59 protein-coding genes, 1 rRNA gene and 1 pseudogene (1 of these 61 cut by a window edge) are annotated in these 54,775 nt (G+C 70.7%); 36 read left to right on the top strand and 25 right to left on the bottom strand.

All coding sequences use genetic code 11. From position 1 onward, the window contains the following. Together OKJ99_RS15840 and OKJ99_RS15835 are read left to right on the top strand one after the other, a co-directional pair. On the top strand, window positions 1–52 hold the final stretch of the coding sequence (locus tag OKJ99_RS15840) for a helix-turn-helix domain-containing protein (RefSeq protein ID WP_006123601.1). The gene continues 170 nt to the left of window position 1, outside the view; the window shows 52 of its 222 coding nt (coding positions 171–222); its start codon lies off the left edge, out of view; the stop codon is at window positions 50–52. 118 nt (window positions 53–170) lie between these two features. Continuing rightward, a complete protein-coding gene (locus OKJ99_RS15835) occupies window positions 171–962 on the top strand; it encodes an enoyl-CoA hydratase/isomerase family protein (protein ID WP_326016853.1) in 792 nt (263 codons plus the stop codon). A gap of 48 nt (window positions 963–1,010) precedes the next feature. Here OKJ99_RS15835 and OKJ99_RS15830 read toward each other — a convergent pair whose 3' ends face one another. Continuing rightward, window positions 1,011–1,748, bottom strand: coding sequence for a nucleopolyhedrovirus P10 family protein (locus OKJ99_RS15830; RefSeq protein WP_326016852.1), 738 nt, complete (start codon window positions 1,746–1,748; stop codon window positions 1,011–1,013). Between the two features lie 107 nt (window positions 1,749–1,855). Here OKJ99_RS15830 and OKJ99_RS15825 point away from each other — a divergent pair, with 107 nt between their 5' ends. The 5 genes from OKJ99_RS15825 to amaP are packed head-to-tail and all read left to right on the top strand — an operon-like array spanning window position 1,856 to window position 4,137. Beyond that, on the top strand, window positions 1,856–2,326 hold the full coding sequence (locus OKJ99_RS15825; protein WP_326016851.1) for an Asp23/Gls24 family envelope stress response protein: 471 nt from the start codon (window positions 1,856–1,858) through the stop codon (window positions 2,324–2,326). A 43-nt stretch (window positions 2,327–2,369) separates the two neighbouring features. Further along, window positions 2,370–2,555, top strand: coding sequence for a hypothetical protein (locus OKJ99_RS15820; protein WP_266721070.1), 186 nt, complete (start codon window positions 2,370–2,372; stop codon window positions 2,553–2,555). A 3-nt stretch (window positions 2,556–2,558) separates the two neighbouring features. Next, entirely contained in the window at window positions 2,559–2,903 is a 345-nt protein-coding gene (locus tag OKJ99_RS15815) for an Asp23/Gls24 family envelope stress response protein (RefSeq protein ID WP_326016850.1), read from the top strand. Beyond that, window positions 2,900–3,553 (top strand): DUF6286 domain-containing protein, encoded by a 654-nt coding sequence (locus tag OKJ99_RS15810; RefSeq protein WP_326016849.1) that lies wholly within the window; start codon window positions 2,900–2,902, stop codon window positions 3,551–3,553. Before OKJ99_RS15815 ends, OKJ99_RS15810 begins: the two co-directional genes overlap by 4 nt. After that, window positions 3,550–4,137, top strand: a complete 588-nt coding sequence (amaP, locus tag OKJ99_RS15805; protein WP_326016848.1) for an alkaline shock response membrane anchor protein AmaP — start codon at window positions 3,550–3,552, stop codon at window positions 4,135–4,137. Before OKJ99_RS15810 ends, amaP begins: the two co-directional genes overlap by 4 nt. 5 nt (window positions 4,138–4,142) lie before the next feature. Here the strand turns inward: amaP and OKJ99_RS15800 are convergent, their stop codons facing one another. The 6 genes from OKJ99_RS15800 to OKJ99_RS15775 all read right to left on the bottom strand — a co-directional run bounded on the left by OKJ99_RS15800 (window position 4,143) and on the right by OKJ99_RS15775 (window position 9,689). After that, window positions 4,143–4,898 carry an SDR family oxidoreductase gene (locus tag OKJ99_RS15800; RefSeq protein WP_326016847.1) on the bottom strand — a complete coding sequence of 252 codons (756 nt, stop codon included), beginning with the start codon at window positions 4,896–4,898 and terminating at the stop codon, window positions 4,143–4,145. A gap of 4 nt (window positions 4,899–4,902) precedes the next feature. Continuing rightward, window positions 4,903–6,735 carry a glycoside hydrolase family 15 protein gene (locus OKJ99_RS15795; protein WP_326016846.1) on the bottom strand — a complete coding sequence of 611 codons (1,833 nt, stop codon included), beginning with the start codon at window positions 6,733–6,735 and terminating at the stop codon, window positions 4,903–4,905. Window positions 6,736–6,804: 69 nt separating this feature from the next. Beyond that, window positions 6,805–7,599, bottom strand: a complete 795-nt coding sequence (locus OKJ99_RS15790; RefSeq protein WP_326016845.1) for an SURF1 family cytochrome oxidase biogenesis protein — start codon at window positions 7,597–7,599, stop codon at window positions 6,805–6,807. 77 nt (window positions 7,600–7,676) lie between these two features. Then, window positions 7,677–7,910, bottom strand: a complete 234-nt coding sequence (locus OKJ99_RS15785) for a hypothetical protein (protein ID WP_266721084.1) — start codon at window positions 7,908–7,910, stop codon at window positions 7,677–7,679. Between the two features lie 89 nt (window positions 7,911–7,999). Next, window positions 8,000–8,983 (bottom strand): DEDDh family exonuclease, encoded by a 984-nt coding sequence (locus OKJ99_RS15780; RefSeq protein ID WP_326016844.1) that lies wholly within the window; start codon window positions 8,981–8,983, stop codon window positions 8,000–8,002. 79 nt (window positions 8,984–9,062) lie between these two features. Next, window positions 9,063–9,689, bottom strand: a complete 627-nt coding sequence (locus OKJ99_RS15775) for a TetR/AcrR family transcriptional regulator (RefSeq protein WP_326016843.1) — start codon at window positions 9,687–9,689, stop codon at window positions 9,063–9,065. A 153-nt stretch (window positions 9,690–9,842) separates the two neighbouring features. Between OKJ99_RS15775 and OKJ99_RS15770 the strand changes: the two genes are divergently transcribed. The 8 genes from OKJ99_RS15770 to OKJ99_RS15735 all read left to right on the top strand — a co-directional run bounded on the left by OKJ99_RS15770 (window position 9,843) and on the right by OKJ99_RS15735 (window position 17,552). Continuing rightward, window positions 9,843–10,640, top strand: coding sequence for an acetoacetate decarboxylase family protein (locus tag OKJ99_RS15770; protein WP_326016842.1), 798 nt, complete (start codon window positions 9,843–9,845; stop codon window positions 10,638–10,640). A gap of 1 nt (window position 10,641) precedes the next feature. After that, window positions 10,642–11,526: an SDR family NAD(P)-dependent oxidoreductase gene (locus OKJ99_RS15765; protein WP_326016841.1), complete on the top strand. Its 885-nt coding sequence runs from the start codon at window positions 10,642–10,644 to the stop codon at window positions 11,524–11,526. Window positions 11,527–11,551: 25 nt separating this feature from the next. Then, window positions 11,552–12,835 (top strand): amidohydrolase family protein, encoded by a 1,284-nt coding sequence (locus OKJ99_RS15760; protein ID WP_326016840.1) that lies wholly within the window; start codon window positions 11,552–11,554, stop codon window positions 12,833–12,835. Further along, a complete protein-coding gene (locus tag OKJ99_RS15755) occupies window positions 12,832–14,091 on the top strand; it encodes an amidohydrolase family protein (RefSeq protein ID WP_326016839.1) in 1,260 nt (419 codons plus the stop codon). The genes OKJ99_RS15760 and OKJ99_RS15755 overlap by 4 nt, the downstream gene beginning before the upstream one ends. Window positions 14,092–14,115: 24 nt before the next feature. Beyond that, window positions 14,116–14,838 (top strand): VIT1/CCC1 transporter family protein, encoded by a 723-nt coding sequence (locus OKJ99_RS15750; RefSeq protein WP_326016838.1) that lies wholly within the window; start codon window positions 14,116–14,118, stop codon window positions 14,836–14,838. A 72-nt stretch (window positions 14,839–14,910) separates the two neighbouring features. Further along, window positions 14,911–15,795: a sterol desaturase family protein gene (locus tag OKJ99_RS15745; protein ID WP_326016837.1), complete on the top strand. Its 885-nt coding sequence runs from the start codon at window positions 14,911–14,913 to the stop codon at window positions 15,793–15,795. 14 nt (window positions 15,796–15,809) lie between these two features. After that, window positions 15,810–16,469, top strand: coding sequence for a lysoplasmalogenase (locus OKJ99_RS15740; RefSeq protein WP_326016909.1), 660 nt, complete (start codon window positions 15,810–15,812; stop codon window positions 16,467–16,469). A 39-nt stretch (window positions 16,470–16,508) separates the two neighbouring features. Continuing rightward, entirely contained in the window at window positions 16,509–17,552 is a 1,044-nt protein-coding gene (locus OKJ99_RS15735) for a zinc-dependent alcohol dehydrogenase family protein (RefSeq protein ID WP_326016836.1), read from the top strand. Window positions 17,553–17,600: 48 nt separating this feature from the next. On the opposite strand, the gene OKJ99_RS15730 is transcribed toward OKJ99_RS15735, so the two are convergent. From OKJ99_RS15730 to OKJ99_RS15720, 3 genes are all read right to left on the bottom strand, one after another. Then, window positions 17,601–18,620: a CopD family protein gene (locus OKJ99_RS15730; RefSeq protein WP_407700705.1), complete on the bottom strand. Its 1,020-nt coding sequence runs from the start codon at window positions 18,618–18,620 to the stop codon at window positions 17,601–17,603. 145 nt (window positions 18,621–18,765) lie between these two features. Then, window positions 18,766–20,178, bottom strand: a complete 1,413-nt coding sequence (locus OKJ99_RS15725; protein ID WP_326016835.1) for a CoA transferase — start codon at window positions 20,176–20,178, stop codon at window positions 18,766–18,768. Window positions 20,179–20,288: 110 nt separating this feature from the next. Then, complete coding sequence (locus tag OKJ99_RS15720; protein WP_326016834.1) at window positions 20,289–21,845, bottom strand: S8 family serine peptidase; 1,557 nt, start codon at window positions 21,843–21,845, stop codon at window positions 20,289–20,291. A 282-nt stretch (window positions 21,846–22,127) separates the two neighbouring features. Between OKJ99_RS15720 and OKJ99_RS15715 the strand changes: the two genes are divergently transcribed. From OKJ99_RS15715 to moaA, 3 genes are all read left to right on the top strand, one after another. Further along, entirely contained in the window at window positions 22,128–22,496 is a 369-nt protein-coding gene (locus OKJ99_RS15715) for a DUF485 domain-containing protein (RefSeq protein WP_326016833.1), read from the top strand. An 8-nt stretch (window positions 22,497–22,504) separates the two neighbouring features. Then, window positions 22,505–24,124 (top strand): solute symporter family protein, encoded by a 1,620-nt coding sequence (locus OKJ99_RS15710; RefSeq protein ID WP_326016832.1) that lies wholly within the window; start codon window positions 22,505–22,507, stop codon window positions 24,122–24,124. Between the two features lie 151 nt (window positions 24,125–24,275). After that, window positions 24,276–25,265, top strand: coding sequence for a GTP 3',8-cyclase MoaA (moaA, locus tag OKJ99_RS15705; RefSeq protein ID WP_326016831.1), 990 nt, complete (start codon window positions 24,276–24,278; stop codon window positions 25,263–25,265). Window positions 25,266–25,269: 4 nt separating this feature from the next. Here the strand turns inward: moaA and OKJ99_RS15700 are convergent, their stop codons facing one another. Then, window positions 25,270–25,533 carry a hypothetical protein gene (locus tag OKJ99_RS15700; protein WP_326016830.1) on the bottom strand — a complete coding sequence of 88 codons (264 nt, stop codon included), beginning with the start codon at window positions 25,531–25,533 and terminating at the stop codon, window positions 25,270–25,272. A 205-nt stretch (window positions 25,534–25,738) separates the two neighbouring features. Next, window positions 25,739–26,089 carry a DUF3099 domain-containing protein gene (locus tag OKJ99_RS15695; RefSeq protein ID WP_326016829.1) on the bottom strand — a complete coding sequence of 117 codons (351 nt, stop codon included), beginning with the start codon at window positions 26,087–26,089 and terminating at the stop codon, window positions 25,739–25,741. A gap of 224 nt (window positions 26,090–26,313) precedes the next feature. Here OKJ99_RS15695 and OKJ99_RS15690 point away from each other — a divergent pair, with 224 nt between their 5' ends. After that, window positions 26,314–26,589 (top strand): GlsB/YeaQ/YmgE family stress response membrane protein, encoded by a 276-nt coding sequence (locus OKJ99_RS15690; RefSeq protein ID WP_326016828.1) that lies wholly within the window; start codon window positions 26,314–26,316, stop codon window positions 26,587–26,589. Between the two features lie 85 nt (window positions 26,590–26,674). On the opposite strand, the gene tyrS is transcribed toward OKJ99_RS15690, so the two are convergent. Genes tyrS through OKJ99_RS15675 form a run of 3 tightly spaced genes read right to left on the bottom strand, consistent with a single transcriptional unit; the run spans window position 26,675 to window position 30,916 of the window. Next, a complete protein-coding gene (gene tyrS, locus OKJ99_RS15685) occupies window positions 26,675–27,949 on the bottom strand; it encodes a tyrosine--tRNA ligase (protein WP_326016827.1) in 1,275 nt (424 codons plus the stop codon). A 52-nt stretch (window positions 27,950–28,001) separates the two neighbouring features. Next, complete coding sequence (locus tag OKJ99_RS15680; RefSeq protein ID WP_326016826.1) at window positions 28,002–29,396, bottom strand: metallopeptidase TldD-related protein; 1,395 nt, start codon at window positions 29,394–29,396, stop codon at window positions 28,002–28,004. Then, window positions 29,393–30,916: a TldD/PmbA family protein gene (locus OKJ99_RS15675; RefSeq protein WP_326016825.1), complete on the bottom strand. Its 1,524-nt coding sequence runs from the start codon at window positions 30,914–30,916 to the stop codon at window positions 29,393–29,395. Before OKJ99_RS15675 ends, OKJ99_RS15680 begins: the two co-directional genes overlap by 4 nt. A gap of 174 nt (window positions 30,917–31,090) precedes the next feature. Here OKJ99_RS15675 and fabG point away from each other — a divergent pair, with 174 nt between their 5' ends. The 3 genes from fabG to OKJ99_RS15660 all read left to right on the top strand — a co-directional run bounded on the left by fabG (window position 31,091) and on the right by OKJ99_RS15660 (window position 33,035). Further along, complete coding sequence (fabG, locus tag OKJ99_RS15670; RefSeq protein ID WP_266721122.1) at window positions 31,091–31,810, top strand: 3-oxoacyl-[acyl-carrier-protein] reductase; 720 nt, start codon at window positions 31,091–31,093, stop codon at window positions 31,808–31,810. Between the two features lie 3 nt (window positions 31,811–31,813). Further along, window positions 31,814–32,590, top strand: coding sequence for an enoyl-ACP reductase FabI (fabI, locus tag OKJ99_RS15665; RefSeq protein WP_326016824.1), 777 nt, complete (start codon window positions 31,814–31,816; stop codon window positions 32,588–32,590). 103 nt (window positions 32,591–32,693) lie between these two features. After that, the gene (locus OKJ99_RS15660) at window positions 32,694–33,035 is read left to right on the top strand and encodes a hypothetical protein (RefSeq protein WP_326016823.1); all 342 of its coding nucleotides are present in this window, start codon (window positions 32,694–32,696) and stop codon (window positions 33,033–33,035) included. On the opposite strand, the gene OKJ99_RS15655 is transcribed toward OKJ99_RS15660, so the two are convergent. After that, the gene (locus tag OKJ99_RS15655) at window positions 33,019–33,705 is read right to left on the bottom strand and encodes a FadR/GntR family transcriptional regulator (protein WP_326016822.1); all 687 of its coding nucleotides are present in this window, start codon (window positions 33,703–33,705) and stop codon (window positions 33,019–33,021) included. The genes OKJ99_RS15660 and OKJ99_RS15655 overlap by 17 nt on opposite strands. 81 nt (window positions 33,706–33,786) lie before the next feature. Between OKJ99_RS15655 and OKJ99_RS15650 the strand changes: the two genes are divergently transcribed. From OKJ99_RS15650 to OKJ99_RS15635, 4 genes are all read left to right on the top strand, one after another. Continuing rightward, window positions 33,787–35,103: a CynX/NimT family MFS transporter gene (locus OKJ99_RS15650; protein WP_407700704.1), complete on the top strand. Its 1,317-nt coding sequence runs from the start codon at window positions 33,787–33,789 to the stop codon at window positions 35,101–35,103. Between the two features lie 38 nt (window positions 35,104–35,141). Further along, window positions 35,142–35,252, top strand: a complete 111-nt coding sequence (locus OKJ99_RS15645) for an SGM_5486 family transporter-associated protein (protein ID WP_266725572.1) — start codon at window positions 35,142–35,144, stop codon at window positions 35,250–35,252. A gap of 192 nt (window positions 35,253–35,444) precedes the next feature. Further along, entirely contained in the window at window positions 35,445–35,654 is a 210-nt protein-coding gene (locus OKJ99_RS15640; RefSeq protein WP_326016821.1) for a hypothetical protein, read from the top strand. Between the two features lie 84 nt (window positions 35,655–35,738). After that, complete coding sequence (locus OKJ99_RS15635) at window positions 35,739–36,257, top strand: SixA phosphatase family protein (protein ID WP_326016820.1); 519 nt, start codon at window positions 35,739–35,741, stop codon at window positions 36,255–36,257. Window positions 36,258–36,333: 76 nt separating this feature from the next. Here OKJ99_RS15635 and serB read toward each other — a convergent pair whose 3' ends face one another. Beyond that, window positions 36,334–37,575 (bottom strand): phosphoserine phosphatase SerB, encoded by a 1,242-nt coding sequence (serB, locus tag OKJ99_RS15630; RefSeq protein ID WP_326016819.1) that lies wholly within the window; start codon window positions 37,573–37,575, stop codon window positions 36,334–36,336. Between the two features lie 161 nt (window positions 37,576–37,736). After that, window positions 37,737–39,197, bottom strand: a pseudogene (locus tag OKJ99_RS15625) (streptophobe family protein); the annotation flags it as partial. Window positions 39,198–39,466: 269 nt separating this feature from the next. Between OKJ99_RS15625 and OKJ99_RS15620 the strand changes: the two are divergent. Then, the gene (locus OKJ99_RS15620) at window positions 39,467–41,995 is read left to right on the top strand and encodes an ABC transporter ATP-binding protein/permease (RefSeq protein ID WP_326016818.1); all 2,529 of its coding nucleotides are present in this window, start codon (window positions 39,467–39,469) and stop codon (window positions 41,993–41,995) included. 103 nt (window positions 41,996–42,098) lie between these two features. Here OKJ99_RS15620 and OKJ99_RS15615 read toward each other — a convergent pair whose 3' ends face one another. The 3 genes from OKJ99_RS15615 to OKJ99_RS15605 all read right to left on the bottom strand — a co-directional run bounded on the left by OKJ99_RS15615 (window position 42,099) and on the right by OKJ99_RS15605 (window position 44,940). Then, window positions 42,099–42,842, bottom strand: a complete 744-nt coding sequence (locus OKJ99_RS15615) for a transglycosylase SLT domain-containing protein (protein ID WP_326016817.1) — start codon at window positions 42,840–42,842, stop codon at window positions 42,099–42,101. A 320-nt stretch (window positions 42,843–43,162) separates the two neighbouring features. Continuing rightward, window positions 43,163–44,245, bottom strand: a complete 1,083-nt coding sequence (locus tag OKJ99_RS15610) for an S-adenosylmethionine:tRNA ribosyltransferase-isomerase (protein ID WP_326016816.1) — start codon at window positions 44,243–44,245, stop codon at window positions 43,163–43,165. Continuing rightward, window positions 44,245–44,940, bottom strand: coding sequence for an SDR family NAD(P)-dependent oxidoreductase (locus OKJ99_RS15605; protein ID WP_326016815.1), 696 nt, complete (start codon window positions 44,938–44,940; stop codon window positions 44,245–44,247). Before OKJ99_RS15605 ends, OKJ99_RS15610 begins: the two co-directional genes overlap by 1 nt. Before the next feature lie 185 nt (window positions 44,941–45,125). On the opposite strand from OKJ99_RS15605, the gene OKJ99_RS15600 reads away from it, so the two are divergent. From OKJ99_RS15600 to OKJ99_RS15585, 4 genes are all read left to right on the top strand, one after another. Further along, window positions 45,126–46,304, top strand: a complete 1,179-nt coding sequence (locus OKJ99_RS15600; RefSeq protein WP_326016814.1) for a GAF domain-containing sensor histidine kinase — start codon at window positions 45,126–45,128, stop codon at window positions 46,302–46,304. Next, window positions 46,297–46,938, top strand: a complete 642-nt coding sequence (locus tag OKJ99_RS15595) for a response regulator transcription factor (protein ID WP_326016813.1) — start codon at window positions 46,297–46,299, stop codon at window positions 46,936–46,938. The genes OKJ99_RS15600 and OKJ99_RS15595 overlap by 8 nt, the downstream gene beginning before the upstream one ends. A 172-nt stretch (window positions 46,939–47,110) precedes the next feature. Further along, window positions 47,111–47,356, top strand: a complete 246-nt coding sequence (locus OKJ99_RS15590) for a chaplin (RefSeq protein WP_326016812.1) — start codon at window positions 47,111–47,113, stop codon at window positions 47,354–47,356. 241 nt (window positions 47,357–47,597) lie between these two features. Beyond that, complete coding sequence (locus OKJ99_RS15585) at window positions 47,598–47,837, top strand: chaplin (protein ID WP_326016811.1); 240 nt, start codon at window positions 47,598–47,600, stop codon at window positions 47,835–47,837. Window positions 47,838–47,914: 77 nt separating this feature from the next. On the opposite strand, the gene OKJ99_RS15580 is transcribed toward OKJ99_RS15585, so the two are convergent. Then, a complete protein-coding gene (locus OKJ99_RS15580) occupies window positions 47,915–48,697 on the bottom strand; it encodes a hypothetical protein (protein WP_326016810.1) in 783 nt (260 codons plus the stop codon). Between the two features lie 165 nt (window positions 48,698–48,862). Here OKJ99_RS15580 and OKJ99_RS15575 point away from each other — a divergent pair, with 165 nt between their 5' ends. From OKJ99_RS15575 to OKJ99_RS15565, 3 genes are all read left to right on the top strand, one after another. Continuing rightward, complete coding sequence (locus OKJ99_RS15575; RefSeq protein WP_326016809.1) at window positions 48,863–49,660, top strand: ABC transporter ATP-binding protein; 798 nt, start codon at window positions 48,863–48,865, stop codon at window positions 49,658–49,660. Window positions 49,661–49,728: 68 nt separating this feature from the next. Beyond that, a complete protein-coding gene (locus OKJ99_RS15570) occupies window positions 49,729–50,163 on the top strand; it encodes an NfeD family protein (protein WP_326016808.1) in 435 nt (144 codons plus the stop codon). A 136-nt stretch (window positions 50,164–50,299) separates the two neighbouring features. Then, on the top strand, window positions 50,300–51,256 hold the full coding sequence (locus tag OKJ99_RS15565) for an SPFH domain-containing protein (RefSeq protein WP_326016807.1): 957 nt from the start codon (window positions 50,300–50,302) through the stop codon (window positions 51,254–51,256). Between the two features lie 63 nt (window positions 51,257–51,319). On the opposite strand, the gene OKJ99_RS15560 is transcribed toward OKJ99_RS15565, so the two are convergent. The 3 genes from OKJ99_RS15560 to OKJ99_RS15550 form a co-directional block, all read right to left on the bottom strand. Then, complete coding sequence (locus OKJ99_RS15560; protein ID WP_326016806.1) at window positions 51,320–51,826, bottom strand: HNH endonuclease; 507 nt, start codon at window positions 51,824–51,826, stop codon at window positions 51,320–51,322. A 178-nt stretch (window positions 51,827–52,004) separates the two neighbouring features. After that, window positions 52,005–52,547 carry a YbhB/YbcL family Raf kinase inhibitor-like protein gene (locus OKJ99_RS15555; protein WP_326016805.1) on the bottom strand — a complete coding sequence of 181 codons (543 nt, stop codon included), beginning with the start codon at window positions 52,545–52,547 and terminating at the stop codon, window positions 52,005–52,007. Between the two features lie 66 nt (window positions 52,548–52,613). Further along, window positions 52,614–53,396 (bottom strand): sporulation protein, encoded by a 783-nt coding sequence (locus OKJ99_RS15550; RefSeq protein WP_326016804.1) that lies wholly within the window; start codon window positions 53,394–53,396, stop codon window positions 52,614–52,616. Between the two features lie 114 nt (window positions 53,397–53,510). On the opposite strand from OKJ99_RS15550, the gene OKJ99_RS15545 reads away from it, so the two are divergent. Continuing rightward, on the top strand, window positions 53,511–54,152 hold the full coding sequence (locus OKJ99_RS15545) for a DNA-3-methyladenine glycosylase (protein WP_326016803.1): 642 nt from the start codon (window positions 53,511–53,513) through the stop codon (window positions 54,150–54,152). Between the two features lie 553 nt (window positions 54,153–54,705). Continuing rightward, window positions 54,706–54,775: ribosomal RNA gene (locus OKJ99_RS15540) — 16S ribosomal RNA — on the top strand; the annotation flags it as partial.

Raw genomic sequence — 54,775 nt, 5'->3', positions numbered from 1 at the left:
GCTGCGGGGTCGCGGCGGGGCCACGCGAGGCAAGAAGGCCGCGTCGGCCTGACCCTCGCAGGGCTCGTTCGGCTCACTGGCTCCAACTGACCACCCGGTCGGTCCGCTGTCCGGCCGGGTGGTTACTGTGCAGTCACTTAAGTACGGCTGCGCAGACCCGGAGGCACCAGATGAACCTGCCCGCACCGCTGCTCGACAAGGACGGCGTCCGGCTCACCGTCGACGATGCGATCGCCACGGTCAGCCTGACCAACCCGGACAAGCGCAACGTCCAGAGTCCCGCGCTGTGGCGGGCGTTGGGCGAGGCCGGGCGCGTCCTGCCGGGTTCCGTGCGGGTCGTCGTGGTGCGCGGTGAGGGCAAGTCCTTCTCCGCGGGCCTCGACCGTCGGGCCTTCACGCCCGAGGGTTTCGACGGTGAGCCGTCCTTCCTCGACCTGGCACGCGGTGACGACGACGTCCTCGACGCGACGATCGCCGAGTACCAGGACGCGTTCACCTGGCTGCGGCGCAGCGACATCCTGTCCGTCGCCGCGGTGCAGGGGCATGCCATCGGGGCCGGGTTCCAGCTCGCCCTCTCCTGCGATCTGCGCGTCGTCGCCGACGACGTGCAGTTCTCCATGCGCGAGACCAGCCTCGGCCTGGTGCCGGACCTGACGGGCACGCATCCGCTCGTCTCGCTGGTCGGATACGCGCGCGCCCTCGAAATCTGCGTCACCGGGCGCTACGTCCACGCCGACGAGGCCGTGCGCAGCGGCCTGGCCAACGTGTCCGTCCCCGCGGGCGAGCTCGCTGACGCGACCCAGGACCTGGTCGCGGCCCTCGTCGCCGCGCCCCGTGACGCCGTGATCGAGACGAAGGCGCTGCTCCAGGGAGCGGCCGACCGCACCCTCGACGACCAGCGCACCGCGGAACGAGCGGCTCAGGGCCGCCGGCTGCGCGACCTGGCCGGGCTGGGCGACTGACACCACTTCAACCCGTCCGGCGGTCGAGGACAGGGGGCCTGGGGCGATTTACGTCGTGAGCTCCGTGATCAGCACCGCAACGGTCGGATTGTTCGGAAGCGCCTTGGCCACGGCCGTCCGGACGGCCCCGGCCACCTCGATGGCACGGGTGTCCGCCGCCACCGCCAGTTCCACGCGTACGTGACGACGGGGCAGGGTGGCCTCACCGGGCTGCTCCTCGATGTGGATCGCGCGACCGAGACCGCCGAGCGCCCCGGTCAGCCGGCTCACCCCCGGCACCGCGAGCGCGGCCTCGGCGGCGCGGCCCGCGTCCCCCGAGGGAGCGGTCGGCTTCGGGGCGGCGGGATCCGGCTCGTCGGTGGAGCCGGGCTCCGCGTCCGCCACCTGATCGGCCTCATCGAGCAGCGCCGTGACCTGGAGGTCGACCTCCGTCACCACCAGACCGACCCACTCCGCCGCCTCGGCGAGCGCCTCCCTCAGCCGTTCGGCGGCAACCGGCAGCGGTTCGTCCGCCGTCGCCGCACAGTCCGCCGTGAGCCGCAGCGGCCCCGGCGGCAGCGCGCTCGGCGGGGCAGGCACCGCGGGCTCCGCCACCGTGTCGGGGTCGGCGAGACCGAGACGCAGCGCGCCGAGACGTACGCCGCGCATCCCTTGAGCCGCACGGCGCAGCGCCTGTGCTGCCGCCGGTTCCGTGAGCCACGCGCCGTCCTGCGGCCCGCCGAGCGGCAGCAGTCTGCCGAGCCCCAGCTGCGTACGCACTGCCTGTGTCCATCCATCAGCGGTCATTGCCCCAGGCTGCCGCATACCGAGCGCGCCTTCCTGTTGCTGGACCTAATGTGGGCAAAAGAAAGCAACACCCCACCGAGATCGCACCTCACCGAGGGGACGGCCCGATGAGTGACACCGCGCAGAAGCCGGGCGAGACGCCCGGTTCGGCCGCAGCCAAGACCAATGTGACCAAGCGGGGCGGCGGCGACCCCGCCGCCCGGGGGCGGACGACCATCGCCGACGGCGTCGTCGAGAAGATCGCGGGCCTCGCGGCGCGCGACGTCGACGGAGTCCATGCCATGGGCAGCGGTCTCTCCCGCACGTTCGGCGCGGTGCGCGACCGGGTCCCCGGTGGCGCCAAGTCCGTGTCGCGCGGAGTGAAGGCCGAGGTCGGCGAGGTACAGACGGCGCTCGATCTGGAGATCGTCGTCGAGTACGGCGTGTCGATCGCGGACACCGCGCGCGCCGTCAGGGAGAACGTGATCGTCGCCGTCGAGCGCATGACCGGGCTCGAGGTCGTCGAGGTCAACATCGCCGTCAGCGACGTGAAGCTGCCGGACGAGGAGGACGAAGAGCCGGAGTCACGGCTCCAGTGACATCCGTCGGCACAGCTACGGGCTTCCCTAGGAGGAGCGCACGATGAATCTGGCCGTGGTCGGCATGATCGCCGGCATGGCCCTCGGATTCGCCGGATACTTCGGCGGCTTCGGGGCCTTCCTACTGGTGGCTGCGCTCGGCGCCATCGGTTTCGTCGCGGGCCGGTTCCTTGAAGGGGACCTGGAAGTCGGCGAGTTCTTCCGTTCCCGCGGCGATCGGCGGGGGTGACCGATGGCGGCACAGGTCGCGCCGGCCGAGCGCGGCGCGACCCGGATCGCCGACCGGGTCGTCGCGAAGATCGCCGCGCACGCGGCACGAGAGGCACTGACTCGGATCCCCGAGGACGGGGCGGCGCCGAACGCCACGGTCACCGTACGGCAGGACAGTGCGCGGGTCCGGATCAGCCTTGAGCTGGAGTACCCGACGGACATCGGTGGCCAGTGCGGCGCCGTGCGTCGTCAAGTGTCCCAGCGGGTAAGGGAGTTGGCGGGAATGGAAGTGCCCGAGGTGGCCGTCCAGGTCGAGCGGCTGCACTCGGCGCACACCCGTGGAACGGACCGGGGGAGGATCCGATGAGCGAACCCACCCGGCCGATTCCGGTGGTCGAGCGGGACGGCAGCTCGCTCGACCAGTCGGCGTCCGCCGCCTCGTACGAGCCGCACCCCACGCTGGAGAGCGAACCGAAGGCGAGCCGTTTCTGGTCCGGGCGGCGCGTTCCCGCGGCGCTCGTGGCCCTGGTGATCCTGGCCGCCGCCGGGCTGCTTCTCTACGACGTGGCGGCGGTGCGGGCGGGGCGCGCGTCCATGCAGTGGCGGCAGACGCTCGCGGACGAGCTCTCCACACGGACCCTCGACGACACCGCCGTCCTCGTCGGCGCGGGTGTCGCGGCCGCGCTCGGCCTGTGGCTGATCCTGCTCGCGGCGACGCCGGGGCTGCGCGCCCTGCTGCCGATGCGCCGCACCCACTCCGAGGTCCGCGCGGTGCTGCACCGGGACGCCGCGGCGATGGTGCTGCGCGACCGGGCCATGGAGGTGTCGGGCGTGCAGTCCGTACGGGTCCGTATGAAGCGCTCCAAGGTGGACGTGCGGGCGCTCTCGCACTTCCGTGAACTCGACGACGTACGGGCCGACTTGGACGCCACGCTCGGCGACGGGATCAAGGAGCTGGGGCTCGGCAAGGCGCCGGGCCTGTCCGTGCGGGTCGCACGGCCGGGGAAGAAGGGGTGAGCGGCGTGCTCAGGACCGTCAACCGGATCGTGCTGGGGTTGCTGGGGCTCGTCCTCGTACTCGGCGGCGGCTCGGTGCTCGCTGTCGGGCTCGGGGTGAACCCGCCGTCGTGGTGGATCCACGACGGCCCGGACGACGTACTGGTCAGCGACGCCGACCGGGCGCGCTGGCACGACGAGGGCTGGTTCTGGCCGACGGTGATCGCCGTGCTCGGCGTCGTCGTGCTGCTCGCCCTGTGGTGGCTGGTGGCCCAGCTGCGGCGCCGCAGGCTCGCCGAGGTGCTGGTCGACAGCGGCGACGGCGAGGGTGCGCTGCTGCGGGGCCGTGCCCTGGAGAACGTCCTCGTGAGCGGCGCGGAGTCCCTGGACGGGGTCGACCGGGCCGGCGTGCGGCTGCACGGTCGCCGCTCCACTCCGCAGGCCCGCGCGACCCTCACCCTGGAGCCGCACGCGGTTCCCGGTGAGGCCCTGCGACTGCTGAGCCAGGACTCCCTGAAGCAGGCGAGGGACTCGGCGGGCCTGACGGAACTGCCGACGGAGGTCCGCCTGAGGGCGGTCAAGCACCGCGCGGAACGGGTCAGCTGAGACCGTCAGAACCCGTGCCGGAAACCCCCGTCCACCGGCAGCATCACACCGGTGAGGTAGGACGCGGCGGGTGACAGGAAGAACGCCGCGGCCCGCCCGAACTCCTCCGGAGTCCCGTACCGCCGCAGCGGGATGCGGGACTCCTGCGCCGTCCGCGCCGCCTCCGGATCCGCCGCCATCCCGTCCAGCTCGCGCACCCGGTCCGTGTCGATACGCGCGGGCAGCAGCCCCACGACACGAATGCCGCGCGGCCCCAGCTCGTTCGCGAGGGACTTGGCGAAACCGGCGAGCCCGGGGCGCAGCCCGTTCGAGATGGTGAGGCCGGGGATCGGCTCGTGCACGGAGCCGGAGAGCACGAACCCGATGACCCCGCCCTCCTCCAGCTGCGCCGCGGCCGCTCGCGCGAGCCGCACCGCCCCGAGGAACACCGACTCGAACGCGGCCGTCCACTGCTCGTCCGTGTTGTCGGCGACAAAGCCCGGCGGGGGCCCGCCGACGCTCACCAGAATCCCGTCGAAGCCGCCGAACTGCTCGCGGGCCGCCCCGATGAGCCGCTCGGCGATGTCCGGGTCGGCGTTGTCGGCGGCGACGCCGTACGCGTTCGGCCCGAGCTCGGCCGCCGCCTCCTTGGCCTTCTGGTCGTCGCGCCCGCTGATGACGACCTTCGCGCCGTCGGCGACCAGCTCGCGCGCGGCCGCGTTGCCGAGGCCCCGCGTCGCGCCGGTGACTACGTACACACGGTTCTTCAGTCCAAGATCCATGGCCCTATCCTCCCCCTCCCTCGTCCGCCGTGCCGAACAGGGTCAGCGCCGTGCCCACGAGGCCGATGTGGCTGAACGCCTGCGGGAAGTTGCCGAGCTGCCGGCCCGCCACGGGGTCGTACTCCTCGGCGAGCAGCCCCACGTCGTTGCGCAGCGCCACGAGCCGTTCGAACAGCTCGCGCGCCTCCTTCTTGCGCCCCGTCATGTGCAGCGCGTCCGCGAGCCAGAACGAGCAGACCAGGAACGCGCCCTCCTGGCCGGGCAGCCCGTCCACGACGGTCTCGTCGGCGCTGTAGCGACGCAGGAAGCCCTTGTACGTCAGCTCGTCGCGGACCGCGTCGACCGTGCCGAGCACGCGCGGGTCGTCCGGTGGCAGAAAGCCGACGCGCGGCAGGAGCAGAAGGGCCGCGTCCAGTTCGGACGAGCCGTAGTACTGGGTGAACGTGCCGCGCTCCGCGTCGTAGCCGCGCTCGCACACCTCCCGGTGGACGGCGTCGCGCATCTTGCGCAGCCGTTCGATGTCGCCGGGCAGCTCAGGGTCCTCCTCCATGGCGCGCACGGTGCGGTCGGCGGCGACCCACACCATCACCTTCGAGTGCACGAAGTGCCGGCGCGGCCCGCGCACCTCCCACAGCCCCTCGTCGGGCTCGCGCCACGTCTCCTCCAGGAAGTCGAGCAGCGCCAACTGAAGCCGCCAGGCGTGGGGTTGGGCCTTCAGGCCCTCTCGGCGGGCGAGCGCGAGGGAGTCGACGACCTCGCCGTACACGTCCAGCTGGAGCTGATGGGCGGCGTCATTGCCCGTGCGTACGGGGCGGGAGTCGCGGTAGCCGCTCAGCCAGTCGAGCTCCTGCTCGGGAAGGCGCCGCTCGCCCGCGAGGCCGTACATGATCTGCAGGTCGGCCGGATCGCCCGCGGCGGCCCGCAGCAGCCAGTCGCGCCAGGCCTCGGCCTCGTCGAGATAGCCGGCCGAGAGCAGCGCGCCGAGCGTCAGGGTCGAATCGCGCAGCCAGCAGTACCGGTAGTCCCAGTTCCGTACGCCGCCGATCTCCTCGGGGAGCGAGGAGGTGGGGGCGGCCACGATGCCGCCGGTCGGCGCGAAGATGAGGGCCTTCAGCGTGAGGAGGGAGCGGAGCACGGCCTCCCGGTGCGGCCCTTCGTAGCGGCAGCGGTCCGCCCACGCCTGCCAGTCCTCCAGGCTGTGCCGCAGCGACTCGTGCGGGTCGATCAGCGGTGGGCGCTTCTCGTGCGAGGGGTGCCAGGTCAGGACGAAGGCGACCGTCTCGCCGGCCTCGACCGTGAACTCCGAGTGGGTACCGAAGTCCTCTCCCCACGTGTGGACGTCCGGTTCGCTGCGCAGCCAGGCCGAGTCAGGGCCCGCGACGGCGACCCGGTGGCCGTCGGCGCGGCGCATCCACGGCACGACGGAGCCGTAGTCGAAGCGCAGCCGCAGCGTGCCGCGCAGGGTGACGCGTCCGCTGAGGCCCTCGACGATGCGGACGACGTCCGGGGCTCTGTCGCGCTGCGGCATGAAGTCGGTGACGCGGACGCTGCCGTCCGGTGTCTCCCACTCGGTGTCGAGCACCAGGGAGCCGGGGCGGTACGCGCGCGTGGTGCGGTGTTCGGCCGCGCCTTCGGGGCCTTCGGCGGTTTCGGGGCCTTCGGCGGTTTTGGGGGCGATCCGCCAGTGGCCGTTCTCCTCGCCGCCGAGCAGCGCGGCGAAACAGGCGGGGGAGTCGAACCGGGGCAGGCACAGCCAGTCGATCGACCCGTCCCTGCCGACGAGCGCGGCGGTCTGGTGGTCACCGATGAGGGCGTAGTCCTCGATATGTGGGCGCACACGCCATGGGTTCCCCGTCATCGGCCCGGGGTTGCATGAAATTTCGAGTGGGCCCCGTGAGGCGCTCGGTCAGCCGACGGCGGCCGGCGTCTCGGCCTCGGCCGTGGACGTCTCTTCCTTGCGTCGCCGCTCCCGCAGCTCGCGCCGCACCAGCACCACCCAGCCCACGGGCACCGCGGCGGCGAACAGCCACCACTGGATCGCGTACGCGTAGTTCAGAGCGGAGTCCTCCTTGCCGGGGGCTCCGACCAGTTCGGGGGTTCCGCCCTTCGGGTCGGGCGCGGTCTGGGCGACGTAGCCGCCGAGCACCGTCCTGCCGAGGCGCTCGGCCTCCTGCTTGCTGTTGATCAGCATGACCTGCCGGTCGGGCAGGTCCTTGAGGTCCTTGATGCCGCTGGCCTCGGTCGTCTCGTTGGGCATCAGACGGCCGGTGACGGTGGTCTCGCCGCGCGGCGGGGCGGGGACCTTCGGGAAGGAGGTCTGCGCTCCGTTCGCCGGGATCCAGCCGCGGTTGATCAGCAGGACCTTGCCGTCCTTCAGGACGAACGGGGTCAGGATGTGATAGCCGACCTCTTCGTTCGAGTTGACCCGGCGGCGCACCACGAGCTCGTCGTCGGTGTCGAAGCGGCCCTTCGCGGTCACCGAGCGGTACCGCTCCTGGCTGTTGACGACGTGTCCGGGGGACGCCAGGTCCTCCACGGGCACGGGCTTCGCGTTGAGCGCGTTCGTGACCAGCTGGTTCCTGGCGTCGCGCTCGTGGTAGCGGTCCATCTGCCAGATGCCCAGCCGGATCATCGTGGGGATGAGGACGAGGGCGACCAGGGTGAGGATCACCCACTGCCGGGTCAACAGGAAGCGGTACACCCCATGACCGTACAGCGGCGGGCATGGGGTGCTTTCAGTGGGGTGCGCCCGATTGTGGCGGGCGTGTGCCGAAGGGTTCAGACGTTGTCGACGATGCCCACCTTCCCCTCCGCGCGGGAGCAGTGCGCCCCGCAGAACCAGTGCCCGTCGACCTCGACGCCCTGCCCGATGATGCGGCACCGGCAGTGCTCGCAGATCGGCGCCATGCGGTGGATGGCGCAGCTGAAGCAGTCGAAGACGTGGACCGCTCCCTGGGCATGGACCTCGAAGGACATGCCGTAGTCGTTTCCGCAGACTTCACAACGTGCCATGCGCCACAGGGTGGGTGTCCGGAGCGGCGCCGGGCGAGCGGGCGCGGGGCGAGTCGCCCCGCGTTCACCCGTCTGCCAGGGCCGGTGGCCTACGCGCCGTCCGCCGGTGTGACGTCCTGCAACAGCTGTCCGAACGCCGCCTCGTCCATGACCGGCGTCCCGAACTGCTTCGCCTTGACGACCTTCGAGGTGTACGAGTCCGGGTCATTGGTCACCAGGAGGCTGGTGAGCCGGGACAGGCTCGTCGCGACATGGAGGCCCGCGTCGACGGCCCGGTCCTCCAGGAGCTCGCGTTCGACCGACGTGTCCCCGGAGAACGCCACCCGCATGCCCTGCTTGAGCTGCTTGCCCGGCTCGTAGCGGCCCGGGTTCGGGTACGGGCAGGCGGGGCGCTTGCGCGAGGCGCGCCAGGTGCCCCCGCCGCCTCCCCGGGAGGAGGATCCGGGCTGACGCGGCACCGAGCCCTCCGACCACTCGGTGAGCGGGCGGCATTCGAGCAGCGGCAGCCGCACGTTCTCCGCAGCGGCCGTGCGCAGGCTCGGGCGGAACGCCTCCGCGAGCACGCGCGCGTCGTCGAGCGCGTTGTGCGCGTGCTCCTGTACGACGCCGAAGTGCGCCGCGAGGGACTCCAGCTTGTGGTTGGGCAGCGGCAGGCCCAGCTCCTTGGAGAGGGCGATGGTGCACAGGCGCTGGCGGACCGGGACGGTGCGCTGTGCGCGCGCGTACTCGCGGGCGATCATCGACCAGTCGAATACCGCATTGTGCGCGACCAGGACGCGGTCGTCGAGGCGCGCGGCGAACTCCTCGGCGATGTCCGAGAACAGCGGGGCGGCCGTGAGCACGTCTGTCGTCAGGCCGTGGATCCACACGGGGCCGGGGTCGCGCTGCGGGTTGACCAGCGTGTACCAGTGGTCCTCGACATCGCCCCGCGTGTCCAGGCGGTAGACGGCGGCGGAGATGATCCGGTCGTCCCGGGACAGGCCGGTGGTCTCCACGTCGACGACCGCGTATCCCTTCGGATACGCGGCCGGCCAGGAGGCTGCGGACGCTGCGGTCGGATGGTCTTCGAGCATGGTCCCAGAGGATACGGGCCGGGACTGACACTCCGGTCGCCGCCTTCCCCGCAAGCCGTGTCGCGGATCACGCCGCGGCTCAAGTGGGCGGGTCCAGGAGCGACTTCACCAGGGCGCGTACGGAAGTTGTGAAGATCCGCTCGGGGTCGGCGGGTGCGGCGAGCGCGCGGGCCAGTACCCGGTCCTCCTCCGCCGTGCCCGCGCCCCAGAGTTCCTCTTCGCGCGGGTGCTGGGCCGGGGCCCGCTCCCGGTTCCGCTCGACGAGGACGTGGCCGACGACCTGGAAGAGGACCGCGCGCACGGCCTCGGCCGCGCGCGTCCCGCGCAGCCCCGCGGCGTGCACCTCGTGCACGAGGGCCTGCTGTGCGGGCAGGAACATCCGCTCGGTGAGGCCGCGTTCATGGACCATCGCGATCAGATGCGGGTGGGCGCGCAGCCGGCGGCGCAGCGTGCGGGCGACGGAGAGGACGCGGTCCTGTGGCGTGGCCCCGCGGGGCCGGAAGCCGCCGAGATCGGCGACCGTCCTCTCCACGAGGGCGTCGAGCAGGGACTCGCGGTTGCCGACGTGCCAGTAGATCGACGTGACGGCCGTGCCCAGTTCGGCCGCGAGCTTGCGCATGGTGAGCGCCTGCGGTCCGTGCTGCTTGACGAGATCGGCGGCGACGGCGACGACCTCTTCGCGGGTGAGCGGTGCGCGTGCCGTCATGCCTCGCCCTCCCCGTCTCCCGCGGTTCCGGCCGACATCGACCGGCCGGTGCATGTGTCTTTACCCTTCATCGCCTCCGGTGTAACTGTGTTACAGGCGCCTCGCGAACGACCGAACGACCCCCAGCACGTCTCGTACGAAGGGTGGTACGACATGGCACGCGTACGGTACGGAGCGCGGAGTGAGGCGGAGATCGCCGCTTCGCGCTCGGCGAGCAGCAAGCTTCCCGACATCTGGTCCACCGGTGTGGTGGCCGTGTGGGAATCCGATCCGGACGCGGTGGCCGCGGTGCTGCCGCCGCCGCTGAAGCCCACAGGACGGCCCCTGGTGCGGGCCAACATCAGCAAGGTCGACCTGCCGGGCTACCCGCTGGGCGCGGGCTCGGTGGCCGTCGCCGCCGAGCACGGGGGAGTGGAGGGCTGGTATCCGCTCGTCATGCCGATGACGCACGAGCGGGCGCTGATCGGTGGACGCGAGGTCTTCGGTGAACCGAAGAAGCTCGGCGAGGTCACGGTGGAGCGCGACGGACTCGTCGTGACGGCGGCGCTCGCGCGGCACGGCATCGCGTTCGTGGAGGTGCGCGGCGCCGTCAGCGGCGAACTGCCGCTCCCGGAGCCCTCGCAGAAGACGGACTTCTACTTCAAGTTCCTTCCAGGGGTGGACGGTTCGGGCTTCGACGCGGATCCGGTCCTGGTGCACTGCCTGCGCAACGAGAAGGTCAGGAAGCTGGAGCGGATCACCGGGAACGTCGTCCTGCGGGAGTCCATGTTCGACCCGGTCGCCGACCTTCCGGTGCGGTCCCTGGTGGACATCACCATCGGTGAGAAGACCACCGACCAGAAGGGCAAGGTCGTCGAGCGGGTCAGCGCGCAGGCCCTGCTCCCGTACATCCATCAGCGCTACGACGACCCGCAGCAGATCCACGACGGCCCGCCCGAGGGGAGCGCCTGACATGGAGCTCCGCGCAGGACAGGTCGCCGTCGTCACGGGCGCGGCGAGCGGGATCGGGTTCGCCATGGCGCGGCGGTTCGCGGCGGACGGCCTGAAGGTGGTCCTCGCCGACGTCGAGAAGGGCGCGCTGGAGAGCGCGGCCGAGGAGCTGCGGCGCACCGGCGCGAGCGTGCACGCACGCGTGGTCGACGTCGGCGAGCGCGAGCAGGTCATGGACCTGGCCGAGGACACGTACGCGACGTTCGGCGCCTGCCACGTGCTGTGCAACAACGCGGGTGTCGGTTCGGGCGCCGAGGGCCGCATGTGGCAGCACGAACCGAACGACTGGAAGTGGGCGTTCAACGTCAACGTGTGGGGTGTCTTCCACGGCATCCAGGCCTTCGTGCCGCGCATGATCGAGGGCGGCGAGCCCGGTCACATCGTCAATACGTCCTCCGGGGACGGCGGCATCGCGCCGCTGCCGACGGCGTCCGTGTACGCGGTGACGAAGGCCGCCGTCGTGACCATGACCGAGTCGCTGTACGCGCATCTGAAGGCGGAGCACGCGCGCGTGGGCGCGTCCGTGCTGTTCCCCGGCCCCCACATGCTGCGCACCGGCCTGTGGGAGTCGCACCGCAACCGGCCCGACCGGTTCGCGAAGGAACGGCCGCGCAAGACGCCGTACCGCAGCCTCGACCAGTGGGAGACCGCCATGAAGGAGGCCGGGAACGAGATCGCGTTCACGCCCGTGGAGGAGGTCGCCGACTTCGTCGCCGAGGGCATCGCGGCGGACCGGTTCTGGCTGCTCCCCGAGAGCGAGCACAGCGACCGGCAGATCCGGGCGCGGTCGCGGTCGATGCTGGACCGGGCGAACCCGGCGTACCTGGAGAGCTTCATTCTCGACTGAGCACGGAGGGACGTGTGACGACCGAATGACCGACCAAGACCCGTACCTGATCATCTCCTCCGACTGCCACGCCGGGCTGCCCACCGAGGAGTACCGGCCCTACCTGGACAGTCGTTTCCACCGCGACTTCGACGCGTTCCTCGGTGAGCGGGACAAGCGCCGCGAGGAGGCGACCCGGCTCGGCATCCGCAACGACGCGTTCGCCGCCAAGTGGTTCGAGGACAACGAAGAGGGCCTGCGCGGCGGCTGGGACAGCGCACAGCGCCTCAAGGAGCTCGACGGCGACGGGGTGGCCGCCGAGGTCGTCTTCCCCGACGCGGACGCCGTGGACAGCCAGACAGCGGCGCCCTTCGGCGTCGGGCTCGGGCTCTCCGGCGACCAGGACCCCGAACTGGGCATGGCGGGCGCGCAGGCCCACAACCGGTGGCTCGCCGAGTTCGTCTCCCAGAACCCCGAACGGCACTGCGGCGTCGCCCTGTTGCCCGTCACCGCGGACCCGGACAAGGTGGTCGCCGAGATCCACCGTGCCAAGGAGTCGGGGCTCGGCGCCCTGATGATCCCCTCCATGTGGGTCGACCAGGACCCGTACCACGCGCGGCGCTACGACCCCGTGTGGGCGGCCGCGGCCGAGTGCGAGATGCCCGTCGTGACGCACTCGGGGGCGGCGCCGCGGCACGAGTACGGCGACCATCTGGGCATCTACGTAAGTGAAGTGACGTGGTGGCCGGCCCGGCCCCTGTGGTTCCTTCTCTGGTCGGGGGCCTTCGAGCGGCATCCGGGGCTGAAGTTCGGTGTCGCCGAGTCGGGCTGCTGGTGGCTGCCGAACCTGCTGTGGTTCATGGACCGCCTCTACCTGGGCGCGCACGGCGGCAAGAAGCTGTCCCCGTTCGCCGAGCTGAAGCGCTCACCGGCGGAGTACCTGGACCGGCAGATCTTCGTCTGCGCCACCAACACCAAGCGCCGCGAACTCGCCCAGCGCTACGAGATCGGCGTCGACAACATCCTGTGGGGCAGCGACTTCCCGCACCCCGAAGGGACCTGGCCCGACACGGGCACGTGGCTGAGGAAGACCTTCCACGACATCCCGGTCTCCGAGACCCGGCGGATGCTCGGCCTGTCCGCCGCCGAGGTGTTCGGCTTCGACACCGCCAGGCTGGCGCCGCTCGCGGCCCGCATCGGCCCGACCCCGGCCGACCTCGGCCAGGACGCCGACCAGAGCGCCGTGGAGGCGTCCTGGGCGCGCTCGCGCGAGGTGGGCAGGCACTGGCTGACCGAGCACGACTTCCCGCACATCGGGGTGACCCCATGAGCCCTGCGAACCCTGCCGCGGACAGGTACACCGTCATCTCGGCGGACTGCCACGCGGGCGCCGATCTCCTCGACTACAAGCCGTACTTGGCGGCCGGGTACCACGACGCCTTCGACGCGTGGGCGGCCTCGTACGTGAACCCCTACGAGGACCTGCTCGCCGACACCGCCGACCGGAACTGGAACTCCGAGCGGCGCCTCGCGGAGCTGGAGCAGGACGGCATCGTCGCCGAGGTCGTCTTCCCCAACACCATCCCGCCGTTCTTCCCGTCCGCCTCGCTCATGGCGCCCGCTCCCACCCGCGAGGAGTTCGAGCAGCGCTGGGCGGGCCTGCGCGCCCACAACCGGTGGCTGGCGGACTTCTGCGCCGCCGCCCCGGGCCGCAGGGCGGGCGTCTTCCAGATCCTCCTCAACGACGTCGACGAGGCCGTCAAGGAGATCCGCTGGGCGGCCGAAGCGGGCCTGAAGGGCGGCCTGTTGCTGCCCGGCACGCCGCCGGGTTCCGGCCTTCCGGAGCTGTACTCGTCGACGTACGACCCGATCTGGCGGACCTGCGCCGAGCTCGGCGTCCCGGTCAACCACCACGCGGGTTCGGCGTCCCCGCCGCTCGGCGAGGAACCGGCCGCACGCGCGGTCTTCATGGTCGAGACGACGTGGTTCTCGCACCGCGCCCTGTGGCACCTCGTCTTCGGTGGCGCCTTCCGCAAGCATCCCGATCTGAGGCTCGTCCTCACGGAGCAGGGCTCGGGCTGGATACCTGGCGTCCTGGACATGCTGGACTACTACCACGCGCGCCTGGTCAGGGCGGCGACGAAGGCGACAGGTACGACGGCGAAGACCGCTGAGGCCAAGTTCGGTGCCGGGCTCGCCGATTCGATGGGCAAGGGCCCCTCTACTGTGTGGCGCGAAAACTGCTACGTAGGCGCGAGTTTCATGCGGCCCCACGAAGTGCCCCTGCGGGACCGGATCGGCCTCGACAAGATCATGTGGGGCAGCGACTACCCGCACGACGAGGGCACGTACCCGTACACGCGCGAAGGCCTGCGCATCGCCTACGCGGGGCTCCCGAAGGACGAGATCGTCGCGATGGTCGGCGGCAACGCGGCCCGCGTCTACGGGTTCGACCTCGGCCTCCTCGACCCCATCGCGGCCCGCGTGGGCCCCACGGTCGCGGAGATCGACGAGCCGCTCAAGGAGCCGCCCGCGGACGCGACGAGCCCGGTGTTCGCGCCAGGGGCGTCGGTACGCGTGTGGTGACGCGCCGGGTGGCATGCTCGCCGCGTGACGGAACCCGGAGCGCGACCCACCCATGACGAGTCCCACGGCGGCGCGCTCGGCTCGCGGCTCAACTGGCTGCGCGCCGCCGTGCTCGGCGCCAACGACGGCGTGGTCTCCACCGCGGGACTCGTCGTCGGCGTCGCGGGAGCCACCGACGACCGCTCCACGTTGCTCACGGCCGGGCTCGCCGGGCTGCTCGCCGGATCGATGTCCATGGCCGCGGGCGAGTACGTCTCCGTGTCCACGCAGCGCGACTCCGAGAAGGCCGCCATCGCCATGGAGAAGCGCGAGCTGACCGAGCAGCCGGACGCTGAACTGGAGGAGCTCACCGACCTGTTGGAGGAGCGCGGGCTCAGCCGGGAGGTGGCCCGCGAGGCCGCCGAGCAGCTCACCGAACGGGACGCGCTGCGCGCCCACGCGCGCGTGGAACTCGGCATCGACCCCGACGACCTCACCAACCCGTGGCACGCCGCCTGGGCCAGCTTTCTCGCCTTCACGGTGGGCGCGCTGCTGCCACTGCTCGCCATCGTCCTGCCGCCCTCCGCGTGGCGGCTGCCCGTCACGGTCTGCTCCGTCCTCGTCGCGCTCGCCTTCACCGGTTACGTAAGCGCCCGGATGGGCAGCGCGGCGGTGCGGCCCGCGGTGTGGCGCAACGTGGGCGGGGGAGCGCTCGCGATGGCCGTCACGTACGCGGCGGGATCTTTGTTGGGTGCCGCCGGAGTCTGACCCGTACCGCGGGTAATACTTGTCAGTAACCAGCTATAGCCGGAGGCAGGTCAGGGACCTTACGGTGCACGCATGCCGTCCCCGAACCTGCCCGATGCCGTGCTGTGGTCGATCCCCGCCTTCGTGCTGCTCACGATCGTGGAGATCATCAGCGTCCGGATCCACCCCGACGACGAGGCCGCCGGCTACGAGACCAAGGACGCGGCGACCAGCGTCACCATGGGGCTCGGAAGCCTGGTCTTCGACCTCCTGTGGAAGCTCCCGATCGTCGCGATCTACACGGCGGTCTACGAACTGACGCCGCTGCGCGTGCCCGTCCTGTGGTGGACGATCCCGCTGATGCTGCTCGGCCAGGACTTCTTCTACTACTGGTCGCACCGCGGGCACCACGTGATCCGCATCCTGTGGGCGTGCCACGTGGTGCACCACTCCAGCCGCAGGTTCAACCTGACCACGGCGCTGCGACAGCCCTGGACGAGCCTGACCGTGTGGCCGTTCTACCTGCCGCTCATCGCGCTCGGCGTGCACCCGGCGGCGCTCGCGTTCTGCTCGTCGGTCAACCTCGTGTACCAGTTCTGGATCCACACCGAGCGCATCGACAAGATGTGGCGGCCCTTCGAGTTCGTCTTCAACACGCCCTCCCACCACCGCGTCCACCACGCCTCCCAAGGCGGCTACCTGGACCGGAACTTCGGCGGGATCCTCATCCTCTGGGACCGCCTCTTCGGCTCGTGGGTGGCGGAGGTCGAGCGTCCCGAGTTCGGGCTCACCAAGAACATCAGCACCTACAACCCGCTGCGCGTCGCCACCCACGAGTACGCGGCCATCGCCAAGGACCTGCGGGCGGCCGCCAGTTGGCGCGAGCGGGCCGGGAGGGTCTTCCGGGGGCCGGGGTGGCAGCCGGAGCCCGTCGGCGTGCCGAACGCCCCGGAGAAGGTCACCGAGGGCGCCGCGTGAGGCCTGCCGCACCGATGTGGCGCGCCGCGTTCCTCGGGGTGTGCGCCGCCGACCTCGTCGCGCTGCTCGTGGGCGCGGAAGGCGCGCACATCGTCCTCAAGCCCCTGCTCATGCCGCTGCTCGCGGCCTACGTGATCGCGTGCCGCGGCCCCCGGCTGCTGTGCGCCGCCCTGCTGCTGGGGTGGTGCGGCGACGTGCTGCTGCTGTTCGACCAGGACACCGTGTTCCTCGCCGGGATGGGCGCCTTCGCCGTCGGGCACGTCTGCTACTTGGTGCTCTTCAAGCGGCACGGGACGGCACGCGCGCGTAGTGCGCTGCTCGGGGCCGCGTACGGCGTCGCGCTCGTCGTGACGGTGGCCTCCCTGTGGCCGGATCTGCCGGCGGACATGCGCGGGCCCGTCGCCGCGTACAGCGTGCTGCTGACCTGCATGGCGTTCGCGTCCTCACGGCTCGGGACGGCGGCGGGCATCGGCGGCGCGCTGTTCCTTCTCTCGGACTCGCTCATCGCCATGGGTGTCGCCGACTGGCCCGCCCTGCCGCGCCCCGACTTCTGGGTCATGGGCACTTACGTAGCGGCGCAGTACCTGCTCGCGCGCGGGGTGCTCGGGGAGCGGGCCGTGCCGTCGCAGGCGTACCGTGAAAGGCGCGCCGCGACCCGGCGCACCGCTCACTGACCTGCGTCGACGGCAGGTCCCGCACGAAGGAACACCCCCATGCGCGCCACCACCATCCATGCCCCGTACGACATGCGCGTGGAGGACGTTCCCGACGCCGCCGTCGTGCGGCCCACGGACGCCGTGGTGCGTGTCCTGCGCGCCTGCATCTGCGGCAGCGACCTCTGGGCCTACCGGGGCGAGGCCGCGCGGCAGGCCGGGCAGCGCATCGGGCACGAGTTCCTCGGCATCGTCGAGGAGACCGGCTCCGAGGTGTCCGTCTTCAAGCGCGGAGACCTGGTCGTCGCGCCCTTCATGTGGTCGGACGGGGTGTGCGACTACTGCCGCGAGGGCCTGACCACGTCGTGCGAGCACGGCGGTTTCTGGGGCGCGGTCGGCCACGACGGAGGCCAGGGCGAGGCCGTGCGCGTCCCGTACGCCGACGGCACGCTCGTCGCGCTGCCCGCCGACGCCGCCTCGGACGAGCGCCTGCTGTCCGCCCTCCTGACGCTGTCCGACGTGCTGGGCACCGGCCACCACGCGGCGCTCGGCGCGGGTGTGCGCAAGGGCGCCACCGTCGCCGTCGTCGGGGACGGCGCCGTGGGCCTGTGCGGAGTCCTCGCGGCCCACCGGCTCGGCGCCGAGCGGATCATCGCGCTCGGCCGCCATCAGGTGCGTACGGACATCGCACGGAGCTTCGGTGCCACGGACGTCGTCGCGGAGCGCGGCGAGGCGGCGGTCGCGGCGGTCCGCGAACTCACCGGCGGCCAGGGCGCGCACGCCGTGATCGAGGCGGTCGGCACCGAGCAGTCCATGAACACCGCCGTGAACATCACCCGCGACGGCGGCGCCATCGGCTTCGTCGGCGTCCCGCACGGCAGCGGCAGCGGAGTCGACCTGCGCGTCATGTTCGACCACAACATCGCGCTGCGCGGCGGCGTCGCCCCCGTCCGCACCTACATCCCCGAACTGCTGCCCGATGTCCTGGACGGGACCATCGACCCGTCGCCCGTCTTCGACATGACGGTCGACATCGAGGGCGTGCCCGGTGGCTACAAGGCGATGGACGAGCGCGTCGCCCTCAAGGTGATGGTCACCAACTAGGGTTCCTCTTAGTCGCCTCTACGGAGCAGCCTCTACGGAGGCGCGCGCTCACCAGCGGATCGGTACCGGCAGCGCCGTCAGCGTCGCCGACACCGCCACCACGACCGCCAGGATCACGACCTCCGCACGCGCGGGTACGTAGGCGTCGTCACGGTCCGGGGCGCGGCGCAGGCGCAGCCGCGCCACCAGAGCGAGGCCCGCGACGACGGCGACGAGCAGCACCTTCGCGAGCAGCACGCGCCCGTAGGCCGTCGTCGTCAGCTGATCGAGGACCGTGCTCGGGGGCATCCGGCGCAGGGTGCTGCACACGCCCGTCGCGGTGATGACCGCGAGCAGCACCGCGGCCACGCGCGCGTAGAGGCCGAGAAGCGCCGTGCCCGCCTCGGGCGCGCTCGTGCGCCAGGCGTGCCGCGTGCGCAGCACGTACAGCAGCCCGCCCACCCACAGGGCGGCGCAGGTCAGATGGACCAGGGTGAGACCCGAACCGAGCAGTGCGCCGTCCTCGGCCGCCGGGTGCGCCCGCAGCGCCTCCGCCACGGCCACGGCGGCCAGCGGGAGCAGCGCCGTCGTAGGACGCCGCCAGCGGGCGCACAGGCCCGCGAGCAGAAAGCCGTTGACCTCCACGAGTGCGAGCGTGCCGTCACGTGTCCCGCCCAGGCCACCGATGTCCAGGGCGGCAACGCTGTGCGGGATCAGGTTCCCGGAGGCCACCACGGAGGCGAGCCCGAGCGCGGCCGCGAACCCGGCCCACGGCGCGTACGCCGACCAGGTGCGGGGCGCCTCCCTCGACGGGTCCACCCTGCGCGCGAGGAACCCGGCGAACACCTCGCCCATCTGGACGCACAACGCCGCGAACAGGACCGTGCGCAGGAGCGCGATCACGCCGACGCCGGGCGCCGAGGCCTCACCGGTGCCGTCGAGCGCGGCGCGCGGCCCCAGCAGCGGGATCAGCGCGGCCACGGCCACGAGTACGAGCACGGCGACGGCGCGCCCCGCGCCGGGTCTGCGCAGGGAGACTTCGGCCCCGACGGAAACGGGAGCCTCTGTGGGCGGCGGTATGGAACTCACCACTGGATCTTCACCAGGCGGCACGGATCCCGGCAAGCGCAGACCAACAAGTGGGGCATGCGAATCCGGACCATGTGCGGCCGGGTCCGGTGCTGTGCTGCGTTGGTTCACGACTACGTAGGACGCGATTTCGCGGTCCCGCGGTTCACCCCGCCGGCAGCCACCCGGCCTCGTCCGTGCCCCAACCCCCCGGAGGGCGGGACCAGTTCGCCGGTCCGCCGTCGAACGACAGAGGTGGCAGGGCGTGCCGCAGGCGCCCGATCGGGCTGTCCGCCTCGGTCAGCCAGGCGGCCGGATCGTCCGCCTCGTACGGCTGCGCGCGCTCGCCGTACCCTCTCGGGCGCGCCCCTTGCACGAGCCAGGCCGCCGTCTGCGCGAGCGCGAGCCGTACCACCCGCGTACCGCCCCGCGCCGTCTGTTCGGTGAGCGCGCGCAGCACCGCCGCCGCGAGCAGATAGCCCGTACCGTGGTCGAGCGCCTGCGCGGGCAGCGTCCCGGGGCGCTCGGGGGAGCCCTCGGTCGCCGCGATGCCCGACGCCACCTGGACGAGGCTGTCGAAGCCGCGCCGCCCGCTCCACGGCCCGTACCCGCCCCAGGCCGACAGCGCCGCCACCACGAGCCCCGGCCGCCGTTCGGCGAGCGCCTCGGGAGCGAGCCCGAACCGGTCGAGCGCGCCCGGCCGGTACCCCGTGATCACCACGTCCGCGCCCGCGAGCAGTTCGTCGAACGTGCGCCGGTCCGCCGCGTCCGTCAGGTCGAGCCGGGTCGAGCGTTTCCCGAAACCCGTGTCGGCGTGCGCGTCCGGCGACTCGGGCAGCTGCGGCGCGTCCACCCGCAGCACGTCCGCGCCGAGCAGCGCGAGGGTGCGCGTGGCGACAGGGCCCGCGATGACGCGGGTGAGATCGAGGACCCGGATCCCGGCCGCGGGCGAGAGCACCCCGCGCGACAGCGTCCGGGGCGGCGCCGCGTCGACCCGGTCGAGCGTCAGGAGCGGCTGGGCCGCCACCTGTGCGCCCTGCGGATGCGCCGCCCACTCCTCGGGCGTGCGCAGCGCGACGGCCAGGCCACCGGCCGCGTGGACCGTCTCCTCGACCTCGAACGCGGAGCGCTCCGCGAGCAGCGCCGCCACCTCGTCCACGGTCGCGTCCGCGCCGACCCCGAGGGCCGCGCACAGCCGCGCCCGGTGGTGCGGATAGTTGGCGTGGGTGCGCAGCCAGCCGTCCCGCGCATGCCAGAAGCGCGACAGCGGAGCGAAGTTGACCGGCGCGCGCCCCTCGATCAGCAGATGCCGCTCGCTGGTGAACGCGGTGGCCACCGCGCCGTCGTCGACGCGCACCCGTATGGCGCCGAGGGAGTGCCTCGCGCGCGTGGCGGCCAGTTCGGCGGCGGCGAGGGAGCAGCAGCCGACGCAGGACCTGGCCAGGTCGACGACGGGGAGGCGGGCGGGCAGCGCACCCGCGCGCGTGCGGTACGAAACGCGGGCGAGCAGGGCGGGGTCGCCGCCGAGCGCCGCCCACGCGGCCCGGGTGTCGACCGGTGCATGGGGCGCATGTGTCATGTCCGCACTATCGCGCAGCACTTGGCCCGGCACACGGGCGGCACACGCAGGGGCCGGGTGGCGTGCGCCACCCGGCCCCTGTCCGCCTCACATGTTTCGTACGGCGTGGGTCACTTGACGGCCTTCAGCGCGTCGACGATCCCGTATCCGTAGAAGCCGTTGCGTCGCTCGGGGCCCTCGCAGACCGCGTCGACCGTGCCGTCGCCGTCCCCGTCGTACGCGGTCGGGCACGGCTCCTTGTCGGCCTGCGCTTTCATCAGGGACTGCAGCTGTGCCGGAGTGGCCTTCGGGTGCGTCGACTTGAGGAGCGCGGCGACGCCCGCGGCGTGCGGCGAGGCCATCGACGTGCCCTGCAGCCAGCCGTACTGGTTGCCCGGCAGCGTGGACAGGATGCGACCGTCCTTCGACGGGGTGTCGGCCGGCTTCTTGTACTTGTCGCCGCCCGGCGCCGCGATGTCGATGACACCGTTGCCGTACGTCGAGTAGTACGACTTGGCCTTGGTCACGCCCGTCGCGCTCACCGTGACGACACCCGGCAGCTGCGTCGGGATGTCGAAGCAGGTGTGCGGGTCGATCGTGCGGTTCACCGGCGTCGAGTCGTCGGGGCTCGAGTCGTCCACGATCGCGTCGGAGTCGAGGTCGTGGTTGGAGTTGCCCGCCGACGCCAGGTTCAGGGTGCCCTTCTTCTGGGCGTACAGCTGGGCCCGGTTGACCGCGTCGACGATGGCCCGCTGGTCGGGGTCGTCCATGCAGTTGTAGAGCCACGGGTCCACGTAGTAGCTGTTGTTGGTCACCTCGATCCCGTGGTCGGCGGCGAACACGAAGGCGCAGACCACGCTCTCCGGGTAGAACAGCTCGCTGACCGGGTCGGCCACCTTGATGCCCGCGACCTTCACGCCCGGCGCGACACCGGCGACGCCGATCCCGTTGCGCGCGGCGGCGATCTCACCGGCGACGTGCGTGCCGTGGTAGTGATCCGGGTTCGCGGGCCGCCAGGCACCCGGCGAGGTGTCCGCCTTGCCGCCGACACAGTTCGCGGACTGCGACGCGGAGAAGTTCGGGGCGAGGTCGGGGTGGGTGTCGTCCACGCCGGTGTCGATGACGCCGACGGTGACCTTCTTGCTGCCCGGGTTGATCTTCGCGGCCTTGTCGGCGCCCATCGCCCGCAGGTCCCACTGGTCGGCCTCGAGCGGCTCCTGGGCGGAACTCGCCTGCGCGGCAACGGACTTGGCGTCCGCCTTCGACAGCTTCTGGACGGCGCCCTCTTCGGTGGTGCCGGCCAGGCTGAGTGGCGCGGTGCGGGTCGCGCCCGCCGTGGCCACCCCCTTCGCCGCGCGTATCTGCTTGCCGAAGTCGGGGTTCGCGGACTGCACGACGAAGACGCCGATCTTCGCGTACGTCGCGACGATGGAGCCGTCCGCCGCGGATATCGCCTTGCTCACCGAGGAGATCGTGCGGGCATCGGAGCCGCGCGTGTTCACCACGTAAGCGAGTGAGGATTCCGAACTGGCCGTCACCGAGGGCGAGTCGGCGACGGGGGTCGCTGCCGCGGACGGCAGGAAGCCGAAGGAGGCCGTCAGTGCGATACCGACCGGCAGGGCCAGGGCCAGGCGGCGCCGGGACGACAGGCGTCTGGCGGGCAGGCGTCTGGAAGGCAGATGAGCCATGGGGTCTCCACATCATCCGTCGTTTATGGAAATGCCCGGTACACGAGTGGGTATCGGGCAGGTACATGACGCGTGGTGCGGTGTGAACGTATCTCTGGTCGCCGCAGGTCATCAACGAGTTCCGAAAGAAGTTCCGAAAGAAACCAGGTGAGTTGAACCGCGCCGACCGTGCTCCCGTGCCGTTGTGCAGGAGGTCGGGGAGCTCTACCATCGCGACCCGGCCCGCGTGATCCAGATCACGATGAGGTTTGAGAGACAGCACCCCCACCGCGAGGAGAGTCCGTGGCCACCGACGCACCACCACCGCAGCAGGGCAGCCCGCACGACGGGCCCGCACTGCCCTCCACCGAGAAGTTCATCGAGGTGCAGGAGGGCGCGGAGTTCGGTGAACTGCGCCAGGCGCACCGCTCGTTCGCCTTCCCGCTGACCTTCGCCTTCATCGCCTGGTACCTCGTGTACGTGCTGCTGTCGAGCTACGCGGGCGACTTCATGGGCACCAAGGTCTTCGGCAACATCAATGTCGCCCTCATCCTCGGGCTCGCCCAGTTCCTGACCACGTTCCTCATCGCCTGGTGGTACTCGCGGCACGCCGCCGCCAAGCTCGACCCCAAGGCCGAGGCCATCAAGACCCGTCTGGAGGGCGGCGCGTGAGCCCCGTCATGTCACAGTTCCCCCTGGCCGCGGGCGAGGCCAGCGAGCACCGGCCGCTGATCATCAGCCTGTTCGCGGTGTTCGTCCTCGCGACCCTCGTCATCACCGTCTGGGCGGGCCGACAGACCAAGGACGCCGCGGACTTCTACGCGGGCGGCCGCCAGTTCACCGGCTTCCAGAACGGCCTCGCGGTATCCGGCGACTACATGTCCGCCGCGTCGTTCCTCGGCATCGCGGGCGCCATCGCCCTCTTCGGCTACGACGGCTTCCTCTACTCGATCGGCTTCCTGGTCGCCTGGCTCGTCGCGCTGCTCCTGGTCGCCGAACCGCTGCGCAACTCCGGGCGCTACACGATGGGTGACGTGCTCGCCTACCGGATGCGCCAGCGCCCGGTGCGCACGGCGGCCGGCACCTCGACGATCGTCGTCTCGATCTTCTACCTCCTGGCGCAGATGGCGGGCGCGGGCGTCCTCGTCTCGCTGCTGCTCGGCATCACCACGGACGCGGGCAAGGTCGGCATCGTCGCGCTCGTCGGCGTCCTGATGATCGTGTACGTCACCATCGGCGGCATGAAGGGCACCACCTGGGTGCAGATGGTCAAGGCCGTCCTGCTGATCGCCGGCACCATCCTGCTGACCTTCCTGGTCCTGCTGAAGTTCGACTTCAACATCTCGGACCTGCTGGGCACGGCGGCCGAGAACAGCGGCAAGGGCTCCGCGTTCCTGGAGCCGGGCCTGAAGTACGGCCTCACGGCCACGTCGAAGATCGACTTCATCTCGCTCGGCATCGCGCTCGTGCTCGGCACGGCGGGTCTGCCGCACATCCTGATCCGCTTCTACACGGTGCCGACCGCCAAGGCCGCCCGTAAGTCGGTCAACTGGGCCATCGGCATCATCGGCGCCTTCTACCTGATGACGATCGCGCTCGGCTTCGGCGCCGCCGCGCTGATCAAGCCGGACGAGATCATCGCCTCCAACCCGGCGGGCAACACGGCGGCACCCCTGCTGGCGCTCCATCTGGGCGGCGTCGACTCCAGTTGGGGCGCGATCCTGCTCGCCTCGATCTCGGCGGTCGCCTTCGCCACGATCCTCGCGGTCGTCGCGGGCCTCACCCTCGCCTCGTCCTCCTCGTTCGCGCACGACATCTACGCGAACGTCATCAAGAAGGGACAGGCCTCCGAGAAGCAGGAGATGAAGGCGGCCCGCTGGGCCACCGTCTTCATCGGCATCGTCTCGATCGCGCTCGGCGCCCTCGCCCGCGACCTGAACGTGGCGGGCCTGGTCGCCCTGGCCTTCGCGGTCGCGGCCTCCGCGAACCTGCCGACGATCCTGTACTCGCTCTTCTGGAAGCGGTTCAACACCAACGGCGCGCTGTGGTCGATCTACGGCGGCCTGTTCACGGCGGTCTTCCTGGTCCTCTTCTCGCCCGTCGTCTCGGGCAACCCGAAGACCTCCATGTTCAAGGGCGTCGACTTCCACTGGTTCCCGCTGGAGAACCCCGGCATCATCTCGATCCCGGTCGGCTTCCTGCTGGGCATCATCGGCACCTACGTCGCCAAGGAGAAGGCCGACAAGGGCAAGTACGCCGAGCTCGAGGTCCGCTCCCTGACGGGCACCGGAGCCCACTGACCAGCTCTGTCTCCTGTGTGCCGTGCCCCGCGTCGTAGATCCCTACGAGGCGGGGCACGGCACACTCGTTGGTTCGCAGGCCTGCCGCTGTCATACCCGTCACGTAGGCTCGGGATCAGTAGGTAAGAACACGCCGAGGGAGGGGGCCCACGTGCTCATCGACACATACGGCCGAGTGGCAACCGACCTGCGGGTCTCGCTGACCGACCGGTGCAATCTGCGGTGTACGTACTGCATGCCCGAGGAGGGCCTGCAGTGGCTGGCCAAGCCGGATCTGCTGACCGACGACGAGATCGTCCGTCTCGTCCGCATCGCGGTCACCGACCTCGGCATCACCGACGTCCGCTTCACCGGCGGCGAGCCCCTGCTCCGCCCCGGTCTGGTCGGCATCGTCGAGCAGGTCGCGGCCCTGGAGCAGCGCCCGAAGATGTCCCTGACGACGAACGGGATCGGGCTGAAGCGCACGGCGCAGGCGCTCAAGGAGGCGGGCCTCGACCGGGTCAACGTCTCGCTGGACACGCTCCGCCCCGATGTCTTCAAGACCCTGACCCGCCGCAACCGGCACAAGGACGTCATCGAGGGCCTCGAAGCGGCGCGCGACGCGGGCCTGACCCCGGTGAAGGTCAACTCGGTCCTGATGCCGGGGCTGAACGAGGACGAGGCCCCGGACCTCCTCGCCTGGGCGGTCGCGCACGACTACGAGCTGCGCTTCATCGAGCAGATGCCGCTCGACGCCCAGCACGGCTGGAAGCGCGAGGGCATGATCACCGCGGGCGACATCCTGGCCTCGCTGCGTACGCGCTTCGAGCTCACCGAGGAGGGGTCCGAGGAGCGGGGTTCCGCCCCGGCCGAGCGCTGGGTGGTCGACGGGGGACCGCACCGCGTCGGCGTCATCGCCTCGGTGACCCGCCCGTTCTGCTCGGCCTGCGACCGCACGCGGCTCACGGCGGACGGCCAGGTCCGCACCTGCCTGTTCGCCACGGAGGAGACGGACCTGCGGGCGGCCCTGCGCTCCGACATGCCGGACGAGGAACTGGCCGCCATATGGAAGCGCGCCATGTGGGGCAAGAAGGCGGGCTCGGGTCTCGACGACCCGTCGTTCCTGCAGCCGGACCGCCCGATGTCGGCGATCGGCGGCTGAGGCCTCAGCCTTCGGTCCCGGCTCCGGACCCGGCCCCGGAGGCGTCCCACTCCGCCAGCGCCACGACGTCCTTCAGGAACCCGCGTACGCCGAGGAACTTGGCCAGGTGCTCGCGGTGCTCGTCGCACGCCAGCCACGTCTTGCGGCGCTCCGGAGTGTGCAGCTTCGGGTTGTTCCACGCGAGCACCCACACCGCGTCGGAGCGACAGCCCTTGGCCGAGCACTGGGGAGTTTCGGGCGACGGTCCGGAGAGGTTCGCGAGGTTCACGCGTCAACCTTAAACGCCTCGGAAATGGCGACGCCGAGCAGCCACGGGGGGAGCTGCCCGGCGTCGGTCCGTCGCTCCGACGGGGGATGCGGAGCGCTCACGCAGTATGTCACGGGGCACCCGCCGCCCGGCACCGGAACTACATGATTGATCTGAGCTTTTCTTGAGCTTTGTCGACCGGTTGTGCGCCGGGATCGGACCTCGCTCAGGCCCGGTCCTCGGGGGCGGATTCCGTGGGATCGGCGGCCGGCACCGGCGAGATCATGGGGCGCGAGGGCGCGGGCACGAAGGTCGACGGAAGCGAGGGGGCGTTCTCCCGGCCCGCGTTGGCGAAGACCACGGCGACGTAGGGGAGGAGTACGCCGAGCACCAGCGTCACGATGGCGACGTGCCGCTCCACGTTCCACAGCACTGCGGTGAGGATCACGGAAACGGTGCGGACGGACATCGAGATGATGTACCGGCGCTGCCGGCCGCGGACATCGTCGGCGAGCCCCTGCCGGGCGCCCGTGATCCGGAAGACCTCTGCCCCGCCGCTGTCCTTGCGCTTCCGCATCACACTCCACCACCCGCCAACTCGCCGGACACTCCCCGGACCGGACTGCGTCCACGGTACGCCGGGGATGCGTCGGCTACGAGACCGGGGCGGGCCCGACCTGGGAAAGCGGACTGCGCCATACCACGTACGGAGCTGTCCGACATGCGCCGTATGGCGTACGCGGTGAAACTGATCGCGCGGGCAGCCGCTCGGCGTCCCGCACCGCGCGAGGAGGCGACGACATGAGCTGGTTGTGGGCGATCATCGTGGGCTTGGTGCTCGGCCTGATCGCAAAGGCGATCCTGCCCGGCAAACAGCAGATCCCGCTGTGGCTGACGGTGGTCTTCGGCATCATCGGCAGCGTCCTGGGCAACTGGGCGGCCACGGGCATGGGTGTCAACGACACCCGGGGCATCGACTGGATCCGCCATGTGCTGCAGCTGATCGGTGCGGTGGTGGTGGTCGGCGTGGGCGACCGGGTGTGGGTGGCGCTGCGCGGGAACAAGAGCAAGGCGTAGCAACGCGAGCAGGGCCCGGAAACGGCTGAAGGCCCGGGCGCCGCCTGAGTGGCGGGCCGGGCCTTCCGGGTACGGGGCAGGGGCCCTACGCGCCCTTGACCTCCACGGCCGCAAGGTTCTTCTTGCCGCGCCGCAGCACCAGCCACCGCCCGTGCAGCAGCTCGTCCGCCCCCGGCACGAAGTCCTCGGCGGCGACCTTGACGTTGTTCACGTACGCGCCGCCCTCCTTCACGGTGCGGCGCGCGGCCGACTTGCTGGCGACGAGGCCGACCTCGGCGAACAGGTCGACGACCGGGCCGAGCTCGGCGACCTCGGCCTTCGGCAGCTCGGAGAGCGCCGCGGCGAGCGTCGCCTCGTCCAGGTCCGCCAGGTTCCCGTCGCCCTGACCGAACAGCGCCTTCGACGCGGAGATCACGGCGGCCGTCTGATCGGCGCCGTGCACCAGCGTCGTCAGCTCCTCGGCAAGGGCACGCTGCGCGGCACGGGCCTGCGGCCGCTCCTCCGTCAGCTGCTCCAACTCCTCCAGCTCCGCACGGGACTTGAAGGACAGGATCCGCATGTACGTCGAGATGTCGCGGTCGTCCACGTTCAGCCAGAACTGGTAGAACGCGTACGGCGTCGTCATCTCCGGGTCGAGCCAGACGGCGCCGCCCTCGGTCTTGCCGAACTTGGTGCCGTCGGCCTTCACCATCAGCGGCGTCGCCACGCAGTGCGCCACCGCGTCCGGCTCCAGGCGGTGGATCAGGTCGAGCCCGGCCGTGAGGTTGCCCCACTGGTCGGAGCCGCCCTGCTGGAGCGTGCAGCCGTAGCGGCGGTACAGCTCCAGGAAGTCCATGCCCTGCAGCAGCTGGTAGCTGAACTCCGTGTAGCTGATGCCCTCTTGGGACTCCAGGCGGCGGGCCACGGAGTCCTTGGTCAGCATCTTGTTGACCCGGAAGTGCTTGCCGATGTCACGCAGGAACTCGATCGCGGACATCCCGGCGGTCCAGTCCAGGTTGTTCACCATCGTCGCCGCGTTCTCGCCCTCGAAGTCGAGGAACGGCTCGATCTGCGAGCGCAGCCGGGAGACCCAGAGAGCGATCGTCTCCGGATCGTTCAGCGTGCGCTCCGCCGTCGGGCGCGGGTCGCCGATCTGGCCCGTGGCGCCGCCGACCAGGGCGAGCGGGCGCAGGCCCGCCTGCTGGAGCCGGCGCATGGTGAGGACCTGCACCAGGTGTCCGACGTGCAGGGAGGCCGCGGTCGGGTCGAAGCCGCAATAGAACGTGACCGGACCGTCCGCGAGCGCCTTGCGCAGTGCGTCCTCGTCAGTGGACTGGGCCCACAGGCCACGCCACTTCAGCTCGTCGACGATGTCGGTCACGGTTCTGGTTCTCCTTGAACGGGTCTGCTGGAACCCTGCCAGTCTATGGGCGTCAGACGCCCTGGCTGACCGAGCTCATATTGAAGTCCGGCACCCGCAGCGCGGGCATCGCCGCCTTAGTGAACCAGTCGCCCCACTCCCTGGGCAGCGTCTTTTCCGTCCGCCCGGCCTCCGTGGCCCGGCCGAGCAGGCCGACCGGCGACTCGTTGAACCGGAAGTTGTTCACCTCGCCCACGACCTCGCCGTTCTCCACGAGGTACACGCCGTCCCGGGTGAGCCCGGTGAGCAGCAGCGTCGCCGGGTCGACCTCGCGGATGTACCAGAGGCAGGTGAGCAGCAGCCCGCGCCCGGTGCCCGCGACCATCTCGTCCAGGGGCTTCTCGCCGCCGCCGTCGAGGATCAGGTTGTCGATCGCGGGGGCGACGGGGTGCCCGGTGAGCGCCGCGCTGTGCCGGGTCGTCGTGAGGCGCCTCAGCTCCCCGGCACGGATCCAGTCCGTGGCGCCGACCGGAAGCCCGTTGTCGAACACCGACGAGGCGTCGCTGGAGGCGTGCGCGAGGACGAACGGAGCGGATTCGAGCCCCGGCTCGTGCGGATCGCTGCGCAAGGTCAGCGGCAGCTCGCTGAGCCGCTCGCCCACCCGCGTCCCGCCGCCCGGCTTGGAGAACACGGTGCGGCCCTCGGTCGCGTCCCGCGCCCCCGACGACCACATCTGGTAGATCAGCAGGTCCGCCACGGCGGTCGGCGGCAGCAGCGTCTCGTAGCGTCCGGCGGGCAGGTCGATACGCCGCTGGGCCCAGCCGAGCCGGGTGGCGAGCTCGGCGTCCATCGCCCCCGGGTCGACGTCCTTGAAGTCCCGCGTCGACCTCCCCGCCCACGCGGACCGGGTGCGCCCGTGCGACTTGGCGTTCAGCTCAAGGGTCCCGTTGGGCTGGTCGTGGCGCAGCCGCAGCCCCGCCGACGTACCGAGGTAGCTGCTGGTCAGCTCGTGGTTGGCGAACCCGTACAGCTCGCGGCCGCCCGCCCTGGCCCGCGCGAACGCCTCGCCGAGCGCCGGCGCGAAGTCGGCGAAGACGGCGGACGAGGTCTCGGCGGGCGCGTCCGTGAAGTCGGGGGAGTGCGCCACGTCGCCGATCAGCGGCTGCGCGTCCTCGGCGGGACCCGCCTTGGCGGCGGCCTCCTCGGCGGCGCGCACCAGCGGCTCCAGGTCGCCCGCGGTCACGGCCGACCGGGAGACGACGCCGGTCGCCGTGCCCTCCTTGCCGTCGACCGTCGCGATGACGGTCAGGGTGCGCCCGCGCGTGACACCGTTCGTGGTGAGCGCGTTGCCCGCCCAGCGCAGATTGGCGGTGGACGTCTCGTCGGCGATGACCACACAGCTGTCGGCCCGCGACAGTTCGAGGGCCCGCTCGACGATCTCGTACGGCTTGCTGGCACGCGGGCTCATCGACCGGCCTCCTGCGTCGTGTTCAGAATGTTGACGCCCTTGAAGAGGGCCGAGGGGCAGCCGTGCGAGACGGACGCGACCTGCCCCGGCTGGGCCTTTCCGCAGTTGAAGGCGCCGCCGAGGACATACGTCTGCGGGCCGCCGACCGCCGCCATGGAGCCCCAGAAGTCGGTCGTCGTCGCCTGGTACGCGAAGTCCCGCACCTGCCCGGCGAGCCGCCCGCCCCGGATCGCGTACGCGCGCTGCGCCGTGAACTGGAAGTTGTAGCGCTGCATGTCGATGGACCACGACCGGTCGCCCACGAGGTACAGCCCCCGGTCGACGCCCGCGATCAGGTCCTCCGTCGCGAGCCCGCCCGGATCCGGCTGCAGCGACACGTTCGCCATCCGCTGGACGGGGACGTGCTCGGGGGAGTCCGCGTACGCGCAGCCGTTGGAGCGCTCGAAGCCGGTCAACTTGGCGATGCGCCGGTCGAGTTGATAGCCGGCGAGGGTGCCGTCCTTCACCAGGTCCCAGGACTGCCCGGCCACGCCCTCGTCGTCGTACCCGATGGTGGCGAGCCCGTGCTCGGCCGTCCTGTCACCGGTCACGTTCATGATCTCGGAGCCGTACTTGAGCTTCCCGAGCTGGTCGAAGGTGGCGAAGGAGGTGCCCGCGTACGCCGCCTCGTAACCGAGCGCGCGGTCCAGCTCGGTGGCGTGCCCGATCGACTCGTGGATGGTCAGCCAGAGGTTGGACGGGTCCACGACCAGGTCGTACGCGCCCGCCTTGACGCTCGGCGCGCGCATCTTCTCGGCGAGCAGCTCGGGGATCTCGGCGAGCTCCCGGTCCCAGTCCCAGCCGGTCCCGGTGAGGTACTCCCAGCCGCGCCCCACCGGCGGCGCGATCGTGCGCATGGAGTCGAACTCGCCGCTGGAGTCGTCCACGGCGACCGCGGTCAGCTCCGGGTGCAGCCGCACGCGCTGCTGGGTCGTGACGGTCCCCGCCGTGTCCGCGTAGAACTTGTTCTCGTGGACGCAGTACAGCGAGGCGTCCACGTGGGACACCCCGTCCGCCGAGAGCAGCCGCGCGCTCCAGTCGGCGAGCAGCCCGGCCCGCTCCTGCTCCGGCACGGTGAAGGGATCGATCTCGTACGAGGAGACCCAGGTCCTGTCCGAGTGGACCGGCTCGTCCGCCAGCTCGACGCGCTCGTCCGACCCTGCCGCCTTGATCACCTGCGCGCTCAGCTTCGCCATCGCCACGGCCTGCGAGGCGACGCGCGCCGCCGCGTCCATCGTCAAGTCGACACCGGAGGCGAACCCCCAGGTACCACCATGTACGACGCGCACGGCATATCCCAGGTCGGTGCTGTCGGACGCCCCCGAAGGCCTGGCGTCCCGCAGCCGCACCGACGCACCCCGAACCCGCTCCAGACGGAAGTCCGCGTGCTCCGCCCCCAACGCGCGTGCGCGCGCGAGGGCGGCGTCGGCGAGTGCCCTCAGGGGCAGTGCGAGGAACGACTGATCGATCTCGTGGGCCATGGGCGGCTTCCCCTTCTGTCATGGCACGGTGCGAGTGAGTGAACCACGACACGTGCTGTCTGTGGGAACCCCACAGACAGCACCCCCTCGCCCTGTCGCCCCCGGATTCGGCACCCGGTGCCGCAGCCGGATAGGTTCAGGACGTACCTGACCGCCGAACGAAAGGGTGATCCGTTGAGCCGCTCGGTTCTCGTCACCGGGGGAAACCGGGGCATCGGCCTCGCCATCGCCCGCGCCTACCTGGAGCAGGGCGACAAGGTGGCCTTCACCTATCGCTCCGGAGAGCCCCCCAAGGAGCTCGTCGACGCCGGCGCCCTCGGCGTCCGCTGTGACATCACGGACTCCCAGCAGGTGGACGCCGCCTATAAGGAGATCGAGGAGAAGCACGGCAACGTCGAGGTCCTCGTCGCCAACGCGGGCGTCACCAAGGACCAGCTCCTCATGCGCATGTCCGAGGAGGACTTCACGTCCGTCCTCGACACCAACCTCACCGGCACCTTCCGCGTCGTGAAGCGCGCCAACCGCGGCATGCTGCGCGCCAAGAAGGGCCGCGTCGTGCTGATCTCCTCCGTCGTCGGCCTGCTCGGCTCGGCGGGGCAGGCGAACTACGCCGCCTCGAAGGCGGGCCTGGTCGGTTTCGCGCGCTCGCTCGCCCGTGAGCTCGGATCGCGCAACATCACGTTCAACGTCGTCGCCCCCGGTTTCGTGGACACCGACATGACCCAGGCGCTCACCGACGAGCAGCGCAAGGGCATCGTGTCGCAGGTGCCGCTCGGCCGGTACGCGCAGGTCGAGGAGATCGCCGGAGTGGTGAAGTTCCTGACCTCCGACGACGCCGCGTACATCACTGGAGCCGTCATCCCGGTTGACGGCGGACTGGGAATGGGTCACTGAACCATGGCTGGAATCCTCGAGGGCAAGAAGATCCTCATCACCGGTGTGCTGATGGAGTCCTCCATCGCCTTTCACGCCGCGAAGCTGGCCCAGGAGCAGGGTGCGGAGATCATCCTCACCGCCTGGCCGCGTCCCACGCTCACCGAGCGCATCGCCAAGAAGCTGCCGCAGCCCGACAAGGTCAAGGTCCTGGAGCTCGACGTCTCGAACGACGAGCACCTCGCGCGCCTTGAGGGCCAGGTCCGTGAGCAGCTCGGCGACCGGCTCGACGGCGTCGTGCACTCCATCGGCTTCGCGCCGCAGGACGCGCTCGGCGGCAACTTCCTGAACACGCCGTTCGAGTCCGTCTCCACGGCCATGCACGTCTCCGCCTTCTCGCTGAAGTCGCTGACGATGGCGCTGCTGCCGCTGATGACCGAGGGCGGCTCCGTCGTCGGCCTCACCTTCGACGCGAAGTTCGCCTGGCCGCAGTACGACTGGATGGGCCCGGCCAAGGCCGCCCTGGAGGCCACCAGCCGCTACATGGCGCGCGACCTCGGCAAGCAGAACATCCGCTGCAACCTGGTCTCGGCCGGTCCGCTCGGTTCCATGGCCGCGAAGTCGATCCCCGGCTTCAGCGAGCTGGCGTCCGTGTGGGACGACCGCTCCCCGCTGGAGTGGAAGCTCGAGGACCCGGAGCCGGCGGGCAAGGGCATCGTCGCGCTGCTCTCGGACTGGTTCCCGAAGACGACGGGCGAGATCGTGCACGTCGACGGCGGTCTGCACGCGATCGGCGCCTGACACCTGGGGCCTGCCGTTTAGATCAGGCTGAGCTCACTCGTTCGGCCCACCGGCCGGGCGGGCCGAGGGGACCTCCACGCACGCTGGTGCGAGGAGGTCCCCTTTGCGTTTCTCACGCCGCGTCGTCCCCACCCTTGCCGCGCTGACCCTGCTGTTCACGCTGCCCTACGACGCGGTGTCGGACGAGAAGCCGGAGAAGCGGCGGGCGCCCTCCGGCGCCGCATGCCGGATCGACATCGACCGTGACCTCGTGAGCGCCAGCTGTCACAACCCGTATCCGACGATCGACCGCGTCGCCCTGCACATCGAGTGCGACGAGTGGTGGGACATCGACACCGATTCACGCCCGAAGACGGTGTTCCCGGCCGAGACCCTGCGGCTGGACGGCCGGTGCTGGAAGAACGTGCGGACCGCCTGGGTCAGTCACCTCAAGCGGGCGCCGTGAGCCGGCCGGGGCGGCAGTCGAACGGATAGCGCGCGGCCTCTTTGGCGGCGGCCTCGGCATCGCCCACCCGGATCGCGTCGACGAGCGTGGCGTGGTCCATGTGGTTCTCCGCGGTGAGCCGCTCGCCCACGTCCTCGCGCAGCCAGTCCCGCATGACCTCGCCGAGGTCCGCGTACATCGCCGTCAGTACCTCGTTGTGGGACGCGGCCACCACGGCCAGGTGGAACGTGCTGTCCGCCGCGACGAAGGCCTCCGTGTCGCCGGACGACCAGGCCTCTTCGCGCCGCAGGAGGAGCGCGTCGAGCTGCTTCAGGTCGCGCTCGGTGCGGCGCTTCGCCGCGAACTTCGCCGCGTTCGACTCCAGCGTGACGCGCAGCTCCGCGATGTCCTGCGGGTCGGCGTCCGCGAAGCGCCGCTGCATGACGCCCGCCAGCTCACTCGTCGCCACGACGTACGTGCCCGAGCCCTGCCGGATGTCCAGCAGGCCGTTGTGCGCGAGGGCGCGCACCGCCTCCCGCACCGTGTTCCGGGCCACACCCAGCTGTTCCACGAGCTCCGGCTCTGTCGGGATGCGGGAGCCCACCGGCCACTCGCCCGAGGAGATCTGGGTGCGCAGGGCGGAGATGACCTGCTCGGACAGAGCCGAGCGCTGGGGCGAGGTCAGCGGCATGACATTCCTTCGTGCGGAGGAGGTCGTACGGTAGCGAACCGATTGGACAACCAATCATCCCATGATTCTAAGATGGGTCTCATGGCTAGTGAGGAAACCCCGACGATGGCACCGCCGAGCGCCGACCCCGAGACCCCCATACGGATCGAGACGCCCGCCCCGCGCGCGTGGGTGATCCGCCTGGTCATGGTCGGCATCGTGCTCGCCGCGGTGAACCTGCGGCCCGCCATCACCAGCCTCGGTGCCCTCCTCGAAGAGGTCCGCGACGGGCTCGGGATGAGCGGCAGCGTCGCCGGGCTGCTCACCTCCGTGCCGCCGCTCTGCTTCGCGGTCTTCGGGGTGATGGCGCCCCGGCTCGCCAAGCGCTTCGGCCCGAGCACCGTCGTCTGCGCCGGCATGTTCGCCATCGCCGCGGGCCTCGTCATCCGGCCGTTCACCGGCGGCACCGCCGGCTTCCTCGTGGCCAGCGCGCTCGGCCTGATGGGCATCGCCGTCAGCAACGTGCTGATGCCGGTCATCGTCAAGCGCTGGTTCCCCGACAAGGTCGGCAGCATGACCGGCCTGTACTCGATGGCCCTCGCGCTCGGCACCTCCACCGCGGCCGCCGCGACGGTGCCGGTGACCTCGGCGCTCGGCGGCGACTGGCAGGCCGGGCTCGCCGTGTGGGCGGTGCTCGCCGTCGCGGCGGCCCTGGCCTGGCTGCCGCTCGTGGGTAAGAAGGACACGTCGACCATGGCGGCCGCCGCGTCGCCCGCCGCCGAGTCCGCGGCGGCCTCCGAAGGAAGCGGTCTGCGGATCGCCCGCAGCCGTACCGCCTGGGCGCTCGCCGTCTTCTTCGGGCTCCAGGCCACGGCCGCGTACATCACGATGGGCTGGATGGCGCAGATCTTCCGCGACTCGGGGGTCTCCGCGTCGACCGCGGGCGTGCTGCTCGCCGTCACCATGGCGATGGGCATCCCGCTCGGCTTCGTCATCCCGCGCATGGCCGCCCGGCTGCCCAGCCAGGGGCCGATGGTGATCGCCCTCGGCCTGTGCGGTCTCGCCGGTTACGCGGGCCTGTACTTCGCCCCGGCCTCCGGCGCCTGGGCGTGGGCGCTGCTGCTCGGCATCTCCAACTGCGCCTTCCCGCTCGCGCTCACCATGGTCGGGATGCGTGCCCGCTCGGGCGCGGGTGTCGCCAAGCTGTCCGCCTTCGCGCAGTCCACCGGCTACCTGATCTCGATCCCCGGACCGCTGCTCGTCGGCGTCCTCTACCAGCACAGCGGTGGCTGGGGCGCGCCGATCGCGCTCATGGCCGCGCTGATGGTGCCGCAGATCGTGGTGGGCGTGTTCGCGGGCCGCAATCGCACCGTCGAGGACGAGGCGGGCGCGGCGGCCAAGGCGGCCCCGGCGTCCTGACGGGCGGGGACAGGTGCGACACTTGCCGCATGTCGCCTGTGCTCGAGCCGAATCCCCAGAACGGCCAGAAGAAGCTGCTCCTCGTGCTCGGCGCGATGCTGGCCGTCACCGTCGTCGTCGGCATCATCGCGTCCATCGCCGCACCGTAGGGGCGGGTCCGCGGGGGTGGGGTGGGGTTAACTCCACCATCCCCTAGGGGGCCAGTGTCAGGGTGAAGTGGGTGGATCACCGGATGGGACCGAGGTCCCCGGTTCCGTACCTTCGAAGTGTCGCCGAGACCGTCGGCGCACCGCACGAAGCGCACGCACGGAACACGGACCCCGGAGGCAGCAGCCATGTCCATGTCAGCCCCCACGCCCTCCCGGCCCCGTACGGCGGCAGCCACGGGGCGAGCCGACATCCGGCTGCCGTGGTGGGCGATCGTGCTCCCGGCCGTGGCCTTCGTGGCGCTGCTCCTGCTGATCCTCAACCCGGTCGACGCCCAGGCCGTCGCGGGTGAGCCGAGCCTGGTCCACATCCTGGGCCGCGCCAAGGACCTGGTGCTCCGCTAGCGAATCCGTACGTCGTTCACTCGTGCCGGGCGACCCCGTCAACTCCCTGCGCCCGGCGGAGGGTTTCATGCGAAGCTGGGACGCATGAGCGTCGCAGAACCCCGCAGGATTGTCCTTTTCCGGCATGCCAAGGCGGACTGGCCCCAGGTCTCCGATCATGAGCGGCCGCTCGCCGAGAGGGGCCGCAGGGATGCCCCCGTCGCCGGCCGCAAGCTGGCCGACGCAGGCATCTCCTTCGACCTGGCCCTGTGCTCGACCGCCACGCGTACCCGTGAGACCTGGAAGCTCGCCGTGCAGGAAATGCCGGAGCGACCGAAGACCGTCTACGAGGAGCGGATCTACGAAGCGTCTCCCGGCGAACTGATCGCCGTGCTGAACGAGACGCCCGACGACGTGCACGATGCCGTGCTGATCGGCCACAATCCCGGCGTACAAGCCCTCTCCGAGATCCTCGCCGCGGATGCCGAGGGCGACGCCCGGCAGCGGCTGAACCGGCGCGGCTTCCCGACCGCCGCGTTCTCCGTGCTCACGTTCACCGGACCCTGGAAGAGCCTGGAGCCCGGCACCGCCACGCTCGTCGACTACTGGGCGCCGAGCGAGTAATTGCCACCGCCCGTCCGTCATACGTACGACGTGGGGCCCGGTACCGACGATCGGTACCGGGCCCCACGCATGACGTCTACGCGCCCTGTGCGTCCGCGGCCTCGACCTCTTCGCGCGTGACGCCCAGCAGATACAGCACCGTGTCGAGGAACGGCACGTTCACCGCGGTGTGCGCGGCCTCGCGCACAACCGGCTTGGCGTTGAAGGCGACACCGAGCCCGGCCGCGTTCAGCATGTCCAGGTCGTTCGCGCCGTCACCGATCGCCACGGTCTGCGCGAGCGGCACCCCCGCCTCGGCGGCGAACCTGCGCAACAGGCGCGCCTTGCCCGCGCGGTCCACGATCTCGCCCGTGACCCTGCCGGTCAGCTTGCCATCGACGATCTCCAGGGTGTTCGCCTGCGCGAAGTCAAGCCCGAGGCGCTCCTTCAGGTCGTCCGTGACCTGCGTGAATCCGCCGGACACGACCCCTACTTGGTAACCGAGACGCTTGAGCGTACGGATCAGGGTGCGCGCGCCCGACGTCAGCTGGACCTCGCTGCGCACCTTCTCCACGACCGAGGCGTCGAGCCCTTCGAGCAGCGCCACGCGCGCGTGCAGCGACTGCTCGAAGTCGAGCTCGCCGCGCATCGCCGCCGCCGTCACCTCGGCGACCTTGTCCTCGCAGCCCGCGTGCGCCGCGAACAGCTCGATCACCTCGTCCTGGATGAGCGTCGAGTCGACGTCCATCACGACGAGCCGCTGCGCGCGCCGGTGCAGCCCGGCCGAGACGACCGCCACGTCCACGCCCAGCTTCGCGGCCTTGGTGGCGAGGGCCGTGCGCAGCTCCTCCGTCGCGGTGCCGGACACCGCGAACTCGACCGCCGTCACGGGGTACTTCGCGAGCCGGAAGATGCGGTCGATGTTGCCGCCGGTGCCGGTGATGGCGGCCGCTATCGACGCGGCCGACTCGGCGGTGAGCGGGTGACCGAGGACGGTGACGTGGGAGCGGCCCGTGCCGCGCGGACGGTTGTCGCCGATGCCGGAGATGATCTCCGCCTGCATCTTCATCGACTCCGCCCAACTGTGGACGGTCGACCGCAGATCCCCTTCGAGACCGGCGGGCGGCTGCGTGACCAGGGCACACAGGACGATCCGGCCACGCGTGACGACCTGCTCGATGTCGACGACATCCACGGAGTAGGCGGCGAGGGTGTCGAAGAGCCCGGCGGTGATGCCGGGCCTGTCCTTGCCGAAGATCTTGACCAGGAGAGTGGGGACGTCCGCCGGAACGTCCACGGGAGGGGCATCAGCGGTGGGCTGGGGCTGCGAAGCGCTCATGATGGGTCTACGTTATCGGTCCTTTGTACGGCCACCGCAATCAAGGCCTCCATCGGCCAAGCACCGGTTCCGGCAAATCAAGCCCCTCCGGCGATTGAGGAGCGGGGTCCGGGGCAGAGCCCCGCGACCGCAACCTCGGACCACCGTCACGGCCGATACGGCCGCAGATACGGATTCGTATCCGGATTCGCCGGCCGATAGGGACGACTCGGCTGATACGGCCCCGAAGAACCACCCGCCCCGCCATCCGCCGACGGCACCGGTCGAGCCCTCCCGGTCGCATACGCCAGCACCGCGCCGAGCGCCCCCGCCGCCGCTCCCCACGCCGCCCCGAGCAGCACCGCCATCCCGATCCGCCCGTGCAGTTCGATGCCCGCGCCGAACGCGTCGAAGCCGAGGACCGAGAGCGAGGCCCCCGCCGACACGTCGGTGAGCCACACAAGGAGCGGCAGCGCGAGCGCCGTCACGCCCCCCAGCCGCAACGCGCACCGCCCCGCGAACCCCCAGACGCCCCGCGTCACGGGCGAGCGCACCGCCGTCAGCACCCCGGCGAGCAGCATCATCACGGCCACCGCGACGCCCAACAGCCACACCCTGCCGTCGAGTTCCGCGAGCCGCCCCAGCGTCACCGGCTCGTTCGCCGACGCCCTGAGCAGCTCGTCCAGCGGATCCGGCAACAGCTTCGAGAGCTCACCCGTCGCCTTGCCGTCCCAGGGCACGAAGAGGCCGAGGGGGATGCCGAGCCACACCCCGTTGGGCGCCCCGAGCAGCGCGGCGCCCGCGATCCGCTTCGGATGGTCGTCGCCGATCATCGCGTACGCCGCCGCTGCCAGGCCCGCGACGACCGCCATCAGCAGCACCGCCACGAGCGCCGACGCGGCCGGGCGGACGGTCCGGTGCAGCGGGGCGAGCGCGCGCGGCAGCGGAGTGCGCCGCGACGCGAGCAGGGCGATCACCAGGACACCCACCACGAACGCGGCGCCACCGAGCAGCGAAGGGACCGTCTCCACCGTGAACCCGACGGTGGCCTTCGCGTCGACCAGATCGCCGACCCGGTCGGGCAGCAAATCGCCGATCCCGCCCGGCAGTTTGTCCGAGATGCCCTCAGGCAACCCCTTCCCGCCGCCCGTGATGTCGTCGAGCCCCAACTGCGAGCCGTCGATCGTGATGATGTCGTGACCGGCCCAGGCGAGACCGCCGATCATCGCCACGAAGAGCGCCACCACGGCGCCCGCGCGCGCGAGGAGTTCCCTGGGCGACACCTCAACTCCCGCCGCCCGCAAGGAGCGTAGGAAGAACCAGCTCAGTACGAGCGCCCCCACCAGGCCCACGCCGAGCGGCCAGACGTCGATCGAGGTGTCCGCCTGCGCGCCCTTGAGCCCGAAGGCCGAGACGTCCCCGGACGGCGTCACGCGCCCGCCCGCCCCGAGCGCCACCACGGCGGCCGTCATCGGCCCGAGCGAAGCGACCGTGTCGGCCTCCAGCAAGTGCAGGCCGAGCGCCGAGACTCCGGCCATGGCGATGAAAGCCCAGCTCACCGCAGCCACGGCGGACAGCAGGACATCGCCGACGGGCGAACGCGCGCGCCGCTTCGCGTCTTGGCCGCTCTCCGCCAAGGCCATCAAGGACCCCCCGATCCGCCCGCCTCGCCCCCGAGATCCCAATTGCTCATGATCCGCCCGGAGTTGTGGGCTCTTACCACTCTCCGGGGCCGCATCCGTACCGTCAACGGGGCGGGTGCCAAGGGGTGTGCGGGAGGTGCGAACGGGCCCGGCGCAAGGCCCGCCTTTCGGTCACGGAGGGCTTCCTGAAATAGTTCCTCACGATGTTCGACATCCCTAGACTCCCCATGACGGGGCAAAACTCGGGGGACAACTCAGTGGGGCATGGAGTGCCTGAACTCGTACTGGAATTGAATGGCAGGACCTGGACGCTCGACGCGTCCAGGCCGTACACCCTCGGACGCGATCCGCAGGGCGACATCGTGCTCGACGACGCCCGGGTGTCCTGGCGTCACGCCACGATCAGCTGGGGCGGCCGCAGTTGGGTCATTGAGGACCACGGCTCGACCAACGGCACCTTCGTGCAGGGGCAGCGGATCCACCAGATGGAGATCGGCCCCGGCTCGTCCGTGCACCTGGGCAACTCCACCGACGGCCCGTGCCTGAACGCGCAGGGCAGCGCCCGCGCCGCCGCCGTGGCCTCACCGCACCAGGCGCAGCAGCAGGCCGCGGGCCTCGCGCAGCAGCCGCCACCGCAGCAGTACCAGCAGCAGCCGAGCTGGTCCCAGCAGGCGCAGGCGCCCCAGCAGCGCGAGGCTCCGGGGCAGCAGTGGCAGCAGCAACCACAGGCGCAGAAGGTGCCGCAGCAGGGCGCCGGCGGGGTCGCGGGGGCCCCGCCCGTGTACGGAGACCGCAGCCCCACCACGTTCCACCAGCTGGCACTCGGCCGCGTCATGCGCATCGGCCGCTCCCTGGAGAACGAGCTGGTCGTCTCCGACCTCCAGGTCTCGCGGCTGCACGCCGAGTTCCACGCGTCGCCCGACGGCCGCTTCGAGATCCACGACCTGGGCTCGCACAACGGCACGTACGTCAACGGCCAGCCGATCCCCAAGGGCGGCACGGCGCTGCTCGGCCCCACCGACATCGTGGGCGTGGGGCACTCCACGTTCCGCCTGGTCGGCGACCGGCTCGAGGAGTTCGTCGACACCGGTGACGTCTCCTTCTCCGCGCGCCACCTCACGGTCACCGTGGAGGGCGGCAAGGAGATCCTCAAGGACGTCTCCTTCGGCGTCCCGGAGAAGTCGCTGATCGCGGTCATCGGCCCGTCGGGCTCCGGCAAGTCGACGCTCCTGAAGGCGCTCACGGGCTACCGCCCCGCCGACAAGGGCGACGTCCTCTACGACAACCGGAACCTCTACAAGCAGTTCGCCGAGCTGCGCCAGCGCATCGGTCTGGTCCCGCAGGACGACATCCTGCACAAGGAACTGACCGTCAAGAAGGCGCTCAAGTACGCCGCCAAGCTGCGCTTCCCCGCGGACACCAGCGAGCAGGAGCGCCAGCAGCGCATCGACGAGGTGCTGCGCGAGCTCAAGCTGGACCTCCACAAGGAGAAGAAGGTCACCTCCCTCTCCGGTGGCCAGCGCAAGCGCGTCTCGGTGGCCCTGGAGCTGCTGACCAAGCCGTCGCTGATCTTCCTGGACGAGCCGACGTCCGGCCTCGACCCGGGCATGGACCGCGACGTCATGCAGCTCCTTCGCGGACTGTCCGACGACGGGCGCACGGTCCTCGTCGTCACCCACTCGGTGGCCGAACTGGCGCTCTGCGACAAGCTGCTCGTGATGGCGCCGGGCGGCGCCGTCGCCTACTTCGGCCCGCCGGAGGAGGCCCTCAACTTCTTCGGCTACAAGACGTGGGCCGACGTGTTCTCGGCGTTCGAGAACTACCGCGACTACGACTGGGCGGGCCGCTGGAAGGGCTCGCAGCACTACCAGATGTACGCGGCCGACATCGACGCCGTCGCCGCGCAGTCGGACCCGGTGGCGCCGCCCGCCGCGATCAAGGCGCCCAAGACGCAGCCCTGGGGCTCCCAGCTGATCACGCTGATCCGCCGCTACTGCTCGGTGATCGCCTCGGACAAGGGCTTCATGGGGCTGATGGTGATCCTGCCCGCGGTCCTCGGCATCGTCTCGGTGGTCATCCCGGCCGACTTCGGCCTTGGCCCGCCCAAGCCGCCGGCCAAGTTCAACGGCGACGCCGGGACGATCATGCTGATCATCGCCGTCGGCATGTGCTTCTCCGCGGCGGCCAACTCGGTCCGTGAGCTGATCAAGGAGCGGGTCATCTACGAGCGCGAACGGGCCACCGGCCTGTCCCGCTCCGCGTACCTGATGTCCAAGGTCATCGTCCTCGGCTTCATCACGGCCATCCAGGGCGTCATCATCTGCGCCATCGGCTTCTCGACACGTGACCTTCCGAAGGAAGGTCTTGTGCTGCCGCCGGCCGCCGAGCTGTGCATCTCGATCATCGCGCTCGGCTTCACGTCGATGATGTTCGGGCTCGTCATCTCCTCGCTGGTGAAGACCTCCGAGAAGACGATGCCGCTGCTCGTCATGTTCGCGATCGTCCAGGTCGTGTTCACCGGCGTGCTCTTCCAGATCTACGGCACGGTGGGCCTCGAACAGTTCGCCTGGCTGATGCCGTCCCGCTGGGCGGTCGGCGCCGCCGGCGCCACGCTCGACCTCTCCCGCCTGATGCCGCCGTGGGACCCGCAGAAGCCGAACGACCTGGACCCGCTGTGGGAGCACTCCGCCGGCCAGTGGGGCCTCAACCTCACGGTCCTGATCCTGCTCGGCGTCGCCTGCGGCTTCGCGGTCGCGCGCCTGCTGCGCCGCCACGAGCCCGAGGTCATGCGCAAGTAGGCGACCTGCTGCGGACACACGAAGGGCGGCACCCTATGGGTGCCGCCCTTCGTGCCGTGGGGGATTCAGCGTGTGCCGGACCTAGAGGTCCCCACCACAGGCATCAGTACGCGCTGTCCACGTTGTCGATGGAGCCGTACTTGTCGGCCGCGTAGTTGGCAGCGGCCACGAGGTTGGCGACCGGGTCGGTCAGGCTGTTGGCGGTGCCGTCTACGTGGTAGGTGTCGAAGGTCGGCTGGATGACCTGCAGCAGGCCCTTGGAGGGCGTGCCGTTCTGGGCGTTGACGTCGGTGCCGTTGACCGCGTTCGGGTTGCCGCCGGACTCACGCATGATGTTGCGGTGCAGGCCGTCGTACGAACCCGGAATGCCCTTGTCCTTCATGATGGCGAGGGATTCCTTGATCCAGCCGTCGAGGTTGTTGGCGTAGACCGGCTTGCGGGCGGCGGCACGCGCGGCGGCCTCCTGGGCCTCGCGCTCCTTCTTCGCCTGCGCCTCGGCCTTCGCCTTGGCCTCGGCCTGGGCCTTCTTCTCGGCCTCGGCCTTCTTCTCCGCCGCGGCCTGCGCGCGGGCCTTCGCCTTCGCCTCGGCCTGCTTCGCCTTCTCGCTGGCGGCGGCCTGCTGGTCGGTGACGCTGGCGTGGACGTCCTTGATCTGCTTCGCACCGGCGTCGGTGGTGAACGCGACCGGGGCGGCGGCGACCGTCTCGTCCTTCGCCTGGGCCTGGGTGTCCTGACCCGGCACCAGCGTCACCGCGAGGGCGGCGGCACCGAGAGCGGCGACACCGGCCAGCGAGAACTTGTGGGTGCGGGTCAGCTGACTATGGCCGGGGGTGCTGTGCTTGGACATGAGACGGGGACCTCTCTAAGAACGGAAGTCGCTCGCAGACCGGGGGACCGGACTCTCGTGTTTAGGACACGAACGCCGCGGGTAGGACCCCGCGGCACCGAACAACGATGGACATTCTTAGCGGCCGCAAAATGCCGAGGCAAAGGTGTGACCTACGAAGCCGGGTAGTGGGCCGGGGGAGCACGAAAAGGGACAGGAAGTCGATGTCCGACTTCCTGCCCCAGTGCCACACCGGGACCAAAGTCCCTTACTCATCCACTACGGACCTTCGTACGTGACGTGGGCCCTATGCGCGGCGTCACACGCGCCCCCTCCTGAACTCACTCGCGGTTGCCACTGCAACGCACAGCGTGAGGCCTCTCCTCCGGCAGGATGAGGTGCACGTCGCCGAACTCGTGCCACAGGTAGCGCCCCCTCAGCGCCTCCTCATACGCACGGTCCACCGCGGCCCGCCCCGCCACCGCCTCCAGCATCAGAAGGTGGGAGGCCGCCGGCTCGTGCAGCCCCGTCAGCAGCCCGTCCACCACCCTCACCCCGCGCTCGGGCGTCACGACGAGATCGGTCCAGCCACGGGCCGCCCGTACGCTCCCGTCGCCGTCGACGGCGGACTCGACGGCCCGCACGGCGGTGGTCCCCACGGCGATGACGTTCTGCCCCGCGGCCCGCGCGGCGTTGATCAGCCGGGCCGACGCCTCGGGCACCTCGAAACGCTCCGCATAAGGAGGCTCGTGCGATTCGGCGGACGCCACACCCGTATGCAGCGTGATCGGCGCGAACTGCACACCACGGCTCACGAGCCGCGACACGATCGACTCCGTGAAGGGCCGCGCCGCACTCGGCATCTCCGCACTGCCCGCCCCGGAGACGTACGGCAGCGCGAACACCGTCTGGTAAGCCGCCAGCGGCTGATCCCGCTCCGTGTACGAGTAGCGGATGGGCCGCCCGCGCCGGCCGAGCAGCGCGGGCACGTCCCCGGTCGCCTGCACCCACCACAGCCGCTCGCTCCCGGCCGCCAGCGGCTCCTCATAGGTGAGGCGTACGCCGCCGGGGAGCACGACCACCGACCCCGCGGGACCTCCGGCGCGCGGCCGCGTCGTGCCCCGGTCGTCCGGGTCCCGCAGCTCGACCGCCCAGCGCCCGTCGTCGCCGCGCGTCGAGACATGCACGACCACGCGTGCGTGCCCCAGCCTCCCGTCCACGGCGGCCGCCAACGTAGGAGACGTATTGACGACGAGCAGATCCCCGGCCCGCAGCACGGACGGCAGCTCGGGGAACCGGTGATGGGTGGCATCGGTGCCGCGCGACACCAGAAGACGCACGGACGATCTGTCCCGGCCGGGCCCCCGCTGCTCGGCCGGGACCCGCGCCGAAAGCTCCTCGGGCACCCGCAGCGCCAGCGCCATCACGCCTCCAGGAGGGACGCGGCCGAATAGCGCCCGCTCGCGGGGCGTCGGTCCAGGAGGCCCAGGAAGGCGGGGACCACGTCCTCGGGGCGCGGCACCTCGCTCAGGTCCTCGTCCGGCTCGGCCGCCGCCAGCATGTCCGTCCGCATCCCGCCCGGATCGACCGCCCACACCCGCAGGCCCGGCTCCTCCACCCCGAGCACGGCCACGAGCTGGTCGAGGGCCGCCTTCGTCGACCCGTAGCCGCCCCAGGTGGGGTACGCCTCCGTGGCCGCGTCCGAACTCATGCTGAGCACCGTCCCTGCCGGCGCCTCGCGCAGCAGCGGCAGCGCCTCCTGGAGCAGACCGAGCGGTGCCACCACATTGACCTCAAGAGCCGCGCGGAAGTCGTCGAGCGAGTGGCTGTCGAGCGGCACCAGGGGCTCCGCGCCCAGCACGCTCGCGTTGTTCACCAGCAGATCGAGCCCGCCCAGCTCCCATGCCGCGGCGATCAGCTCCACCCGGTGCCCGCCGTCCGCGACATCGCCCGGCACGGCCGTCACCGCTCCGCCGTGCTTGCGCAGCCGCTCCGCGACGTCCTCCAGCGGCCCGGCGGAGCGCGCGTCCAGGACCAGATCCCAGCCCCGCTCGGCCAGGGCCGTCGCCAGCGCCCTCCCGAACCCCCGCGAAGCCCCCGTGATGATCGCTACCGTCATGACAACCGTCCCCTTGAGTACGTCATCCGTTGTGCGTCGTGCCCTCAACGTAGGAACGCGGCGGCCCTCGGCACCTCGTACGCGAGCAGCAACAACGCAGGGCCCTTCGCCCTACGCCGACCGACCTAGGCGGAGGGCGCCATCGGTCCGATCCGGCTGTCACACCCCGCCGGTACGGTGAGGTCATGAGTCAGGGTCCACGTACAGGCTTGGCCGCGGTGAGCGCCGCGCTCCTCGCCATGAGCAGGCATCTGGAGGTGCGCGACGTCCTCAAGACGATCGTCGCCTCGGCCCGCGAGCTGCTCGACGCCGAGTACGCGGCGCTCGGTGTGCCGGACGACCACGGGGGCTTCGCCCAGTTCGTCGTGGACGGCGTCAGCGAGGCGCAGTGGAAGGCCATCGGCCCACTGCCGCGCCAGCACGGCATCCTGGCCGCGATGCTGCACGACGCGAAGACCGAGCGCCTCGCCGACGTCCGCAAGGACCCGCGGTTCGAGGGCTGGCCCTCCGCCCACCCGGACATGTCGGACTTCCTCGGCCTGCCCATCAAGGACGGCGAGGAGACGATCGGCGCGCTCTTCCTCGCGAACAAGCTGCGTTCTGTGGGGGGACACCCCCCACACCCCCCGAGCCCCAAGCCAGAAGGCGGTTGCGGCTTCACGCAGGACGACGAGGAACTGCTCGGGATCCTCGCCCAGCACGCGGCCATCGCGCTCACGAACGCCCGCCTCTACGAGCGCAGCCGCGAGCTCACCATCGCCGAGGAGCGCTCCCGGATCGCCCACGAGTTGCACGACGCGGTGAGCCAGAAGCTCTTCTCACTGCGCCTGACCGCACAGGCCGCCGCGACCCTGATGGACCGTGACCCGGGGCGCGCCAAGGGGGAGTTGGCGCACGTGGCGGAGCTCGCGGCGGAGGCGGCGGACGAACTGCGCGCGGCCGTCGTCGAGTTGCGCCCCGCCGCGCTCGACGAGGACGGCCTGGTGGCCACCCTGCGCACACAGGCCCAGGTGCTCGACCGGGCCCACTCCGCGCACGTCACCTTCACCACCAGCGGCATAAAGGCGCTGCCCGCGGCCCAGGAAGAGGCGATGCTGCGCGTCGCCCAGGAGGCGCTGCACAACGCGCTGCGCCACTCCGGAGCGGAGAAGGTGCGCGTCACGCTCGACAAGCACGGCCAGGGCGCCGTGCTGCGCGTCACCGACGACGGAGCGGGCTTCGACCCCAAGGCGATCCGCAGCGCGGGCCGCCACCTGGGCCTCGTCTCCATGCGGGACCGGTCGGGCGGGGTCGGCGGCAGGCTCACAGTGGAATCGGAGCCCGGCAAGGGCACCACGATCGAGATGGAGGTCCCCGGTGGCTGACCCGATCAAGGTACTGCTGGTCGACGATCACCAGGTCGTCCGCCGGGGCCTGCGCACCTTCCTGGAGGTGCAGGGCGACATCGAGGTCGTCGGCGAGGCGGCGGACGGCGCCGAAGGAGTCGCCCGCGCCGAGGAGTTGAAGCCCGACATCGTCCTGATGGACGTCAAGATGCCGGTCATGGACGGAGTCGACGCCCTGCGCCGGCTCCGTGAACTCGACAACCCCGCCAAGGTGTTGATCGTCACCAGCTTCACCGAGCAGCGCACCGTCGTCCCCGCCCTGCGTGCCGGGGCCGCCGGCTACGTCTACAAGGACGTGGACCCGGACGCCCTGGCCGGCGCCATCCGTTCCGTCCACGCGGGCCACATCCTGCTGCAACCCGAGGTGGCGGGTGCGCTGCTGTCCCAGGAGGAGACCAACAACGGGCAGGGGAGGGGCGGTTCCCTCACCGAGCGCGAGCGCGAGGTGCTCGGCCTGATCGCCGACGGGCGTTCGAACCGGGAGATCGCCCGCGCCCTCGTCCTCTCCGAGAAGACGGTGAAGACCCATGTCTCGAACATCCTGATGAAGCTCGACCTCTCGGACCGCACCCAGGCCGCCCTGTGGGCCGTGCGGCACGGCGTCACGGGCTGAGGGGCACGCGCGGGCGCATCGACGAGACGGCAACACGGAACGTCGCACTCCGTTCTGGAATTCATACCGTCGTGTAGATGTCCCCCGGACGGCGTATCCCTTTCGGTGGTGACGCGTTCTCCAATGCGTGCTGCGGCGGTCATGCCGCGGCGACCGCTAGGAGGACCCAGAAGTGAAGAACCTGAAGAAGGCCGCGGCCGTCACCCTCGTGGCCGGTGGCCTTGTTGCCGCCGGTGCCGGACTCGCCTCCGCCACCGACGGTGCGCAGGCCCACGGTCACGCCGTGAAGTCCCCGGGCGTCGGCTCGGGCAACCTCATCCAGGCCCCGGTCCACGTTCCGGTGAACGCCGTGGGCAACACCGCCACGGTGATCGGTGCCCTCAACCCGGCGTTCGCGAACGACGGCTACAACGGCTGACGCGTGCTCAGGGTTCGCCGGCCCCCGGGGTTTTCCCCGCGGGGCCGGTCCGCATTTCCGGGGCAACTCTCCCACAGAGGGCAACTCTCCTGTTCGATGGCTCGGCTGGTCGATTCGTCGGCCTATTGATCCAATCGGGCGGATCAGGTGTTCGCCCCGTGTCTGCCGGGCGCCCCGCGCGTTTCTCAGCGTGCGACCCCGCGGCTGGGGTCGGACCGCAATATCTGGAGGAACGCTTCTCATGAACATCGCCAAGAAGGCCGCCCTGGCCGTCGCCGTCGCCGGTCTCGCCGCGGGTGCCTCCGCCGGCGCCGCCTTCGCCGACTCGGAAGCCGACGGCGTGGCCGCGAACTCCCCGGGCGTCGGCTCGGGCAACAACGTCGGCGTTCCGGTTCACGTCCCGGTGAACGTCGACGGCAACTCCGTCAACGTCATCGGTCTGCTGAACCCGGCGTTCGGCAACACCGCGGCGAACAACTGAGGTTCGCTGCCCCTGAGGCACAGGAAGGCCCCCACGGACCCGGTCCGTGGGGGCCTTCCCCTCTCCCGGCCCTGCTCTCAGCCCCGCTCCCGCTCCTCCACGAACGCGTTGTACGCGGCCACCTGCGCGCGCCGGGCCGTCCGCTCCACCGGGCGCAACGCGAGCGCCCGCGCCCCCATCTCCGAGGCGCTCACCGCGCCCCCGTGCCCGCTCTCGTACGCCACGGAGATCAACAACCCCACCCGCTGCGCCAGCTCGAGCACCCGCACGGCCCGCCCCGGATACCCCGGCGCCAGCGCCTCGCGCCCCCGCTCGGCCCGCGCCCGGTACGCGTCCACCGCGGCCTCGGACACCGGCCCCGACCCGGCCACGTCGAGCCGCGTCAACACCTCGGTCGCGTCCCGCAGCGCCTCCGCCAGCTCCCGCTCCGCCTGGCCGAGCGAGGGCACATCCGCCGGCGGCGCCTCCCGCACCGGCAGGCAGTGCCACATCACCTGGACATACGCATCGCCCTCGGGCCCGACCTCGTGCACCTCGGGAACGAGCCCGAGCGCGGCGCCGCGACAGACCACCGCCTCCTCGGCCTCCAGGGCCCGCGCGTTGAACTCCGGCGGCCCGCTGAGCCCCAGCGGATGCCCCGGCGCGGGCAGCGCCACGCGCAGGCCGCCGACGCCGAGCGCCCGCAGGCGGCCGAGCGCCAGCGTCAGGCCGACGGGCCCGTCCTCGCCCGGAAGTCCCGCCACGCGGTGCGATGTGTCCTCGCCGACAATCGCGAGCGCCGCGTCATCGGGCGCGACAAATCCACCAAGAAGGGCATTTCCCCAGGCTGCGAGCCGTCCGGAGCGTGGTTCAGTGAGCATGCGCCCCACCTTAGAAGCCCGCAAAGCCGCCAAAAGCCCGACCGATGGAATGGACCGCGGGGGTGGTGGCGTAGGTTTTCCCTGGGGGCCGCGCCGAGCAGGAACTATGCGAAGGCATGACGGACGCGGCGAACAGACGAGACTGCAATGGGAGACAACGCGCTCATGAGCGATGTACTGGAGCTGGAGGACGTATCCGTGGTCCGCGAGGGCCGGGCTCTGGTGGACCAGGTCTCCTGGTCGGTGAAGGAGGGGGAGCGCTGGGTCATCCTCGGACCCAACGGCGCGGGCAAGACCACCCTCCTGAACGTCGCCTCGAGCTACCTCTACCCGAGCAGTGGCACCGCCACGATCCTCGGCGAGACCCTCGGCAAGCCCGGTACGGACGTCTTCGAACTGCGCCCGCGGATCGGCGTCGCCGGCATCGCGCTCGCCGACAAGCTGCCCAAGCGGCAGACCGTCCTGCAGACCGTGCTCACCGCCGCGTACGGCATGACGGCCGGCTGGCAGGAGGAGTACGAGGAGATGGACGAGCGGCGCGCCCGCGCGTTCCTCGACCGACTCGGCATGAGCGAGTACCTGGACCGCAGGTTCGGGACGCTCTCCGAAGGAGAGCGCAAGCGCACGCTGATCGCCCGCGCCCTGATGACCGACCCCGAGCTGCTGCTCCTCGACGAGCCGGCGGCGGGCCTCGACCTCGGCGGCCGCGAGGACCTGGTGCGCCGCCTCGGCCGCCTCGCCCGCGACCCGATCGCCCCCTCGATGATCATGGTGACGCACCACGTCGAGGAGATCGCCCCCGGCTTCACGCACGTCCTGATGATCCGCCAGGGCCAGATCCTCGCCGCGGGCCCCATCGAGCTCGAGCTCACCTCCCGCAACCTCTCCAAGTGCTTCGGCCTCCCGCTGGTCGTCGAGGAGAACAACGGCCGCTGGACCGCCACCGGCCTGCCCCTGAGCTGACCCTCGGCACACCCGCGCGGACCGGACGGCCCCTGTCCGCGCGGCAGTTGCGGATCTACCATGGTCCTGTGGCAGACATCGACGCATGGGTGTGGTGGCTGATCGGGGCGGCCGCACTCGGAATCCCGCTCGTCATCACCGCCATGCCCGAACTGGGCATGCTGGCCGTCGGCGCCGTCGCGGGCGCCATCACGGCGGGCATGGGCGGCGGTGTGGTCCTCCAAGTGATCGTCTTCGCGATCGTCTCGTGCGCGCTCATCGCGGTCGTACGACCCGTGGCCGCCCGGCACCGCGCCCAGAAACCCCAATTGGCGACGGGCATCGAAGCGTTGAAGGGCAAGCAGGCCGTCGTCATCGAGCGCGTCGACGGACAGGCGGGCGGCCGGATCAAGCTGGGCGGCGAGATCTGGTCGGCCCGCTCCCTCGACGCGGAGGCGACATTCGAGCCGGGCCGCCAGGTCGACGTGGTCGAGATCGAGGGGGCCACGGCGATCGTCATGTGAACCGATATGTGGACCGAACCAGCCCCGCCACGTGGGCAGTTCTGACACACTCGACTGCGCAAGACCTCATGATCTTCCGGCGCGAGGGCGCCGGAACCACGACGGTACGAACGGTACGAGGGGCACGGGAGACTCGATGTCAGCGATCATCATCGTCCTGATCATTCTGGTGGTGTTGGTCTTCATCGCGCTGATCAAGACCATCCAGGTCATCCCGCAGGCCAGCGCCGCCATCGTCGAGCGCTTCGGCCGCTACACACGCACGTTGAACGCGGGCCTGAACATCGTCGTCCCGTTCATCGACTCGATCCGCAACCGCATCGACCTCCGTGAGCAGGTCGTGCCGTTCCCGCCGCAACCGGTGATCACCCAGGACAACCTGGTCGTCAACATCGACACCGTCATCTACTACCAGGTGACGGACGCGAGGGCGGCCACGTACGAGGTCGCCAGCTACATCCAGGCCATCGAGCAGCTCACGGTCACCACCCTGCGAAACATCATCGGTGGCATGGACCTGGAGCGGACCCTGACCTCCCGCGAGGAGATCAACGCGGCGCTGCGCGGCGTCCTCGACGAGGCCACCGGCAAGTGGGGCATCCGCGTCAACCGCGTCGAGCTCAAGGCGATCGAGCCGCCCACCTCCATCCAGGACTCGATGGAGAAGCAGATGCGCGCCGACCGTGACAAGCGCGCCGCGATCCTCACCGCCGAAGGTATCCGCCAGTCCCAGATCCTCACCGCCGAAGGTGAGAAGCAGTCCGCGATCCTCAGGGCCGAGGGTGAGGCGAAGGCCGCGGCCCTGCGCGCGGAGGGCGAGGCCCAGGCGATCCGTACGGTCTTCGAGTCCATCCACGCCGGAGACCCGGACCAGAAGCTGCTCTCGTACCAGTACCTGCAGATGCTCCCGAAGATCGCCGAGGGCGACGCCAACAAGCTCTGGATCGTCCCCAGCGAGATCGGCGACGCCCTCAAGGGCCTCTCGGGCGCGTTCGGCAACTTCGGCGGCATGGGGGGCGGCAGCGACGCGAAGACCCCGCCGGTCATGCCGACGCCGCCCCAGCCCCGCCGCGAGCAGCCCCCGATCGACTAGCTCCCCGAACACCACTACGAGGGCCCGCCGACCGCAAAGTCGGCGGGCCCTCGTGTCATGTCCCTACGCGGCGGTCCGCGCCAGCCAGTCCGGCAGCCCGGCCCGCCCGCCGGCCCCCAGAGACAGCAGCATCGCATCGGCGGGCGTCGGCTCGAACGGCTGCCGCAGCAGCGGCATCCCCGCCTGCTCGGGCGTCCGGTTCGCCTTGCGGTGATTGTCGTCGGCGCAGGACGCCACCGTGTTCAACCACGAATCAGCACCGCCGTGCGACCGCGGCACCACGTGGTCGACGGTCGTCGCCCGCTTGCCGCAGTACGCGCACCGGTGCTGATCCCGTACGAGCACGCCCCGCCTGGACCACGGCGCGCGTCTTCGGAACGGCACCCGGACGTACCTGCACAGCCTGATCACCTGGGGCACCGGGATATCGACCGCGGCACCACGCATGCGCAGCTCGGGGTGGACCTGCTCGACGACGGCCTTGTCCTGCAGCACCAACACGACGGCCCGATTGAGCGTCACCGTGGAGAGCGGCTCGAAGCTCGCGTTCAGCACCAGTGTGTCTCGCACCCTGCCCACCTCCCGTACACGTACGCACCGGATCACCCCTCGGCGTCCGTGCGTCAACTCTGGCCGTGCACGCCGAGATCGACAACGCAATAACTGCAGCCCCCCGCAAAAAATGCCCGCCCCTGATCAATTCCATGACCAGAGGCGGGCAAACGTTCAGTGAACGCTGGGGAGCACATCAGCCCTCGGCGGGCGCCCCGTACTCGGCGATGACCTGGGCCCGGGCAATCGTGTGAAACCGCAGGTTGAACCCTACGAAGGCCGGCGTGGCATCGGAGTCCGGGCCGAGCTTCTCCTGATCGACCGCGTACACGGTGAACACATAACGGTGGGCGGGGTCCCCGGGAGGCGGCGCGGCGCCCCCGAACTCCTTCGTCCCGTAGTCGTTGCGCACCTGTACGGCGCCCTCGGGAAGCCCCTCGAACTTGCCGCTGCCGGCTCCCACCGGCAGTTCGGTCACCGAGGTCGGGATGTCGAACACGCTCCAGTGCCAGAACCCGCTGCCGGTCGGCGCGTCCGGGTCGAAGCACGACACGGCGAAGCTCTTGGTCTCCGCCGGGAAACCCTCCCAGCGCAGATGCGGCGACGTGTTCCCGGCCGCGTACACCTGCGCGTCGTCCAGCGTCCCGCCCGGCTCGAAGTCCTGGCTCACGACGGTGAACGACGGCACCTGCGGATGAAAGTCATGAGGAAGCGACGCCCTCTGGGGCTGCTCGGTCACAACGACACCTCCTGGATCTACGGAAACACTGCTTCCACAGAGCCTGTCGACCCTGCTCCTGAAACCCTAGAACCAGTTCCTCTTGCTGCCGACCTCGGACAGCCACTGGTGCAGATACGCCGACCAGTCCGTGCCCTGGAAGTCGTGGTGCCCGACGACGAACGACCGGAACGTGTCGCTGCCCTCGCTGAACAGCCCCGGCTTCTTGTCCATCTCCAGTACGACGTCCATCTCCCGGTCGTCGGCCACGAAGCTCAGCTCCACCTGGTTGAGCCCCCGGTACTGCTGCGGCGGGTGGAACTCGATCTCCTGGTAGAACGGCAGCTTCTGCCGCGTCCCCCGGATGTGTCCGCGCTCCATGTCCGCGCTCTTGAACCGGAAGCCGATGCGGACGAAGGCGTCGAGCAGCGCCTGCTGGGACGGCAGCGGGTGCACATTGATCGGGTCGAGGTCACTCGAGTCGATGGCCCGGGCGATCTCCAGCTCGGTCGTCACCCCGATGTTCATGCCGCGCAGCTGCTGCCCGTCGATCATCGTGACGGGCGTCTCCCACGGAATCTCAAGCCCGAACGGAACGGCGTGCACGGCCTGCGCCTTCAGCTCGAACGCACCCCCGAGCCGCACCTTGGTGAACTCGATGTTCTGCTTCGTCTCCTGGTCGTTGCCCTCGACCTCGACCCGCGCCTGCAGGCCGACGGAGAGCCCCTCGATCTCCTGGTCGACGGATCCGCCCTGGATCCGCACCTCACCCTGAACCACACCACCGGGCACGACATTGACCTCGGTGAGCACCGTCTCCACGGACGCCCCGCCCGCACCCAGACTCGCCAACAGCCGCTTGAACCCCATGCCTCGATCTCCTCCGTGTGCGAATCACTGCTGATACTGCTGACTACAAACGCGGGACACCCACGCCCGGTTCCGCGAGCGCCTGTCCCACCCGCTCCACTACCCTCGGAGGGCATGATCACGGCCCCTGACCGTACGCCCCTCGTACGTGAGTTCTTCGACCGACCTGTACTGGAGGTCGCGCCCGATCTGCTCGGGCGCACGCTGGTCCGGCACACCGCCGACGGGCCGATCGAGCTCCGCCTCACAGAGGTCGAGGCCTATGACGGCGCGAACGACCCCGGGTCCCACGCCTACAGAGGCCGGACCGCCCGCAACAGCGTGATGTTCGGGCAGCCAGGACACGTATACGTCTACTTCACCTACGGCATGTGGCACTGCATGAACCTGGTCTGCGGCGAGGAGGGGAGGGCGAGCGCCGTGCTGCTCCGCGCCGGCGAGATCACCGAGGGCGTCGAACTGGCCCGCAAACATCGACTATCGGCCCGGCATGACAAGGAACTGGCCAAAGGCCCGGCCCGGATGGCCACGGCGCTCGGCGTGGACCGAACCCTGGACGGCATCGACGCCTGTGCCCGGGCGGACTCCTCCCTGAGCGTCCTGCACGGCACCCCCGTACCCGCTGACCAGGTACGTACCGGTCCACGCACCGGGGTGTCCGGCGAGGGCGGCGTCCACCCCTGGCGCTTCTGGGTCGCCAACGACCCGACGGTGAGCCCTTATCGGGCCCATACGCCGCGCCGTCGCTCAACTTGACGCGCCCCTACGGGATCCGTAATGTGGCCCGAGCCGCTGAAGCCGGAACTGGCTCTCAGTCAACCACCGGAAGCGGCCAAACCACTCATTACGACTTCCCTCGGCGGGGTCTTTTCGGCGTGCTCGCATGCCGAAATTCGAGCCCGCGAAACTCGATTATGAGTTGCCGGGAGATTCGGCTAATGTGGTGGACACGCCGAAAGGCAAAGGCCCTCCAACGGCCACCGGAAATGAAATCCGAACCGGAAACGGAACGGAAAACGGATCTGGTAGAGTTGGGAACACGAAAGACCGAAGGGAAGCGCCCGGAGGAAAGCCCGAGAGGGTGAGTACAAAGGAAGCGTCCGTTCCTTGAGAACTCAACAGCGTGCCAAAAATCAACGCCAAAATTTGTTGATACCCCGTCTCCAGCATTCGCTGGGACGAGGTTCCTTTGAAAAGTCCTGCCGGCCTCTTGGGGTTCGGTGGGCAACACAGCGAGGACGCTGTGAACGGTCGGATTATTCCTCCGACTGTTCCGCTCTCGTGGTGTCACCGGGATATCCCGGAAACATTCACGGAGAGTTTGATCCTGGCTCAGGACGAACGCTGGCGGCGTGCTTAACACATGCAAGTCGAACGAT

The organism is Streptomyces endophyticus, assembly GCF_035798155.1.
GTDB classification, from domain to species: domain Bacteria; phylum Actinomycetota; class Actinomycetes; order Streptomycetales; family Streptomycetaceae; genus Streptomyces; species Streptomyces endophyticus.
The sequence above is the reverse complement of the archived record's forward strand: the minus strand, read 5'-3'. Positions and strand labels throughout refer to the sequence as shown.

Coding starts and splice junctions, on each gene's coding strand:
- OKJ99_RS15720 (WP_326016834.1), bottom strand. CDS start 21,845: ATGGCTCATCTGCCTTCCAGACGCCTGCCCGCCAGACGCCTGTCGTCC.
- OKJ99_RS15770 (WP_326016842.1), top strand. CDS start 9,843: ATGGCACGCGTACGGTACGGAGCGCGGAGTGAGGCGGAGATCGCCGCT.
- OKJ99_RS15655 (WP_326016822.1), bottom strand. CDS start 33,705: ATGCCGCTGACCTCGCCCCAGCGCTCGGCTCTGTCCGAGCAGGTCATC.
- OKJ99_RS15650 (WP_407700704.1), top strand. CDS start 33,787: ATGGCTAGTGAGGAAACCCCGACGATGGCACCGCCGAGCGCCGACCCC.
- OKJ99_RS15640 (WP_326016821.1), top strand. CDS start 35,445: ATGTCAGCCCCCACGCCCTCCCGGCCCCGTACGGCGGCAGCCACGGGG.
- OKJ99_RS15835 (WP_326016853.1), top strand. CDS start 171: ATGAACCTGCCCGCACCGCTGCTCGACAAGGACGGCGTCCGGCTCACC.
- OKJ99_RS15815 (WP_326016850.1), top strand. CDS start 2,559: ATGGCGGCACAGGTCGCGCCGGCCGAGCGCGGCGCGACCCGGATCGCC.
- OKJ99_RS15710 (WP_326016832.1), top strand. CDS start 22,505: ATGTCACAGTTCCCCCTGGCCGCGGGCGAGGCCAGCGAGCACCGGCCG.
- OKJ99_RS15760 (WP_326016840.1), top strand. CDS start 11,552: ATGACCGACCAAGACCCGTACCTGATCATCTCCTCCGACTGCCACGCC.
- OKJ99_RS15775 (WP_326016843.1), bottom strand. CDS start 9,689: ATGACGGCACGCGCACCGCTCACCCGCGAAGAGGTCGTCGCCGTCGCC.
- OKJ99_RS15550 (WP_326016804.1), bottom strand. CDS start 53,396: ATGGGGTTCAAGCGGCTGTTGGCGAGTCTGGGTGCGGGCGGGGCGTCC.
- OKJ99_RS15635 (WP_326016820.1), top strand. CDS start 35,739: ATGAGCGTCGCAGAACCCCGCAGGATTGTCCTTTTCCGGCATGCCAAG.
- fabI (WP_326016824.1), top strand. CDS start 31,814: ATGGCTGGAATCCTCGAGGGCAAGAAGATCCTCATCACCGGTGTGCTG.
- OKJ99_RS15830 (WP_326016852.1), bottom strand. CDS start 1,748: ATGACCGCTGATGGATGGACACAGGCAGTGCGTACGCAGCTGGGGCTC.
- OKJ99_RS15585 (WP_326016811.1), top strand. CDS start 47,598: ATGAACATCGCCAAGAAGGCCGCCCTGGCCGTCGCCGTCGCCGGTCTC.
- serB (WP_326016819.1), bottom strand. CDS start 37,575: ATGAGCGCTTCGCAGCCCCAGCCCACCGCTGATGCCCCTCCCGTGGAC.
- OKJ99_RS15780 (WP_326016844.1), bottom strand. CDS start 8,983: ATGCTCGAAGACCATCCGACCGCAGCGTCCGCAGCCTCCTGGCCGGCC.
- OKJ99_RS15605 (WP_326016815.1), bottom strand. CDS start 44,940: ATGACGGTAGCGATCATCACGGGGGCTTCGCGGGGGTTCGGGAGGGCG.
- OKJ99_RS15680 (WP_326016826.1), bottom strand. CDS start 29,396: ATGAGCCCGCGTGCCAGCAAGCCGTACGAGATCGTCGAGCGGGCCCTC.
- OKJ99_RS15575 (WP_326016809.1), top strand. CDS start 48,863: ATGAGCGATGTACTGGAGCTGGAGGACGTATCCGTGGTCCGCGAGGGC.
- OKJ99_RS15695 (WP_326016829.1), bottom strand. CDS start 26,089: ATGCGGAAGCGCAAGGACAGCGGCGGGGCAGAGGTCTTCCGGATCACG.
- OKJ99_RS15785 (WP_266721084.1), bottom strand. CDS start 7,910: ATGGCACGTTGTGAAGTCTGCGGAAACGACTACGGCATGTCCTTCGAG.
- OKJ99_RS15725 (WP_326016835.1), bottom strand. CDS start 20,178: ATGACACATGCGCCCCATGCACCGGTCGACACCCGGGCCGCGTGGGCG.
- OKJ99_RS15615 (WP_326016817.1), bottom strand. CDS start 42,842: ATGTCCAAGCACAGCACCCCCGGCCATAGTCAGCTGACCCGCACCCAC.
- OKJ99_RS15800 (WP_326016847.1), bottom strand. CDS start 4,898: ATGGATCTTGGACTGAAGAACCGTGTGTACGTAGTCACCGGCGCGACG.
- OKJ99_RS15755 (WP_326016839.1), top strand. CDS start 12,832: ATGAGCCCTGCGAACCCTGCCGCGGACAGGTACACCGTCATCTCGGCG.
- OKJ99_RS15825 (WP_326016851.1), top strand. CDS start 1,856: ATGAGTGACACCGCGCAGAAGCCGGGCGAGACGCCCGGTTCGGCCGCA.
- OKJ99_RS15745 (WP_326016837.1), top strand. CDS start 14,911: ATGCCGTCCCCGAACCTGCCCGATGCCGTGCTGTGGTCGATCCCCGCC.
- OKJ99_RS15765 (WP_326016841.1), top strand. CDS start 10,642: ATGGAGCTCCGCGCAGGACAGGTCGCCGTCGTCACGGGCGCGGCGAGC.
- OKJ99_RS15580 (WP_326016810.1), bottom strand. CDS start 48,697: ATGCTCACTGAACCACGCTCCGGACGGCTCGCAGCCTGGGGAAATGCC.
- OKJ99_RS15565 (WP_326016807.1), top strand. CDS start 50,300: ATGTCAGCGATCATCATCGTCCTGATCATTCTGGTGGTGTTGGTCTTC.
- OKJ99_RS15740 (WP_326016909.1), top strand. CDS start 15,810: ATGTGGCGCGCCGCGTTCCTCGGGGTGTGCGCCGCCGACCTCGTCGCG.
- OKJ99_RS15610 (WP_326016816.1), bottom strand. CDS start 44,245: ATGGCGCTGGCGCTGCGGGTGCCCGAGGAGCTTTCGGCGCGGGTCCCG.
- OKJ99_RS15545 (WP_326016803.1), top strand. CDS start 53,511: ATGATCACGGCCCCTGACCGTACGCCCCTCGTACGTGAGTTCTTCGAC.
- OKJ99_RS15735 (WP_326016836.1), top strand. CDS start 16,509: ATGCGCGCCACCACCATCCATGCCCCGTACGACATGCGCGTGGAGGAC.
- OKJ99_RS15810 (WP_326016849.1), top strand. CDS start 2,900: ATGAGCGAACCCACCCGGCCGATTCCGGTGGTCGAGCGGGACGGCAGC.
- OKJ99_RS15820 (WP_266721070.1), top strand. CDS start 2,370: ATGAATCTGGCCGTGGTCGGCATGATCGCCGGCATGGCCCTCGGATTC.
- OKJ99_RS15675 (WP_326016825.1), bottom strand. CDS start 30,916: ATGGCCCACGAGATCGATCAGTCGTTCCTCGCACTGCCCCTGAGGGCA.
- OKJ99_RS15600 (WP_326016814.1), top strand. CDS start 45,126: ATGAGTCAGGGTCCACGTACAGGCTTGGCCGCGGTGAGCGCCGCGCTC.
- OKJ99_RS15690 (WP_326016828.1), top strand. CDS start 26,314: ATGAGCTGGTTGTGGGCGATCATCGTGGGCTTGGTGCTCGGCCTGATC.